The organism is Acinetobacter kyonggiensis (genome assembly GCF_900107285.1).
In the GTDB taxonomy this organism is placed as follows: domain Bacteria; phylum Pseudomonadota; class Gammaproteobacteria; order Pseudomonadales; family Moraxellaceae; genus Acinetobacter; species Acinetobacter kyonggiensis.
In genome coordinates this window covers 1-54,156 of record NZ_FNPK01000016.1, presented here as the reverse complement: position 1 = coordinate 54,156, position 54,156 = coordinate 1, and the positions used below count along the sequence as shown (strand labels likewise).

Here is a 54,156-nt window from a genome sequence, read left to right as displayed (position 1 = left end):
ATTCACACGATCTAGTTCTGCTTGGCATAACTGTCTTGCAGTACGTTCATTCTCTTGTAGAAATGAACGTGTGGGAGCATAAGGTGCATCCAATAATGCGGTTTGACTACGACCCGACAAACTATAAGTTTCTTGCGCAAAACGACGAGAACGACTGCGATTCTCAAGCATCATATGATGTTCAAAGCCATTCACCATGATTCTCAAAATCACCGGCTGCCCTGCAATCGGCTCAAGTTTTGTAATTTCAGATGCAGGTACGGTCAAGCTATAGGACCAGCACCAGCGGCTACGGTCCGTACTGTAATTTCCATCCAGTACATTAATTTTCTCGCCATTATCCAAGCGATTCACAGATAAACTATTCAAGATATACCATCCGTTTCGATTCGGAATTGAAGGAATACAATCATCAGCACCAAAATTTAATACGACGTTGTGGGGATCCACTTCATGACAAAGACAAATGAAATTAAGATCAGTTGAGCCCGCATATTCAGGAATTTCAGGCTGTGGCCAAGGCTGAATTTCATGTTTTCGATAGTGAATCGCTTTGGCTTTATCCCATGCAATTTCACTCGCAGTGATGAGTTCAAGGCCTTTATCCCATTCAAATATGAAATGCTTTTCAAACACATGTGCGACTTGATGTGAGTAAGTAAACGTCTTGCGCTTACGAACCAATTCCACCCAATCGCTGTTTCGATTAATTCTTAATTTTTTCGACTCTTCAAAAACCAAAGTTCGAGAAATAAACAGCTTTTCATTTTCCTGCCACTTTAAATAAGCACTACGTGACAGCCCCGTCATTTGCTCATGAATGATTTGAACCGCACGATGTAGCGTCTTGGCCTTATCAAAACCAACAGATGCCTGATTGCTTAATCTCAAACTGCACTCAAAATAAAAGGCGCTGTTATGCGCCTTAAATATTGGTTTTGCCCATCGAATTTCCGGAGCAATTAAGCAGGGTTTTGCCCGTTGATATTCTGCAATCCAGTGGGCTTCAATGCCCAGAATATGGTTAATATCATTGATAGCAGATATGTTTGCCTGAATGATTGTATTAACAACAGCAAGCAAAGTGCCGCGATTATCGACATTTTCCCAATTTGTACCACTGATTTCAGCCTGAATATTGGTATTAATCGTAGCAAGTAAATCACCATGATTAATCACTATTTCAGTATTTGAACCCTGAATAAATGCTTGAATACGAGTATCAATAAGCGCATTCAAAACACTTAATTGTGGTTCAACATCACCAAAATTTAATACCAGATTATGACTATCGACTGGCGTAATTGGTTGCTCAAAATTGAGTATGACGTTATGTGCATCTGGTGGCGTGTAAGACATTGACCACCTCTAAATTAGTATGGTTTTAGAATGATACTGTCGAGCTTTTGGCTTGAACCTAGTGCAATATCAACGCTATTTAATACAATATCGGTGCCTGATGTGCCGATAGTAAAATCAGCATAAGGTTCATCATTGCCATTGTATAAGCGAGCCCAGACTGCAATGCCTGCTTTGATTGCAAGAGCTGTGTCTGTTGAAAATAGTTCAATTCCATCGGTTAAAACTTGCTTTATACAAGGCTTAGGTAGTGATAAGGTGCACAGTGCATTTGTAGGATTTGCTGCTGTTTCAATGCTTGCTGGCTTGGAATCACTGTAATAGATAAAATGTGCTGAGCCACCACCAGTATTCAGAAAATCGGCATGAGCTTGCAGGGCTAAAATCCCTGCTTTTTTGGATATTTGTACTGTCATTTCGGCACCACGTTATCTTGAATGATGGCATTGAACTGTGAAGCTGGATGATGAGTAACGGTGAAAAACTTGGTTTTAGTTAAGTGATTGAACTCATAAAACCCATTCTCATCAGTAAGCTTGTCAGCAATCAGTCGCCCTGAAAGTTTTTCAAACAATCGTACCCTGCACGGGATCGGCACCCCCATACCCTTCACCTGGCCTTTAATTGATAACCCATTATCAAGGGAAGTTCCAACAAGAGTGTTGGATCTATTTATAGCGTTAAGTGAATTGATCATGACAAGTCACCTAATTTTAAAAGCACTTGCCCGATTTGCCCGTTCATTGCTGCCACGTTTTTAGCTATAAATAATTGCTCACCAAATGAAACAGTTGTTAAATTTGCGTATGGCAAATTAGAGTAAAGCCATTTTATATTTTTAAATTTTGCTCTTAAAACACTCCCTTCTAAGGCATATACATCAAAAGCTGAAAGCCCTGAATACGCGTCGTTGCTCAGTATGTTGCCATAACCGCTATATACAGTTGATAAAAAGCTTTTTGCATTGGCAATTGCATAAGTAGCTTCATTTTTATAATTCCTATGCAAGAGACAATAATTTGTATTATCAGCACTCAAAGGGGTTCTCAGGATGTTGTGTGTGTTTGCGCTCGCATCTTTTGCATTTAGTGTTGATGATAAAAAGGTATTGCCATTATCAACAGAGATGAGTGAATCTACTGAGCCAAAACCATAAATAAACCCGGCCGAATAACCAACTCTAACTTCAGGGATAATATAAAAATAATCACCTGTACCAACTAGAATCCATGTGCAGTTGCCGTTTGTTGGTGCTTGATAATCAATACTATATGAGGCATTTGAAGATTCTGTAGAACTTGCATAATACCAGCGCGCCCAACCGTTCACGGCAGACGTACCACTACCTGTTCCAACCCAGTTTAGGTTGGGATTTGAAGAATTGTATGGTGCTTGAACCCCAAGCAACGCATCAATGTCAGTCATATCCTCTACGATTCCGACTTTTGCAAATTTTGCGTAAGTTGTTGCATAAGCCGCATCAGGCTCATCAACAACCCTTAAAAAAGGTCGACTCGATAAAAGTAAATTTTTAGAGCGATAAGCTGCTTTTCCACCAACCGTCGCATGGCTGCTTGAAAATGGCTTTTCCCAGCCCAGTGGTGGTAATGATGCAGAGATTGTGCCGGTAGCAGTAGATATTTCTGGTAGGGTGACAAGTTCAAAAGTGATAGTGGTTGAGTTTGGTACAGTTAAAACCCGGTGCTCACCATTGAATTCAGCCTGATTAGCGCCAGTAATTTTAATTACTTGATACTGTATTAATTTGTGCGGAGCACTAAAAACAGCGGTAACAGTTGAGTCCGAAGCTGTGAGAGATGAGACTGTGCCTATTTGAATACCATTCACTAAGCACGCATTCAAGACATCAATCATTGATCCATAAACATTTTGAAGTTGCGGTGCACTGTTATTGGTATGCACATAAAACTTAATATCTGTACTTGCAACCATTTTTATTCACTCATAAAAAAGACCGCATAAAGCGGTCATGTTTGATTTAAATTTTAAACAATGCGGTCAATATCACCACGAAGCATGATCTGGAATTGATCTGACAATACAGTGGGTTCGGACTGTTTTACGGTACGAATCACCCAGACTGGGAAATTTGCAGCCACAGTATTGAATCGCAACACATTACCACTCGCCCAACCTGCACCCCAGCCTTCTTTTTTTACTTTAAAGTAAGGCGCGTCCGTGACCGGATTAATCGGTGCGAAATCACTATTTACTGTGCCAGTAGCTCCCAATTGCCCTGTATATTCTCCAATACAACGAAAGTCTGTTGTGCTTGTAAAGACGAGTGCCCAGCGTTCCTGAATCGCACCATTATTCGTTGTCAGAATCGGATAAAGTGCATCATTGTAATTCGCTGAAATTGCACCACCTGTAGGCTCATCAGCCCAAGCATTCGACCATGTCGGCTGTACAAACTTGCGTGTGTAACGCGCTTGCATATCACCAATCACTAATGCAGACCCAACAATTGAATTTTCTGCATCGTAGTTATGGGTAACTGGCTTAGTAAACGTAATCTGTCCATTGATCTGTACATCACGAATGAGACCCATATCTTGATAACGATATTTGGCTTTAAGTGGTGCAACCAATGTACCTAGAGCAAAATCACCATTCAGTGTGAATTTACCGTAATCATAATCCACCACATACATGTCATAAGGAACTTTGCTTCCTGCACTATCTTCAAGCTCACACCATGAAATCCGCTGGTCAGCCAGTGAATAGGTTTGTCCTGCTATATGATTCGGCAACTCATAAGCTTTTGAAGCACTGATAATTCCAATATCACCGACTCGAAAAATCGGTACACGGCCATCCAGTGGCAAACGTGTTGCTGACAGACCAAGAATTTCACTATCAAGCGGAATATAAGTATAAGCAATGGCGTTATAACGAACCGACGAGGCATCGATCCACACCGGTACATTGATATAGGTCTTACCAAGCTCATCATATTCGAGCAAAGGATCGTACCAGTCATTGGCTTCAATCTCGGCTCGGTTCGCTACAGTAATTTCAGTTTTGGTATAAAAATAGATATTCACAAAACCAGTATCATGATTAATAGAACCATGTGCATGACTGGTTTCAATCACGCCATTCTCATCTGTGGTCAATGTAAGTTGACCGAACTCTAGTGAAGCAACAACCACTGTAAGTGACTGAGATCGAATCGGAATAATCGGTGTTCGAAAGCTGATCCGGTTCATTGGGGGTAAATCTGTTGTGGTAGTAAGCGACTCTAAAACAATCGTGTTATCTACACCCGGTGTCCAAGAATCAATTTCGACTTTACCGGTGCCATATTGAATGATTCCTGAAGCAATGCCACTGTTATTTGATGGATTCACGTTGCGGTAAAGCGTACCAGTACGATCAAGAAAGGTATCAGACCCGACTTTAAATCGAGCTGAACCTGTCAAAATTTGCTCATCAAAGCCAGATGATAAATCCAGTCGCAACTTATCAGCAGTAACAATACTAGAACTAGAATTGAGACCCGAGGTATCACGATATTTCACTGAAATATCGACCTCCTGATACGCCCTCAATGGGGTTTCGGTACTTTCAATTTTAGATGTTGCGGGTAAATAAAAAGACATAGCGCCTCACATTACGCAGAAGCGTATACAGTCGTTGGTGTGTAAACCTGCTTAAATTGTTTGGAAGTTAAAATAGGAGTGACTTCAACTGCACCAGTGTTGTAATTAATCGTGCCTTGAATATCACCGGTACTACTGACTAGATTACCGATCGTGCTATTAATCGGCACATCGAACACTTTTGCTGTACCGTTGTTCTGCCCCAGTTGATCAGAAACTGGAATACTTAACTCAACACTGTTCGGTTGAATGGCTGCACCCGTACCAATGGTGAAACTGAGCTTCTGATTACTATCCGGTGCGACTGCTGACTTAGTTTGCGTAAGCTGGTTGCCATAGTTATAAATCACTGTGAATTGCGTGCCTTTGGGTGGGATTTTATTGGGAATAATTTTCCCACTACCTTCTGAGTAGTTGATTTCACCCGTTGCATCACCTGTGAATTTGCCCTGAGCATTACTCACCGCAGTTTTCGCCACACCTTCAAGCAACCAATTTATAGTCACACCCGGTGCAATACCTGCTTGCCCTAAATTAAACTCAAAAGCCGCCTTATTCACACTCAAATTAGAGCGCACAAAAGTAACGATCGGTGTGCCCCAGAGCAGTAAAATAGGTGTATCCACATCAGGCAAAGCACCCGTGGTCAATAACCAAGATCCAGTTTCATAGTTGATCCGACCTGAACCAAACGAACTGCTCGATCCTTTTAACTGCCCTGAACCATCATCTTTTAATTCGTAAAACTTGCCTTGCGACATATACGAAATTGAAAGGCTTCCGGGTGCTGGAATCGGGACCAGTACACCTGTCCAATTGGTGCTTTGATTGTTTTGAGTCACAGGCATAGCATAAGACTGAAAATACTGATTTGGAGCCGCTGCGGGCTTAAATGTAATAATTAATGTTGTAACACCAGTTGTTGCCGATGCTGTCCACTGAATTAACCCACGCTGATAGTCAATTGTCCCTACCTGTGTACCACCCGATGTTTTAAGCAGCCCACCTTGATCAGTCACTGGTTGGCCAAACAATGTAAAAGCTACACTTGATGGCATCACAGATGAGCCAATATACAAATTCTGGCTGACACCCACTGTTGTTGGAAAATTGGCAGTAATCAGCCCATCATTCCCCGGCACCAAAATGGTACTTTCACCCGCAGCATTGACATCAACAATCGGCGATTCGGTTTGAGCTGAAGGGATAATCTGACTGAAGATGCTTTTTGCATTAACGGTGAATTCACCCACATTTGCATCTTTAGCTAATCCAGTCGATGCATAGTATTTTCCGGTATCAGCCACCATCGAATCACGAATAATGGTTTTTGATGCCTGACCGCTATACCACTGCTGTGCTGAAAGACCTACATAATCCGCATCCAGTGCATCATTAACGATGTAAGTGGCAATCTTATACTCCACATTCTTACTATCAATCACGATGATTGCAGTACGGGTTTCAACCTTTGTAATCCGTAAATACTGCTCATGCTCTAAAGCCTTGCCTTCATCACTGATTAGAACAATGGTGTCACCCACAGAACTTTCAGTTTCTTGCGGAAACATCGCTACTTGCAATAACTTCATGCCCTGCAAGTGTGTGTCCAATGGTGTGCCAGCAATCTGACCACCTTTGGCCGAATAGTTTTCTACACGGTTTTTAGCACTACGTCGTTCATCGGTCCAGTTCTTTGTACTGAATAATAAAGCCGATACATTGGGATCTTTGGGGTTTTCAGAAATGAAGACCGTGGCCCCCATCAATTTATCCGTGTCGTTGGTGGTGACGGCAGGAAAGATCTTACGCATGGATACATCGCCCATGGTGCGATCTAATTCTGACACATCGTCAAACAAGTTGTTACTCTGACCATCAATAATGATCTGGCCATTATATTTACCACCCCCATCATCATTATCGGTCGATCGCTCTGACTCATAGAGCACCAAATCTTTAGTTTCAATTGGCATGGTCTAGCTCCGTAAAACGCATGGTGACGTTGTAATAATCATCTTCAGAAATAGTCGGCAGATCTTTGACCGGCTTCGCTTCTAATGCCCCAGCCTCATGATTAAAAATCACATTGAAATGTCGGTTATCGTGCGGATATTCAAACTCAAGCGTGAATTGCTCTTGTAATGCAGACCAAGCAAGCAGACTTCTTAAATCACGGCGCTTGATCCAGCCCATTTCTTTGTCTGCGGGTACAAGTGCAATAGAGCGACCGGACTTTTTCACACCTTCCTGAACAATCAAGGTACCATCTATGGCACGTTCCAATTTCTGCTCAATCGGCTTCCATTCAAATTCATCAGACCATAAAAAGCCGTCTTCTAATGAGACGGCTTCAGATGTTGATTTGCGTACGAGTCGCATCGTTAAGAACTCCTTTTTAGCATTTCAAATTCACGCATGATTTCCTCCATTGTGTCGACATCTTGCTGTGAACCAGTCAAAGTTGCTGTCTTATTTCCACTGACCAATTCGATTCTTGAGTTTTTAGTGGTTACATTTTCAGGGATACTTGGAACTGGCGTACTCACCTGTGGTGCAAGACTATTCACATCAACGGCGGGTGCTTTAGATGTCGATCCTGTTGATACAAGATTATTACTGCTCATTTGACGCAACAGATCATTGATCTTGTTGGTACCATGTTGAGTGGTTAAACCCTTAGATGCTGCATTATTAAACTCTTGCTCGATTAAACGATTCAGTGCTGGATTGCCACCCTTACCCATACCTTCAGCTTTAGCATCACGATCCGCTTCCATCGCTTTGGACCAAATCGAACCTGCTAATTTCTCGGCTTCTTTATCGTCATAACCTTTGGATTTAAGTTGTGAAACAACATCGGCTTTACTGTATGAGTTGTAGTTATAAATCCCTTTACTTAATGACTGCCCCTGACGTTTCATTTCAGCATCGAATTGGGCAGAGGCAGCATCCACAGCATCGGCCCAAGCCTGTTCAGCAGATTTAGCCTCTTCACGTGCAATACTTCCGGCATTTCGATAACCATCACCGATACCATAGGCAGAATCCCGCACACGGTCATTTGACTTAGTCCACTCGTCCATAGCTTTAACTGAAGCTTTGCCAGTATCGTCGATTTGAATTTCAAGATTACGACCAGCATTCGCTGCATTTGTGGCAGATATCACTCCAACATCACCTGACACTGCCGCGGCTTGAGCAGCTTTTTCATATGCCTTTTGAACACCTTCGGCAGTCGCCTTTCCACTATCTCGAATGGTGATGTAGTCCATCAAAGCTTGCTGTGCAGCGAGCTTTAAGTTTTCTTTCGTTTCAATACCGAGACGTTTAAAGGCTTCAGTAACAGGATCAATATCATCTGGTAATTTTTGGGCCTGTAGCTTAATTGCAATTAAGCCTTGTTCAACCTGACTTGTAGAAATCTTCCCTTGATCACCAAATTCTTTCAGCTTAGATTTTGCAAAGTCGATTTCAGCTTGGCTTTTAGCTGTTTCTAGCCATTTTAGCCATGCCTCATAAGTAACTTCACCAGCCTGCTTTCCTGTAACCCCTAAACCCTCTAAACCAGCTACAAAGTTATTAACATTGGTTTCACCTTCTTTAAATTTCGCTGAAACACGATTTAAAGAAACATCTAAATCCAATCCAAGGGCTACTGCTGCTTTACGCGCCTTATCTGTAGCATTACCTTGGTTTTCAGTAGCTTTCGCACCATCATCCATGGCTTTAACTATGGCTTTTCCAGCACTATCAAACTCAATTTTTAGGTTTTGTGCTGCAAGCGTGGTTTGTAGTGTTTTTTGCGTGGCAACATCGGCAGCCTTTTGGGTGCCATCGGCTGCGATTAGCTGAGCATTTACCCAATCTTGTGCTGCCTGAATTTTTGCATCAGTAATCTTTTTGCTTTCAGCTTGATACTCTTTTTCTTTAGCATCAAGCTGAGCAAGACCATTTATGGCGGCATCAATAGCTGATTGATCACCTGATTTGCGTGCATCCTGCAACTGTTGGTTTAGTTGAATACGCTCATCACTTATGGCTTTATAATCAACCTTGTGTTTTTCCTCTTGAGCTTTTAACTGGTCAAGAGTCTGTTGACTATCAGCGATTCGCTCCTGATTTTTCTCCTTGTCGGTTTTGCCAATATTTTGAATCGCTTCAATAGTCTTAGATTCAAGGTTTTTAGCACCATCAAAACCTTTGGTGAAGTATTCATCAGATTTAGCTCTCATTGCCTCCATATCAGCAATAGCTTTCTCTTTAACATCACCCCACGAAAGTACGGATTTAAGCTCATACCAAACAGCCGCCAAACCATAGAGCGTTCCAGTGAATAGATTTACACCAATACCAATGGTTTTGAAGCCATCACTTAAAAAGCTTAATGCTATATTTAGTAAATCTATGAATTTTTGGAATCCACTGACTTGTTCACCAGCTGGGTACAAACCATCTGTAAAACTCAGAGTGCTAGATAAAGCATCACTGAAAACATCATGAAATGCCTCACCGACTTCTAGCACAGTATTAAATAGTGTTTTGATGGTGTCATAGACACTGATAAGTGTAGTTTTTAAAGAATCAATCGTGCCTTGATCATAAATATTAGAGTAATACTCTCTAAATCTAGTAAAGCCATTTCCAATGTCATCAATGATTGGCTTAAGTAGACTCATATTATCAGCAAGTGTAGATAACCACTGAGCTGCTGTAGCGGATGCCCCATTAGACTGATCTATCTCACCAATGAGGATTTGCCAAGATGTTGCAATCTTTTGTAATGCATTGCTAACAGTAAGAGGAAAGCTGTCATAAGTTTTCTGAACAGCATCTTTCTGACTTAGTAAGGCTTTATAGACACGCTCAGCACCCAATTCACCATTTTCAGCCATCTTGCGAAGTTCGCCAGTCGTAACACCAAGACCTTTTGCAAGCGCCTCAGCAACTCCGTAACCACCTTCCATGATGCTGTTAAATTCTTCACCACGTAGTACACCACCTTGCATGGCTTGAATGAATTGCTGTACTGCTGCTTCACTGGCTTCGGCTGAGCCTCCACTCGTTTGGATTGCCTGATTAATTGTTTTGGTTAGGTCAAGTGAATTCTGCTGTGTCATCCCCATTTCTTTACCGACTGCATTGAGTCGAGTAAATAGACTGCCTGTGGCTTCTAGACTGGAGTTAGTCATCAATGCAACTTGATGAACGCCGGCCATTGCTGATGTGAAATCACCACCATCTTTAGTGGCAATATGGATGCGTGCTGATAAGTTTGTATAGCTATCCGCTGCTTTGGCCAACTCATTAACCCCGAGACCAACCCCAAGTGCAGCCATCGCACCAACAAGCGCATTTACAGCGAATTTAGCGCCATCCATACCTTGCTGTAGACCTGTGGTGTTCGCCAACAAATTTAATCGAAAGTCTAAATTGCCAGCCATCTGCTTTTCTCCGGGCAATAAAAAACCCACCGAAGTGGGCTAAATTCAGTCATAAAAAACCGCCACTTGGGCGGTTCTTGTTTATTGGTTAGCTAGGACAGTTAAACCAATTTGGACGAGCCATAAATCTCTGTCCTGTTGATAGCGCAATAACTTTACAGTTCACATCAATCAATGGTTCATTTAAGTTATTTCTAAAGTCTAATATTCGACTAACCTTTTTCGCAGATTCATTTGCTCTAACTACTTTGTGAGCATAGTAAGCAAATTTCTTTTCGTCGATAATTTTAACAGCCATTAATACAGGAACAATCTCATCATTTTCCAAAATTATAGCTTCAGCCAATTGCCTAATTAGTTCATAGGTATCCTTATCAAACAAGGAAGCCTGCTTACCCGCACTGCTATATAAAGCAATCAAATGATGTACATATTCCACAGCGACAGGAATCGCTTCGTATGGAATCTCATCAATACTATTAGTACCAAAGCGCTGATTGATGATTTTCCAAGCCTCACTTGAATTTAAGTGTTTCGTTTTAGCTACAAGCATGGCGTGCGCATCATGCAAAGGTGTGCGTTCAGATTTGTGGGTTTTGGCAACTGGTTGCCCTACCTCACGATCCAAAATATCTAAAACCCATTTACGGAATTGCTTAGCAATATCTGTTTTGGAAAACATTGCTATTAGATGGCAACCACGCAGGGAAAAGATGCGGATCGTTTTAGTTAAATTTTTGCTTTTCTTCGAGACACTCAAATTGAGGGTCTCGACAGAATCATTTGATTTGACGGTTATCGTATTAGTCATTGATGGGTTGAACTCATCCTGATTACGATCATACACCTGAGTTACTGCATCCGATTTTGCATAACCAAGAGCTTTAGCTAACTCAGTTGCTGTTAACCAAATTTGACCGTCCTGCTGAACAGGTGTGAAATTTACTTCATTGAAACTTAATGCTAAACTACTCATGTTGTTTACTTCCTTAGTAATGACTTCAATCAAGCCCGACCGTCCAAAGTTCTGGGCTTTTTTGTTGTCTGTGATATTCATGCTTTCGCACTCTCTTGTTGTTTCAAAAATTGCTCAACTGCTTTATTGATTAAATAACTCATTGAGCGCTCTTCATTCACAGCTTTTTCTTTTAGTTGCTTGTGCAACTCAGGTGGAATACGTACTGCTACCTGTGTGTCTTGTCTTGCCATACTAACCTCAAATAAAGCACCGTGATCACATTAAAGCACAGCGCTTCATTGCTGTAAAGCACCGTGATGTAATATATTCTTTATATCAGCAATAGAGTCTTTCGTACATGGCACGTAATGATCCTCAAATGAACCTCCGTGTACCTATGGAGTTGAAAGAAAATATAGAAAAGGCAGCACTTGAAAATGGTCGCACTATTACGGCTGAAGCTGTTTACCGTCTTGAGCAAAGTTTTAGCTCTAAAAACCAACCTACAAGTTACTCAGAAATAAATAACAAAATTAATAACTTAACAAAATTAATTGAAATTATGCTAAAAAAGCAAGAAGGAAAATAGAATGGAATTAGTCGCTGGGGCGAATACGATTATACCAACATCACTAATAAGCATTGAAATTCAAATTTTTGGTATCGACAGTTCTGAACTGGACTTTAGTGCATATTCTCTAGCAACAAATGCTAAGGTTTGTAGTGATGATGATATGATTTTCTATGGTCAATTACATAATAAATCCCAAACAATTAAACTTATTCAAGCATCCTCAAGTGTTTATTTTCAAATTAATTTCCCAGAATTAAGCCCTCAAATTAATAAGATTTCTATTTGTGCAACCTTGGCAGATGAACAGCAAAATTTTTCCTCTGTAAACTATCTTAATATTAAAATTAAAAACTCAAACGTTATTGCGACAAGTAAAATTACAGGACAAAATCGCTCAGAAGTTGCTTTAATTATTGGCGAGTTCTATAGATATCAACAAAGCTGGAAATTCAGATTTATATCTCAAGGCTTTAATGGTGGTTTAAAGTCTCTAGCAGAGCATTTTGGGGTTAACATTGCAGATGAGCAACCTCTCTCCGAAGTATCACCTCCCCCTATTCCCTCTCAAGCGACCAGCGACACAACACCAAATATTAGTAATACATTAAGAGACATTCTTTTATCACCTTTAAAATTGATTGAAAAACGTAAAAAGCAGAAAGAACTTCAATTAAAGCAGAAAGAATTTCAATCTAAATTAAGCCAATATTTATCAGATGGAAAATTAACGAATCAAGAAAGGCAACAGTTGGATGAATTTTGCATCGAACATGAATTGGATAAACAGCAATTATTTAAACAATCAAGCTTATTGATCAATAACTTTTTACATTTCACTTTAGCTAATATCATTGCAGATCGATTCGTTGGCAAAGATGAGCAGGACTTTATAAATTGTTTATGTGACTATTTCCAACCAGATCAAAGTATTATTTCAGAAATAAAAACAACAATTCAAAGAGTTAACAATATTGCAAAAATTAAAAAAGGCGATGTAAATCCAATTCAAACAAATCAAATTGTTGTTAAAAATTCTGAATTAATCTATCTACATCAGAAAGATGTCTTATTAACTGTGCAACGTAAAAATGCTAATAATATCGAGCGCTACCGTGGTGATCTTTTTGTTACAAGTGAAAGGATTATTTACAAATCTGACAAACCCAAAAACATCTTAATATCTAATATTATTTCTTATGAAAGTAATAAAAATATGATCTTTATTACATCAAAAACGGCAAATAATTCAGGCGAATTTTACATTGGTAAAGATGTTGATTTTGTAGAAGCTCATATTGAGCAATCAGTAAAACGCTTTCATCGACAAATTGATTTACGTCAGTCCACAAACAATACTAGACATATAACACAAGAAACCCGCAATACTGTTTGGCAGCGCTGTAATGGGAAGTGTGTTGAGTGCGAATCCACATCATACCTTGAGTTTGATCATATTATTCCTTTTTCAAAAGGTGGCTCTAATTCAGAAAATAATATTCAACTTCTATGTAGGGCTTGCAATCTAAGTAAGAGTGATAGAATTTAAAAAAAGCACCCTAGGGTGCTTTTTTTTATTCTTGCATTGAAGTTAAAATGCCATTTTTAAAATATAGGTAACGCCCCTTGGAGTAACCCAACCCCCTGTATACCCACTGCTCACTCACACCATATGCATTAACTGTTTTATTCACATCATCTGGGTATCCCCAGCTAGATTTTTCCGCTGCTAAAGCAGACATTCCAATCCTTGGTTCTTTGCGCGAAATCATTTCATGCATCTCAACCTCATAACGGTATTTTGCTAATTCTTTGGCCTTTTCGTTGGCTTTAGCTTGGCTTACTTTTTCAATAAGCGCCTTACTCCCCGCACATGGCTTGCCTTGATAAACAGTTTTACCGCTTACTGTGCAGGTATACACATCACCGGCCATGGCATTAACCGAAACGAGCACGGATAAGATGAGTATTAATTTTATGAACATTTTTTCATTGCCCCACATTATTAAATTCACAATCAGCGCTCCCAGTTAATGCTATAGACCTTCCCGTCAACAATCGTGATTTCATATTTCACACTGTCTAATGGATATAGATAAGTCGTTGCTTTGTGTGGCCAACCTTTACGATCGTGAATAACATGGCTATAAGATGACTTTGGATCTCCAAGCACATCGATCATTTTGTTGTGTGAATCATTTAAGCTCACAAAGCCAAAACTACCACGTACTGAATCAACACTGGTCGCAAAAACAGTAGATGATAGTGTTAACAAAATCGCTAAAATAATAATTTTCATGAATTTACACCCTCGTTTTCAAAGAGAATATCTAATCATTCGGTAAAAGTCACCCGTATATTATTCCTTCAGTCCTTCAAAGAACTTCGCAAACTCTTTGGCATTCGCATGATGTGCTGATCGAATCACACTCGATAAATACTGCAATTTATTTTTATTGTCTTTCTGAGCTGATTTTAAGTACTGATCAAACGCACCATAAGTCATATTCATAATGTCATCAGGACGATGGCCAGCACTAATTAAGAATTGGAATGAGTCGAACCATGTTGATTCATTTGATTGCGCTGCTTTCTTACGTCCACGTTTAGGCTTTTCGTATTTGAAGTAAGCATGGTTTACATTGAGAACCGTTTTAAGTAGTTGCTTAAACTCTTGCTCATTCACGGCGATTTTAAGCAGTGATTCTTTTGTTATATCGGTTACGCAAGCAATCATTGAAATGACTTGAATCGTATGAGCTGTAAACAACTCAGTCAAAATCTCATCTGAATAATCTCTACCTTTAATGAAGTTTTTAAGTACTTCTGCATGGCTTGCCCAAAGATCAAAATCTTTCATCTGGATCTGACGTACTTCAACATCATTACCCAAGACAGAGATTTTAATACTTCGATTCGTTGCTAAGAAAAAATCATTCATGATGGAATCTCGAAAAAGCCACCCGAAGGTGGCGTTGGTATCCCTTTCAGATTTGAAATCTAGAAGGGCTCTCTTTATTCACCATCTTTTAAATCTAAAGATGGTTGGGCCTGCTTAATTAATTCATCTAATTTTTTAAGTATCTGTGGTCTAATCTGCTTACCGCCAACACTAAGAATTCGACCTGCATTTGAAAGTGTTTCTTGCCACTGGTCTGCGAGAATTGATAATTTCCCAATTTCAATCTGAACACCACTCAATGTGTTACGCGCTAATTCTTCTTGTTCAATATAATATTTGCGAATTTCATGACCTTTTTCATTTCGCTCCATCATCCCGAGGTGTTTGGTCATGTCTACTGAAATAATGTATTCGGTCGTTGGTCGACCACCCTTTAGGTTTTCCTCTTTTTTGAGGATAACCATGTAATCAAAGTTTTCTTCAAACTTGCACTGCTTAACTCGGCGTTTAATCCAATCCGAAAAGTCTGTCTTAACTTCCAGCATTTTGTGTAGCTCGCGAGCATTTACACCTAGTTGAACTTTTCCATTTAATTCAACTTCGATAAATGGAGTTTGGTTTTCAATTTTTACGATTGCATTCATTGCTTTACTCCGACTACTCATTAAAAAAGAAACACTGGCAAGAAGATGCAATGAATAGCCGAAACGACCATCTTCCTTTCGAACCGTCGCTCTAGCCAGTGGTTTGCCCAAATTGCAGGCATTAAAAAAGCCGACTTGTTAAGGCCGGCTTCGCTTTACGAAATATAAAATCTTGTCAAGGGTTTGGTAAAACCCTACAGGGGGTCACTTAAAACACAGGCACAAAAAAAGACGCTTATGCGCCATGTCTTATGCCTGTTTTGTTCTGATTAATCTAAATACACAATACGACCAAAACCACCAAGTTTTTCATCTTGCTGCTTGGTTGCATCTGCTAGTGCTGAACCTTTAATTGAGATTTCACCAGTTTCTTCATTAATGAAATCCATTTCACCATCCACTGACGGCTTAAAACGCCATAGTTCAAGTGCTAACTTTTTATCATTAATTGAGTTAATACCTTCAAATAAATAATAATATTCAGCATCATCCGGCATGGAGAAAATCACAGTAGCCTTTGCATCACCTGTTGTGTAATCAGCAATAAGTGGCTGTGTAAGACCTGTGATATCTAAAATTTTAACCTTACCGAAACTTGCATCATAAGAATAATGCTGACCTTCAATTAGTTCCGTCGGTGTGACAGCTTTAGAATCACTAATCATCAAATCAGAAATATTAAACCCATCAAGTTTGATCGTATCGCCAACTTTCAGACCAATACCAAGATTTTTGTCCTGAATATTACTGGTTGCTATTGCTTTAATTTCGGCTTGGAACGCCAAAGCAATATCTTCCTGCTTTTGCTCATCCATTGTGATTTCAAGCTCAACATCACGGGCTTTAGTCCACTCCCCAACTTTTTGACGTTTACCCGACTTGCTTTCGTACCGTGCAAATGTCTCAGAGGAGATTGTCAGCTTAACGCCAGTTTGGTTGCCTAGCTCACGTAAAATTTTAGTACCATCAGGCAGGTTGCGCGCTAGATGTGATGCCCCTTGCAGAGACAGAAATTCGTAGCCATTCGACATGACCTACTCCTAAGTTAATAATTTTGATTCAAATAAAAATGGAAAGTATGCAAAGCCTGCCGCTGATCCAACTTGAACACCTGCATTTACACGCTCAAAAGGCCGATAACCTGTAACTTTTGGATCAAAGCCCTGCATTTTTGCCAATATTTCACGTATGAAAGGGTCAGCAATTTTTCTAATATTTGATGTTTCTTCAAGCTGAGCGGATGCATCTTGAACGGCTAAAACAACCAACCATTGCTGTGTAATTGGTGCAGATCGGCCACGGCCCACACTTTCACCCACTTGATCACCGACATAAATCACGTTCAATGAGGGTGATACATTAACTACTTGAAGCATGTCATCGATGCTAAAAGGTGTGTTGATTGCCAAAATGCCTTCAATATCTTTTAACCGCTCGACAATCACAGGCTCAAGCGCAAAATAATCACTTTGCATTCATTAATAACTCCAATAAATATTCTTCAATTTCAAACAAGACTTCTTGAGAGTCATCAATAGACATACCTAAGAATGGGCGTGCAGGAATAATCACACTCTGAATTTGAGCCCAACCACCCATCGTTGTTTTGAACTTTAGATATTTTCCCGATTTAGCTTTAATCGTTGCGCCAAAGTGCATGACAGGTGCATAAAATACATTAGTACCAACAATGACGCGCTTACCGCCATCCAAAACGGTGTACTTGATTGAGTTATAAAGCCGACTCGTATCACGCAGTGTTGTACCGCCTTGTAGTTTTGCACGCCATGATTTTTGCCATGGTTTATCATCAGTTCCTATGCCTGTGTTAATACGCTGCTTAGTATTAAACTCAAGAATCGAACCAATGTTATGCATTAACTTGGAATGATCACCTGCTTCCCTTAAAACCCGATTCAACCATTGAGTGATCTTTTCTTGACCATGAAATTGAATAGAATCAGCCATAATTAGATACTCGGCATGTTATTCAGAATCGAGTCACCAAATACACCACCTGTGTAAGTCGTGCCAATCGGCACTGTTGAAGGTTGTTGTTTCGGTGGATCGGGCAAGGTTTCGTTTGTTACAGCATTCTTAATTAGTAAAGATGCCTTATTGTTCGCAATAAGTTTTAAGAACGCTATTGCATCCTCATAACGTTTTCGAATCTCGTCCGAGGCTCTAGACTTCCAGAGCTTGTACCGTGCAATGTCACATGCTAAGCGCTTTAAATTCTGCGGTGTTTCAGTGAGCGGGAGTGAATAACGCACAGCAATATAGCCGTCAATTTCTTCACTTGCATCTTGAAGCGTGGCCTCCACACTCATTGAGTTTTCAGCCTGTATACTCGCTTCAAGTTGCTTGACTTCACGCTCACCGAAACGCAGAACCATATCATTACGGTCTGCGTACATAGATCACCCTATTTGTCAGCTGGAGTGGCAGCTTTCTTTGCTTCGGCAGTCGCTTTTTTCAAAGCAGCTTGAGAATCAGCTACAGCCTTTTCAAGCTCAACCACCTTGGCTTTAAGCTCTGCATTTTCTTGATCTGATTTGACCTTTTCATCGGTCATCAGCTTATTTTCTGCTGTCAGATCCGTATTGGCCTTTTCAAGCTCAGCCAATCGTGCAGCAGTACCATCTTCTTTTTGCTCTTCAGGCTCTTGATACTCTTCAATAGCGCCAGATGCTAAAAGGGCTTGAATACGTTTCGCATCAAGCCCTTTGATTTCTTCACCCGGCATAAATTGCCCGATGGATTGTTTAGCAATGTACTTTGGCATTTAAGCCTCCTTATAGAGTAATAAAGCCAGTACCACCACAGATACCATTTTTATTACTTGGTACTACAAGTGGTGAGGATTCAGTTAAAAGCATGATTCCGCTTGGATCTTCTTCATACCATTGGCGATCGAAATACTCCAAAGCCAAACCATTCGCATGAACGTTTTCGATTTTACATTGAGTCACATAACCATTTGTGTCAGCAATCATTGCAAAGTAGTCCTGCGGAATAAAACGTTTTGTCTGGCCTTTATTTTTATAGGTTGCATCGTAAGTCCAGATCTCAATATCACCCACGTAACCTTTAAACTTAGCTGAACGTGATGCGGTAAGCTCAGGGCGATAAGGAATGCTAATACCTGCATAGGGCGCTACAAATTTCGCTTTAAAATCTGCATTTTTTTCCAAGACAGACCACACCTTTCCTGTGGTTAAAATCATCTTGGCCTCACCCCCATCTTGATCCAACATACGTTGAGCCATGATATCCATATCATCCACCGGTTTAGCACCCGCTTGATCCCAAGCAATCGCTGGGGTAAATGCTAAAGATGCGCTACGCCCATACGAAACAACGTTCTTCGTATAGTCATCTGATTCAAGAATAATTTGACCAGTAATGACTAATTCTGTAGCCATTAGGATTTTACGATTATCAATAGAATCGTGATTACGTTTTATTGTTTCAACTTGAGCAATCATATATTGCTCAGCAGAGCTAAGCTGATTGTTTCCAGTTGAAATGATCCCCGCATCACGCATACGAGCTAATAATGCAGTATCCCATGCGGTTGCAGGTGTTACTTGATTCTTCGGCTTAAGATATGCAGGAGTGACATGATTCACTTGAATCGCTGTCGTGCGGTCAAATGATTTACCCGGTATTTGTGGTGCAACCAGTGGCGCAATGTCAGATTCAGTTTCAAGCTCAGCGATAGGCACCGTACTTGTAGTGAATGATTTGCGACGAGGGAAAAGCTTATCCAAAAGCCATGTATCCATAGGCGCATAATTCGAGTGAATTAACGCTAATTCATCAACACCCAGTAGTTCAAGTGGAGCGTTATTAATTACAAAACTTTGTGGCATGGGTTACACCTTCGATAATTCAATGTTGTTTTTTGATGCTTTGGCGCGTACAGCATCATATTTATTTGCAGCTAAAAGAGTGCCTGAGATTGAGATAGCCTCAACACTAAACACACCACCAATAAAGTATGGGATTTCAGTTCCCTTTGCTGCTGCTTGCGTTGCTTGAGCTGCTGTTAAGGTTGCACCGCAAATAACATCCCACGTTGATTCGTCCGCAGCATGAGTTAGAACATTTGCAGCAGATACCACAAGTAAATCTCCTTCCTTGTATGCGGTAGCTGTTGTCACTTTCCCGTTGGCACGGCGCGTTTTACCAACATCCAAGTTAAATGGACGTGATTGATGTGAGGTTGTGATAGTGGTCATGGTTTAAGCCCCTTTATTTTGTGCCGCAAACGCCTTAGCCCCAGCGGAGAATTGATGTTCTTGCCCACCACCTTGCCCTTGTTGCCCACCTTGATTACCTGTTGCTTGGTGACTGAATAAATGCGCCAAGGCTGGGTTTGTTCCCGGTGTTTTTTGCTCTGGTGGTTTGGTCACCGAGAATTGACGTAATTGCTTAGCTGAAAATGCAAATGTCGACTCATCAAGAGTCTTCATTTCAGCGATATCTTCAGCACTAAATTCTTTGCCTAAGTCTTTACCTAGCGCAGTGATTTCAGCTTCACGTTTTGCAGCAGAAAATTGTTTATTTTGCGTTTCAAGCTCGGTATTTTTCAGCTTTAACGCAGCAATTTCCGCTTGTGCTTTTTCTAATTCGGTCACGTCTGTGTCCTCTGGTTGATTAAAGTTTTTTGGAGAGTGGCTTGCCGCCACGGCGTTTGTATTGTCATCTGCACCCAATGCACAAAAGGACACTTCGCGGATACGACCACCACGAAACACCGTGATTGGTCCTTGATATGTTTTACCGTTTACAGAAACTGTTTGATCAGCTGCGATTTCTTCAGTTGAGCTTGGCTCGATACGCACCGACATCTGCCAAGGAAAGCCGTCATCTGAGTCTTGAGCGACTTGAGTACCGAACTCGTTTGAAAGCAAGCTACCTTCGATCTTTAAGCCTTCTTCATGACTAACCGAATGTGAGTTAATTGCTCCGGCACGTTGACTGGTTCGATGCTCTAGCAATGCGGGAATGCGACCTTTGATTTTAATGGTGTCTAAATCAAAAATGATTCTCTCCCAGTACCAGTGATCGACAATCGGCTCACCGCTATACGCAATGCCAGTGAATGTACGTTTCTTCTTTCCTTCTACAGGCTGCTCAACCGCAAACTGACCTAGCTCAAAGCAAAACTGGTCTTTGGATTGTTCATTTGGATCTGGCATTTTCATGCTCCATAAAAAAACCGCCAGTCGCGGCGGTCTATGTTTAATTTTTTACTCAACCCAAGCTATATACAGTGTTATTCGCAACAAATAGCCGTGTAGCAACCTCACTGGTCTTTCTAAGCACTATTTCAACATCGGATATACTCACGACCTCTAGATTCAAATCAGGGGCAAGTAAAGCGCCATTCAAACCATTAAATTTAGTCAAATCCAATGCAGCACCATTTGCATCTGTAATGACAATATTTTTCCCTGCTTGTTCCGCAGTTCTAAATAATGTCGGTGTTTGAATGCCGATGACATTGCCTTTCTGCAAATTCAATAAATCAAAACCTTTGATATTGTTGCCTGAAATCTTAGTTTTAAGATTCTTGGCAACACTCATAAGTGAATTAAAAGACCGCTTCATCCAATTCACAATGACACTGGATTGTGTATCGTCTTTCATGATTGAGGTTTTGAATAGATTCGTCAGTGATTGTTCATCTTCACGAATCAACTCAGTCAGCATCCGCATAGCGCTTGGCTCTACATCTTTATTTTTATCAATCACGCGATCAACGATCACTTCAAGATTCTTTCGAGATTGGCCAGACATTGGTTGAAAGACTTTAACAATCTCGTCATTGGCTTGTTGAGCAATCAATGCCTCGTCTCTCACCTTGATCAATTCAGATGAAAGAGGTGCATCAACTGCTAGTGCTTCAGTAATCTTTTCCTGAACCACCACATTTAAATGCTTTCCGTAACTCGCAGGACTTACAGCCCAACCTTTATCAGGCTGAACACCGGGCAATTTATCATCGGGTGTAATACCCAACTTTATTGCCTGAGCTTCGGTTAAGGAATCAATTCCACAGCGACACATATAACCATTTGGAACGTAGTGTGTCAGCCAAAACGAGTCATCAATGTGCCGAATAATATTGTTCAAAGCTAGATGACTTGGGCGAACTCGACTGTCAGTTAATGATGAGTACCGTAAATAAGGCCGATTGGCTTTATTCTCTTGCTGTTGCGTCCAAATGCCATGTGCATAAGCGCTCTGAACATTGGTGCGAAAAATATTATCAAGATGATGTGGGCTTAGCTCAATGCCTTCAGCTTTAACTTTCTTCTTAAAGTCTTGAAGGGTCGATCCACTCTCAACGGCCTTATTTGCAAGATTAATAACAGTGCGGATCTGATCTAGTGATGCCAAGCAACTGACTGTTGTGGCGTACTGCCTTGCATTCAAATCCAGCAAATAGAACTCTTCAGGTAGAACAACTTTCTTATCACGCGCATACCGCAGAGCATCTGTATAACTAATCGTCATTACTTGCTCCGTTGCACATATCCAATCACGTCAAATAAGTACAAAGCTCTAGCCATTGTTTCAGTGAACTTTTCAACAGACTCACCAGACATCAAGCCATAAAGCTTTGTTTGCAGATCATTCACATCACTTGATGTCTCAACCACTTTCATCAATTCGGATTCAGAAAACAACTTCTTATCAATTTCAGAAATCTTTTCATCAACCTCTTGCTGATTAGCATCCAAGCCCTGCATGTCAGCCTTAAAACTAAATGCACGTTTTGGTAATGCTGAGAATTGAGTGTTAGCCGGTAATTGCTGAACCTCTGCAATATCACCATCCTGTAAGCCGTATTCACGTTGGAAGTACTGCGGTGTCAGATTAGCACCGGCATTTTTTAACTTAACATCACGATCAGCCTTAGGTTCTTCAAGCGACTTTTCCTCACCAATGATAATTCGGTGGCGCTCCCAACCATTCAAATCACATAAAGCATTCAGAATGGCTTGAATCGTAGGCATGATCATGCGGATGTCAGCTTTATATTTGCTGTTTTGCACTTCCATATGAACATCACCAAGCGCACGACTTCCTGAGCCATCTGTGCCACTTGTGAGTGTCTGCCCCAAGATTACCTTTTGGATACGGCGTTCTAAGTTTTTATCAAAGGTGTCATACGTGCCACTCGCATTACCTGAGCTTGACCCTGCGGCTGTAACCTCTACCGTATCGGTAGCACTAACCGCCAATACACGACTAGCATGAGCACGAAGTAATGCATCTCGCATATCATCGTTCTTTCCTACAGCAGATTTACCAACAAGCATTGGCATACCGAACTGCTCTACAAACTTAGCCCACATTTTGAAGCCATTGTTTTTAAAGAACCAAACCCAATAAAGCCGACTCAATAAAGCTTCGCCATATGGGTTTTCATAAGTAGGTTTGCAACGGGTCAAGAAGTGCTTGAAGTGTTGATCGCACTCTTCATCTCGACGAGATTTGCTGTGATTCTGCAATAAGATTAAGCGACCATCATTTTTTGGTTCATACCACTGCATTGGCTTCTCACCAATCCACTTAAGACCAATAAACGGCGTAATGATGTCGCCATTAATGTGCAAGGCATTTTGGTTATAGACCGCTTCAAGAACTGAATATCCAAACCAACGTGCATTCTGAGCACCGATGACAATTTCAGACCACCACTCACGCAAATGATCATTTAAAATCTGTGCTGTAGTGCTATCCGCTGGTTCTAATCGCCATGGTGCAGATTCAATTTTATCTTGACGTTTTTCGACGCATTGATAAATCTCATCGTCATACATCATTACTTTTAAACGATGACGCGTGATACCTGCTTTACGCAGTACCTCATCACCATCTGGCATTTTGGTTAAGTAATTAATAAGTGCCAGTTCAGCTTCATGTAAATACAATCCACCCGATTCAGGCTTTGCGTTTTCAGACTTTTTAGATTTCTTAGCCATAAATAACCTATGCAGCCGGTGGGCTGTAATTCATCATCATTTTTGCTTCCATGATTGCATCTGCTGTTGGGTCGAATTGGTCATCATGGTCATGCGTCATTTGCGCATTCAATGATTCAACTTCTTCAAAATAAGCAGGCTTCCATGGCGCATTCCTAGGAACCATCACAAAACGATCTTCGGGATGTTGTTCATAATTGTTTTCAATGTGTGGAGTTGCATCCATCCAGCGTGTCAACTTATCAATATTGCGCTGAATTGGGATTACTGGGATTTCAGACTCTTTTGCCAGTGTTTGAATAAGCTGCGTACCCGATGCTTTATCCTCTACCTTCATGTATCGAATAGGCTTGGTACACCAATCAAATGCTTTATGCTTATTTAAAAATTCTTTGGCTTGCCTATTAAGCTCTGGTGCTTCCCACTTACCTCGTAACAAGTCAATGATGTAGAGTTTTCCATCTACACCAAGACCCACCAAAATAAACACTGAATAATCGTTATGCTCTTTGGTTTTTTGCGCTGTATCTGCAAACACTGCACGCCATTGAAGTTCTGGCAATTCATCAAACAAACCGAACCATTCCGACTTAACCAGATCACCACCCAGTCGCTTAGGTTTTTGCATGTACTGACTTGAAAATGTGTATCGACTTACGGTTGCACCAGTTTTATCTTGACCGCCTTTTTCGAGCTGCAAGAGCGATTTAAGCGTTTCTTTTTTGGGCCAGTATGATTGACGGCCCAGATCGTCACGCTCCACATCACGTGGTACTAACTTTTGAATATGTTCTGGCAAAGTTTGAATGTATTCATCATCAATCAATGCCGGAATAGATACACATTCCCAATCACCCGGTAAATTACCCGTCATAACAAAATTAGTTGGATCTTCAGAATGTAAGCGCTGCATGATCATGATAATTGGTGTATCTGATGTAGCCTTACGCGAATTGACTGTATTAAGAATCTTTCGATTGGCATTATCACGAGCATTCTTACTAAATGCTTCCTCAGGCTTTAAAGGGTCATCAAGAACGATGGCACCGGTAAAACCATTATCATCCAATGTACCTGCACGACGACCTGTAACCTGCCCACCCATTGAAGCTGAATAAACATGGCCAGCCTCATACCCTTCTACTGTTGTTTTCCATGATGCTTTTGCATCTGTACTTTTGGATATATCAACAGGCCACATACGCTGAAAATCTTCCGACTTCACAATATTTCGGGCTGTACTTGATACATCCTCAACCAAAGATTGGGAAAAGGATAAATACAAAAACCGTGAACGAGGATTAAGCGCTAGCCCACGAGCCAATAGGTTTGTTGTAAGTTCAGTTTTACCTGCACCCGGAGGGACATTAATAACCAAGTTTGGAATCTTTTGCTGTACGACCTGATCAATCAACCAAGCCACATACTCATGATGCCAATTGACCATAAACTTAAAACCCATACGAGGCTTAAAGAACCGCCGAGTGAAATATAAATGCTCATCTTCACACAGCTTTTTTTCAACCTGTGTTTGCAGATCCATTTAGTATTCCTCTTGGGCTTTCCTTACGGCTTCATCAACTTGGGCTTGGGTTGCTTGAACCGTAGTTGTTTGTAATGGCCCACCACCTGCGCCAGTGATTTCCTGTTTATTTGTGTACTTACCACCCACATCTTCAGCCGCTTGCTTGAGAATACTTAAAGCAGCTACACGGTTCTTGCCATGCTTTTGATATTGGTTCTCCATACGCTGCAAACGTACTGATAAATTTGCAATAGGGATGTTTTTCGGCTTTTCTAAAAATTCCTCTCGTGTAGCTTCAAACTCAGCCTTTAGTTCTGGGCTTAGATTTTCACCTGATCGCTTAGTAGGATCATATTTTTCACACTGCTGTTTTGTAACAACGACCCCATAATCTTGGTGGACAAGCTCTGCTGTCTCAGTTGGGGTATTAAATACTGCAAGTGATCGTACTATAAAGAGTTTTACCTCCTTTTTTAAGACTGCCATAACTCATCATCCGTCCACCTACGTCCACCTAAACAGGCAAAAAAAAGAGCCCTCAGGCTCAATTAATCACGCACGTTCCACAACACGCAGCAATATTAGTTTCTGATACAAACGGCGCATTCTTCGCGATTTCTAAAAGTCGTTTTACTGACTCGTCAGCACCCCATCGTTTTGTTTCACCGAAGAACACTTCCACATCATGGCCAGCCAAGTAATGCTTAGGTAAGCCAGTGTTATCACTATAAATCGGCTCACCATCTGCATCACGCTCAACACCGACGTGATAAAGCTCATGCTCGATGAGCCGGCAGAATTCACGGTCAGTTGTGTTTTCACAGTAACTCGCATCAATCGTAATGAGATAAACAGGTACAGCGCCAAACCAGTCACGCATCTGTTGTTCTTGTCGCGCCTTCTTCCATCCACCTTGATTGAACATCACTTTTTCACACTGGCCCAAGACCATACGCTTTTTTGCCATACATGCAGATGAAGCCCAAGCGAATGCTAAAAAGGTTTCATCATCGTGCAGTAGCTCTGCAATATGATTATGATCAGGATTATGCAATTCACCACCAATGGTCAACCAATTTTTAATGACCCACTCTTTTAGATCCACGGCGGGTGCAAGCAGAATTGCTTCTTGTTCTTCTGCACGATCAATTAGGTCTGTCGGTGGAAATGGTCTGATCTGTTCCATTGTCTAATCTCTCTAACTGACTTTGAATCCAATTAATTGCATAACCTGACTCAATTTGATGAGGTTCAAGACGCACAAACGTGTAACCCATTTCCTCAGCAACATCGTACCGATCAAAGCTCCAAGCCTTCATCGCTAATTTACCGCCCCGACCGCCTGACCAAGGACTACCCGCTATTTCAATAAGCAGTCTTAACTTCACGATATGAAAATCAAAGCGCCAGTGCTTAGTAGGTTCAAATTGAAATTTGCGTTCATAGCCGATCGAATGTTCTTCTAATTCTTGAAATAAGGTTTCTTCTGCTTCTAAGTACGCTTCTTTTGCCTTCGGTAGTGGTTTGGCGCGAGGCTTTGTTTTGGGTGGCCGTTTCTTGGTTTTCCAAAAATAGGCATCTGCGTCCATAAATTCTGCCCATTAAAAAACCCGCACTGAGCGGGTCATTGTTAAATAAACCTCAATATCGGTAATATCTTTTCAATTTTTTTTGGTAAAGATCATCGATAAAACTCCACCCAATCAAAGCCACTATCAATGGAGCCACTATAATGCCCCACTTTAATATGCCCAAATTATCCATAATTGTTGGATATAAAGGCTTCATATTTAAAATTTCAAAGTTCGCTATTTTTGATAAAACTGGAAAATAAACTACCGCAGAAGCTATAACCAATAAAATCAAAACATAACTACTCCAAAAAACACTTGGAAATGCTTGCTTAAAATCATCCAATTGCCAAAGCTTTTCCTTAATCCAATCCATATAACCCTCAGAATATTATTAATTATCTAGGTAATATAGAGGTGTGTGCTTAAATTTCAAGAGCAGAATGCAAATTCTTAATCTGCTCTTTCAGCCGAATCATAATATTGTCCATAGCGACCAGTTCACTATGTCTTAAACCTGTGCGACTCAAATTTTGATACTTAATCAGTTCATCACAACAGAACTGCAAATCTTTTTTAGCTTGTACACGATCTGTCATGATGAATATTCCTTATTTGAATTTTCCCAATCGACGCGCATTTAAACGGCGTTTCTTTTGGCTTAAACGATTTGGTTTAGATTTATATTTATTTGGCTGATTTAAGCGCATAACTTGAGATAAAGCATTTAAGCTATTGGTCGCTCGATCCATCCCATCTGCAAATACTGCACTCATACCTAAAAATGCTGTAATAGCACCTAATAAACCACGACGATTCATTCGCATATTTACCACCAATAAGAAAAGAAAAACCCCAACATAAGTCGAGGTTGTATAGTTTGTTTGATGGAAGGGGGCTTTAATTAAATTGCATAAGTTTCAGTCTCAACCTTATCCCATAAGTCTATAATTTGATCGCGATGATCAATTGGTTTAGAGCCTTCAATAAGGTAAAAGATTTTTGTTGTTCCAAGAAGATTGATCTTAGTTTTCTTGTAAAGCTTTCGATTTAAAGAAATTCCTTTACTTTTTTCACCAAAATCAGTGATTTCATTTTTATGCAATTCTTCAAGTGGAACATTTTGTCCATTCCAATTTCCACCAATAAAATATGTCATATAAAACCTTACTTAAAGTAAATAATAGAGGCTTCATAATGAACAACAATCAACAAAAAAACAATAGAATTATAGCACTAACATATTGATTTTTAATACTATTGTATTATTTTAAAACCACAACCCTATGAATTACCTGTTCTTTTTTTGCGAAAAAATATTAAAAATAAAACCCCGCCAATAATGCATATTGAGCGGGGCATTATGTGCCGTAATACGTTCGGCAAATTTTAATCATCTTTACCGCATTTACGGCATTCTTGTGTATAGCCATGTTCATGATCGTAATCAAACTCATAAGCATGGAGGCAGAATAGTTTACGGAGGAATTGGAGCACTTTGTTCTCCTTACAAAAAAAAGCCCACATCCAGTAGTAGTTGGGTCTGGGCTTATAAACTAAGGACCTTGGAAGGTCAGAAACTACAGCTAGTTTCTAATAACAATTTTCTATACTAACCGACAAACCCACATTGGCAAAATATACCAAATAACAAAATAATGCTAAATAAATCAAATTATTAGTTATTCTTAATCTATTGTTTAGAATAAATAATAATCATGATCAATGACAGAGCTTTTGTTGTTAAATATCTGGTGCGCCATACAGGACTTGAACCTGTGACCATCCGCTTAGAAGGCGGATGCTCTATCCAGCTGAGCTAATGGCGCATAAAAAAGGATGTGGTGATCTGCCACACCCTGCCTTAGATTACGATATTAATCAGCTCGGCAACCGATCTACCGCTACTCAACACGACTCACATTTCAAAGTTAGCTATTGAATTTGCTTTTATGTCTTTCGTTCTTTTTGAGTTTTGGGAGTCACCCCCAATGGCTCTGTGGCTAACTCAGTGCTTGACGAAGTCACACTGGATTCAAACCAATTTATACGGCTGGTTTCCGCATCTCACCGTTTGCGCTTATAGCTGAACAATGCACAGCGTCACAAATCAAAATCGCCCTTAGGGTGGCGCACTACCCTTACGCATATACTGGCATGACTACTCTCCAAATAAATCACTTGTGCATGTCACAAGCACCTTTATAAATTTCAGACAATAAAAAAGCCCTGCATTTCTGCAAGGCTCCAACCGTTTTCATTTGCGCTGAATTGGTTATGTTGTTTTTTAATAGCAACAGATAATTTATACCACTTTTTAAACAAAAATAAAGCTTCTGGTAAAAAAATACCCATCTCATGGGAAGACGGGTATATAAACTTTGAATTCTAAAAAGCCCACCTTTCGATGAGCTTCTTACTGTGCAACTTACATACTTCGTGCACGATAACTGAAATATGCCATATCCTGTCCGGACATGCAAGTTATTCAAGTCGCAATCTTTTATCATGCCCATTCATGTAGAACTTACCTGCAAAAACCATATTATCTATTGATGTTTTTCCCAAGCAAAATTCATTCGCCATTTGACGCAACGACATCCCTCGCACACTCTTCTCAATGAATAACAACACAGCCATTTTTGCCGATGTACAAATCAATCTTGAATTACGCATTTCAAAGATCATTTTTCGCACCTCCTCAGCTTCAAAGTCATCAATCATGCAAATCAACTGATCCTTTCGAAGTACCACCCCTTTGTTATTCTCGCAAATCAACCAGTAAATCTGACTCACCCCCAAATCATCTGGCGCATTTCCTGACTTCATGCGACAGGTCTGAATGTATGCACCGTACTGTTTTAACCACTCTTCAACTGTAAATACTGACCAATCCATCACTTGTATTTTAGCTACTGCATTCATCCCTATACCCCTTAAATCAAACTCAAATCTAAAATAGTCATTGTTCCCCAGTGAACCGCACCAGTATCAATCCAGTAGCAGTTATCACGCTTGCACGGCCTCTGAGTAACCGTATGCCCCATGATTACCGCATCAACTCCTGAAACATGGGTGTATTGTTGGTTTTCTTCATCCAGTCGGTCACGACCCCATATCGCCAAATCAACTGGATCTCTACCATCTATTTTTTTAGAAAAAGGGTTGGCGAGAACCTGCTTAAATTCATCCCAATTATTTTGTTCAATATGCCCATGCACAAAGCCGAACTTTCTACCATTGTGGTTAACCTCAAGAGCAATCGGTAATGCAGAAAATCTTTTGGCAATTTGGTATTGATCCTCAACGCTCAGTTCATAAAACCACTCTCCACCATTTGATATGTGGCAGCGCTTAGAAGGAACATCGCATCTCCCCCAAATACATAAATCCTCATGATTCCCACGCACTGATGTGAACCAAGGCTGTGATAGCAATTCAATGCATTCGATATTCTGAGTACCGCGATCCACTAGATCACCTACCGCAACCAGTAGATCCTTTTCAAAATCAAATCCAATAGTGCCCAAACGATTCATAAGCAAGTTATAGCAACCATGAATGTCACCAACCGCATAAAGCTTGCCTGTTATCTCTTTATCCCAAACTTTTACTAATGCCATCCCAATCACCCTATTCTCTTTAAAATTTCTTCAAGTGCTAAACCGCTTTTTACTTGTTCAGTGCTGTACCGATACACCTGATAACCCAGTGCTGTAGCTGAGTTATATTTTTCCATATCCCCTAAATACCCTTTACCCCGCGTATGCCGACCACCACTCCAAATCCCACCTTCAACCTCAATCAAAATACCCATTCCAATTAAATGAAAATCAGCTCTCCACTTCCGATCTGCATTAAATTGAAACTCCTGTTCAAACTTGATCTTGTGTGCCCTTAAGTGCTGAGATAAAACAGCCTCACCTTCACTCACCACACGTTCTTTCTTGACCGATGCAGGACGCTTGGCCCTGCGCTTCGGTTTGTTGATTTTTTTATATTCAGCGAGTGAGATTGATGTCATTTACCACTCACCTACCTGCCGAATTACTGTTGTAATGGCTTTTAGTGTCATTTCTATATCTAAGGGATCTCGTAAAAGATCGGCAATCATTGAAACTTTAGACTTGTACTTCTCAGCCGTTTTTTCAGCAACTTTCTGCTTGCGATCAATTTCTGTATTGAATGCAATTAATTCATTGTGCTCTTGCTTGAGCTGGATATAACACTGCTCCATGTTATTGAGCTGGGCTTTTAATTCCTTAATCTTGGCTTCCTGATCCTTAAGAATCATCAAAGGAAATTGCCAGCGATACATGGTTGAATTTCGCTTGTTATGCTCTTGTAGGCACTCGTCATACATACGACCAAACCAAAGCTTGTCTTCAGGTGCATGCTCGTTGTAAAAATCACAACAAAACTGAATGTACTTTTCTTTTAATTCACTCATCGCTCAATCACTCCAGTCAAAGGGCTAATGTGGTTGCCAATGTCGGTGCAGTGGTCAGCCTCCACACTTTTAACTTTCTGAATTTCATTATTGAACATTGTTAAAAAATCAAATGAACCACCACTCGCCACAACAAAGTCTTGATGAACTTCTTTTACTGTGTAAATTGTCATATCAACAGCACATGTGTATTGCACTTGATCACCAACCACCAACCCCAATTTTTCGATTAAGTTCATGCATTCACCCCAAATAGTTGTTTTGCTTTACCTGTTAGGTAATAACGCTTTGCTTCACCAAGCTTTGAGCGACCTGTATATAAAAGATCAGCCTGAACCATACTGTTTAGATAGCGCTGAACACTACGGATATTTACTGACTGCATGACTTGTTGCTGAACTTCAGATGCGGTAGCAACACCTGTATTTCTAATCGCAAGTAACACATCAATTCCGACTGATAAAACTCGTGCCTTTCCACCTGTATTTCTGCGCATATCGACCTGATTTTGATCTTTCATAACCACCCCAATGCAAAGTTATTATTTTCAGAATTACCCATCACCGCACACAAGAAAATCAAAGCAAGTAGACAGATAAGTAGGATTGATTTGTTTTTCATACTAAATCCTCCATCACTGCACCAAATTCACCAATCAAGGCAATTTGCTGTTCACACCATGCTTTACGGAATGCAATCTCATCCGCCTTTAATTCACTATTGTTGTGGTCGAAAGTTATAGCCCAACACGAGCCATGTTTTAGAAGAAGAATCACGCATGTATTCAATTCAGGACTAAGCACCGCATTGCTGAATTGTGATAAGTGTTCGAGTCTGGTCATGCCGCACCACCTAAACCTTGCAATTGATCAATCGCACTACTATCAAGATTAGAAAACTGGCAGTACTTCAATTGCGAATGCATATACGATGTGCCGCTTTCACCATGTCGGTTTTTGCCTAAAATGGCCTCAGCAATTCCTTGGTACTTAGATTCTTTGTTGTAAATCTCATCCCGGTACAAAAATAGAATTTGATCTGCATCTTGTTCAATCGCACCTGATTCACGCAGATCTGACAACACAGGGCGTTTGTTAGGACGTTTCTCAAGTTCACGATTTAACTGAGACAGCAACACCACAACACAATCAAACTCTTTGGCCATCGCTTTGAGTTCACCAGTGAAATATGCAATCTTCAAATCTTCACGAGCAAATGACTTGGTGGTCTTCATGATCTGAAGGTAATCAATAAATACAGCGCCCACAGAACCATACTGGTGCTTCACCTTGCGGATCGACTCACGAATGTTTGCAATTGATGGACGCGATGTGTCATTGATCTGCATGCGCACGTTTTTAAGCATGGCCACTGCTTGCGTGTAGGCTGTAAATTCCTCTTGTGGCAATGTATGTGGTGCATTGCGTACCTTGCTGATATCTGCTGGCCCTGCCGCGCAGCACATACGCATTGCAATCTGCTCCTTAGGCATCTCCCCCGACATGATCAACACTGGTTTTTGCTGAAATATCGCAACATTACTGGCAATCACTTGAAGCATCGTGGTTTTACCCATCGCTGGTCGTGCAGCAATCACCATCAAGCAGCCTGGTTCAACATCGCCTAATTTTTTATCTAAATCATAGATCCCTGTCTGAATGCCTTTGATCATGGTTTTACCCTGAGTCAACGCAGTCATTTTTTCGTGCATTTCAACAAACGTATTTGTAGCTGCATCATGAATATGAAACAGTGATTCACTCGCTTGCTCAGTGTTGATTTCAGCAAACATACTTTGTGCTTCTTGAACAAGATCACCACGGCTGACAGTTAAGTTTTGAGCTTTGAAAATAATCTTTTGCGCTTCAGCTTCAACTTTTCGGCATGTCGCAAAATCTTTTAGTTTTTCAGCATAAGAAATCAGGTTGTAAAAACTTGATGGAGCATCTTGAAGAACTTGCATCAAGTACTGCTCTCCACCTGCCTGTTCACTCATGCCGTGCGCAGCAAGGTGGTTGTTTACCAAAACTGCGTCATAGGGTGTGTTCTTAGCATCAAGCTCCACCACGGCCTTAAAAATCGCTTTGTGGCGTGTTGAGTAAAAATCATCTTCAGTGAGGAGATTTTCAACATGGCTGTAAGATTCAGCAACGGTCATCAACGCAGCAAGTACGGATTGTTCAATCTGCAAATTATGAATTTTGGTATCAAACATTGCTGCCTCCTAAAAATCCTTTTGGTTTTGAAGGAAGGTTGATCAGTGACGGGTTTTGTTGTTCAGTTTGGACTGGTTGTGGATTTTCAAGTTGATCTAATTCGGCGTTGGTTTCTTGCCAATTCCATGCAGCCTTGAAAGTTTCCCAACCACGAACAACAATAATTTGAAATGCGCGCTCATTCGAAATACACGCTTGCTTCGCTTGACCAAAAACTAGCTTCAGAACATTTTCCGTAATTGGTTTTTTCTTCTTGTTTCGAAGATTTGTGTATTCAGAAATGGTTTGCTCAGATACTCCATTTTTGATGAGAATTTCTTTTGCCGAGAACTTTTGAGTTTTTGATGGTGCGACTGCACTAATACTCTCTGTTGTATTCTCTGTAGTATTCTCTGTATTAGATGGGCTGATCTGCGCATCTAGTTGTCCTGATTTGCGCATCAAGTTGTCCTGATCTGCGCAACTAGAATGTACGATCTGCGCATCTGGTTGTCCTGATTTGCGCAACTGTGATGGTGTAAGGGTTTCAGAGTATTCAATTAGCGCTTTATACAGATTTTCACGCTCAACCCTGAAAAAAACCTTGCATGGAACACCTTTCTTTCGTTCAGAGATGAAACCTAGATTTTTTAGTATTTTTCTAGCTGTTTCTTGCTCTTTTCGAGTAAGACCGGTTTCCATGGTCCAATCAGAATGAGTCTTAAAAATCCACCCATCGTTGTCCTTGGTTCGTGATGTCCAATACACCAATTGTGACAGCATGAGTGCGCCATTAATGCCACACCCAATGAAAACATAATGCTTGTTGAATGCAATTGGCTGTTCGTTCATAGCTTCAATTAACTTGATCATGGGAATGGTTGTATTCACGCTGCACTCTCCAATTTGTGAAAATGCCTATTCAGAACTGCAACAAAATCTACCTTCACCGAACGAGCATAACTGTCGGCAACTTGTGAATTAATTTGCGAGGATTTGCGATATTCAGAGCGTTTAATTTCAAGTAATTGAGCAAGTGTTGGTTTCATGCTTGCACCTCTTGAAAATTTGACGGTTTTTGTGCTAAATTACTTTCCATTCATGGGTTCCATATTTGTGAATATCTAAAAGCCTGATTCTCTAGATCAGGCTTTTTCTTTGATGGTGCTTTTAATTTGCTTAGTCATTGAGCTTAAAGTGCGCTGCATGTCGTAAATTGCACCCAAGATATTGTTTAGGTTTTTGGGGCAAGTTCCATCTGTTCGGGCTTTTCTAATCAACTCGCACACATCACCCTTCTTTGCACCTACTTCTAAGAGCATCTCGAACATATCGAGTTCTTTTTTCTCTAGGCATTCAGGAAGTTGAATACACACCTTGCTGTGCATTTCTGCTTGTGCATGCAGCATTCGATAATCGTTCGTGAATGACATAAGCGTGTTGGCTTCATCTAAGCGCAAATGGTGTGTCTGGTTGTTCTGATTAACCTTGTTGCTTAGCATGTGAGAGCTCATCCCTAAGCGTGGAGCCAAGGAAGATGCTCCACCTGGATAGTCATGCACTGTGTTATATGCAGCATCTGCTAAATTCATGTTAAATCCTTATTTCATTAACGTTTCTTTAAAACATTGACCGAGTGATAATTGGTTAAGCGGATAAGGCTTGGTGCCGGATGTAATTAAAATCAGCATCAGGACAAAGCAAATCGCAACTTACTAAGCTGTTGCTCTCTTTATCGATCTTTATTGCGAGTGATGCGCTGCATTTACTGTTGCCATACATAATTTGATTCAAGTAGCCAACCGTTGTTGAGCACCGTTTAGCAAAAGCGTCTTTATCCTGAGCAGAAAGGCCTGTAAGAAAAGATTTAAGTTCGCTCGTATTGCTAGAAGACATGCTGAATCTCCTGATTAGTAATATTTAGTAAATACTAATTTTAACTACTAAATAAGTCAACCAGTATTTAGCAATTACGAATTTACTTTTTACTAAAAACTATATGAAATACTAAATATGGATAAAATTGCTTTAAGACGCACAAATTTGCGCACAGCTATAAACGCTGTTATTGAATCGAAAGGATTTAAATCCGATGTTGCTTTTTGTGAGCACTACGATTTAAACCCAAGCCACATATCTCAACTGTTAAATGGGCATGGGAGTTTTGGGGAAAGAGCTGCTCGGAATTTAGAAAAAAAGGTTGGCTGGGAAGAAGGCTTATTAGATAAAACATCTTTATCACCCAGCAACAATGAAGGTAAGACTACATCACCATCAAATAATGGAGGTATTAGAATTGCCCCGATTGAATTCAGGAGTAGTGAATCAAAACCTACAAATGTAAGAATTCCTGTTCATAAGGATATACGTGCATCATGTGGCACTGGTATTGAAAACTTCCTAGAGGATGTTAGTGAATACCTAGATATTGATCCGTACATTCTTAAGGTAATGGGCGTTCAAACCAAGCCTGAAAATTTACGCATCATTTATTCTGATGAGTACAGTATGTGGCCCACTGTGGCTCCCAATAGCCCTTTATTTATTGATGTGTCGGATAAAGACCCCGATGCCATTAAAAACGGAAATGTGTACGTTTTCACACACAATCATGAATTAAGAATGAAGCGTATTTTTGTTAGCTATGCAGGAAATAAGACTGTAAGACTCTCAAGTGACAACCCCGATAAGGTTAGATACCCAGATGAATTTATTACAGCTGATCAGCTCAATGAAATTAATTTTGTTGGGCGCTTGGAGTTAGCTTTGGTAAAGCCGTAAATACGATAAAAACTCTTAAAAAAGGAAAACATAATGATTGCAACACTTAATAAATCAAAAACCGCACTAACGATTAATCGTCAAGAATTTAAATTGGCATTAGATAAAATTGGCGCAGGAATTGATAAACAAATAGCATCGCTTAAAAAAGCCAAGCAAAGCTATGACGCTGCGGAAATGGCACGCGAGGTCATTAGTGAAGCAAATATCTTTGAAGCTATTATTGAGGGCTTTAACGAAGCAGAAGGTACTAATTTAAAGCTGACCGACATAACCAACCTTGAAGTGGCACAAGGATGGTTGGATGAATTTGTAGAAAAGTATTCCGATTAAAAGGATAAAATAATGAATGATAAATACGAACTGCCTGAACTTTACTTATATCGAGAACTAACAAGCGGTGAGCAATTAGCAATTAATCAAATGCTTATTTCTTATGTTTGGGAGATTGGTTGTCTCTTCAATGTGCATATGAAGAATAATGTTAAATCATACAATCTGGTAAAACTAACGAGTGTCAATTTTGAAAATGATGCTACAAGTGTTTGGGTTCACTTTGAAACAATAACAGGTGAAAGCATCGGTATACCTCTAGATTTCCTCTCAAAAATAGAATTTTCAGGGCAAAAAGAAATTTAAAAACTGCGAACCCGACGCGTATGAATTTTAACAAAGAAGGAATCGTATATGACATTTGATAGAGATTTTAGTAGATACGCTCCACAAATTGACTTTGATATGCCTGAGTTGGACGAACTAGATTTAACGCTAGCTGAGATTAGGGAGCTTAGTGATGATAACCTACTAAAGCTTTTAACGGGCGAATCTGATCAAGGTTTTATTTCACCCCCTTTATTGCAAGCTATTAACCATGAGTATATTAGAAGGCAAATGGAGATAACATCCAAAACCCACTGGACCATCCTGCCAACTTTTATAGTCGCCTGCTTGGCAGCAGTATCTTCTATAGTTTCTCTTGGTATTTCAATCTACCTTCTATCCCACTCATAATTGCATTAAGTAAATAAATACAACAACTAATGCTATGAAATTAATGGTACTGAAAATTATCGAAGCAACTAGTAGTAGCTTAATAGCCTTCAGCTCTTTATTGTCGATCATTTTGCACCGCCTGTGTTCATAGTTGTTAATTTTACAACAAGCACTCATTTATAAAAATATTTTACTGCGAACCCGACGCAGTCCTTTGGATCGGGTGGAGAGATAAGTGAAAATTGAATTTCAGTATTTAGCTAAAGGTGCAGATCGACCTGATAGTGTGACGTTATCCGATGCAGGCTACTTGGTAGAGCAAGGTGAGCCTACCCCCTTTATAGGTGATTGCATTATGCTTGAGATTTGCAGCCCGTTAGATAAAAAAGGAAATTTCGGTCACTTTAAAGTTGTTGCACGCCATTTTATGTACTCACCCTCAGGGCATCAGCAAAAACACATGGTTATTGTTGTCACTGATGCAGATGATACCCCTGAGAATAATTATAGAGAATGATTCATCTCTAATACTGAGAACAAATCTTCGAATAGTGCATTCACTGGATCGCGCTTACTATTCTCAGTATAAGCTAGGAGTTGGCTTTTATAGGTACGCAGCCGATGACGTAATGGATCATTAAGGACAGCCTGAAGTAAATCTTGCCGTGTTTTACACGCTTCAGTGCCAGCAAGTGTTTTATCGCAAACCGCTTTTATAGTTTGATCCATGGTATCTAGACGCTCACTACTTACTGATGTATCTAAAAATACAAATTCTTCAGCTATCTTGATTTGCTCTTGAATAACAATTGGGTTTTGAGTTGTAGCTACTAGAGCTGTATACAAATTCGCTCGAAACTCTTCTTTAGTCATCTAATAAACTCCATCCAACCCATCCCTGTGATGGGTTTTCTTTTGTCTATTAAAACATAATACTAAATTTAATTACTAAATATTTAGTAAATACTATTGACATAATATTTAGTAAATACTAAATTACATCTCACCAGATAACAAAAAAGTCCCTGACATTCGACCGACGGGACTTTTACTCAAAGAGCGAGATAATTATGAATCAAATCCCATCCCACAGTCAAATGCCGACGTTCGTTAAGAACGAAAGCAATACAAAGCCTGTGCTTTATCAGCATCCTAAACCTGAAGAAATGCGTGTTTCTTTTTGGGTTAAAACCAAAGCAGTTCTGAAAGAAGTGGCTGCAATCTCTCTGATCGGTATCACTGTTGTATCAACCGTGTTTACAGTCCGTAGCTGCTCAAACGAAGTAGATCGTCAGCATGCCCAAGCGCTTAAACATCAATTGCAGTTTTCTGCTTCAAGTGAAGGAGCGCGCTAATGACTACTTCTATTCTTGTTATGCCTTTTGGCAAATATAAAGGCACTGCGATTACAGAGCTAAAACTAAGCTATGTGAATTGGTTGCTTACTTTGGACAACTTAAAGTCCGACTTGCGCTTAAGTCTTGAGGCATTGGTTGCTGAACGTAAACGTCGCCAAGCTTTCGCTATCGGTATGCAGAGTTCGCATATTCCTTTACATGAACGTCGTGCGTACAAAAAACGCATGGGCTGGGTTGGGGCTTAAGGGGAAATATCATGAGTTTAAATATTATTTCTGCGGATCAAGCATTGAATGTTAGTGCAATTATTACTTACATCTATGCCGATCCTGGTTTGGGTAAAACATCATTGGGCTTCACTGGCGACAAAGCTATTTCCTTTGACTTTGACCGTGGTGCTCATCGTACTGGTGAACTTCGTCGTGGTGCAGTGGTTACTGTTCAACAATGGGCTGATATTGAAAATATCAAAGAGCAAGATTTAGCGCCTTACAACACGGTCGTCATTGATACTGTTGGTGCAATGTTAGAAGCCATTAAAACTCATTTGCTCAAGACAGCAAATAACCGCCAGCAAGATGGTGCACTCAAGTTAAAGGCCCAAGGCCTGGCTAACATGAAGTTTAAGCAGTACATCAATACCCTGCTGAGCTTCGGTAAAGATGTTGTATTTATTGCCCATGCATCTGAGGATCAGAATGGTGATCAAGTTATTTACCGCCCAGAGCTTGGTGGTAAAAACCGAAATGAGTTGTACCGTATAGCCGACATCATGGGCTACATGACAACCGTCACCACTGGTGAAGGTAAAAATGCTCGTGTCATTAATTTCAAGCCATCGCCTACACATCATGCTAAAAATTCTGGCGCATTGGGTGGTGAGACTGGTGAAGTATGGGTGCCAGATTTGAAGTCACACCCTACTTTTTTAGCTGACTTAATTGCTCAATCCAAAGCTCACATCAACACATTAACACCTGCCCAGTTAGCTTTAGCTAAGGCAGTTGAAGACTTGGAAAACTGGAAGCAAAGCTGTGAAGAGGCAGTTTATCCGAGTGATTTAAATCACCTGACTGAAACCTTAAAGTTAGACAAAGAGCACGTTTATTACCAAAACATGCGCCAAGCAATGCTAGCTCGCGCCAAGGTTTTAGGATGCACTTTCGATATCCCGCGTGAAACATGGATAGAGCCACCAGAGTTCAATGGCATTACCGAAGCTCAGCGTGATGAGCTTCAAAATCTACTTGCACAGGCAAACCTAGATGTTATGGCCTTCTGTGAAAATCAAGGCATCGACAGCCTAATGGCAATTGAAGCTTCAAAATTCAACGATGTTAAAGCCCACATCATCAATACAACTCAAGGTCAGGGAGCGGCAATCGCATGAAAATTTTAAATGGTAACGAAGCTTTTGCGGCAATGGCAGCGGGTCAGAATATTGAATGTCGTTTGATTCACCAAGACCATGGTTTCCAAGACATTAAGCAATTTACGGCAACTGTTTATTTTGATCCTCGCTATGAGTTCCGTGTTGCGATTAAGTTCTTCACTATTGGTGAGATGCAGGTGCCTGAAGCAATTCAAGAGGCACCAGCAAAGGGTGTGCAGTGCTTTGCGCCTTCTATTCTGACCGAAGAATTAAGCAAGTCGTTCAAATGGAAAAGCTCAAACTCTGATTTGATGCTTATGGAACGTGGCCAAGTGCATCTGATCCAAGAGCATGCCGAAATCCACGCTCAAGCCTTGATTAAAATTAGCCTTGGATCTTTTGAAAATACCCAAAATTCAACATCAAATGATGTTGTAGAAAAGACATTTGATAGTCAGTCAAATATTCAAATTACTGAGCAAGGTTCTGTTACCACGGTAAAAGAAACTTTATCGAAGGACTTTATCGAAACCGATTCCGTTGATGAAGACGGGGATCTAAAAATCAAGGAGCTTCAACGACTACAGGTTGAAGCTGAAAACCTTATCAAGAATGGTATTGGCCAACAGGTTGAAGACGATCACGAGCATCAAGAACATTTAGAAATATTGCTCAATGATATTGCTTTAGCTAAGACACCGATTGAAGCAAATGCCCAAATCAAATACACAAAATCTTGGACTCAAGAACAGCGCAAGCCAGTAATGCAAGCCATTAACAAACGCTTGATTGAACTCAAGGCTATGGAGGAACCTAAGTCCGAAGAAACCCCTTCACTCATGGTTCAGATCCAAAATGCGCCCGACCTCACTGCCTTAGATGTTTTGGAAATCGATGTTGGTAGTCGTCACCCGGATATTCAACCGAAGTTGATGGGCTATGTGAAGAAACGTCGCTTTGAGTTGGAAAATGGGGCTGGTCCAGTGGGAGCACCTCTATGAGCTACCACTACTCCACTATCACCCGGACTCTTACCGTGTTCGGGGCGAAGATGACACACGTTTTTAAAAATACCGGTGCTGGCGAAATTGAAGAATTAGTCACTGATGCAAAGTTTAAAGAAGCGAGTTGGAGAGCGTGATGGAAATTCCAAAAAAAGAAAGAGAGGTTTTTGAAGATCAAATCATCGCAGATGGCTTTGTGGAATTTAGTGGATATTCGTTAAAAAAGGATGAATTTGAAGGTTATGTTGATGAGCGAGTTGAATGCGCTTGGTTTGCATACAGTCAAGCTTTCAGAAGAGCTACGGAACAATCTCAGGCAGTACCTGAAGGTTTTGTTTTGGTGCCGAAAGAGCCAACTGAAGAAATGATACGCATGGGTGATTTGGCGTTTGCATATGATGAGTGTGTAGATGCGAGAAAGATATACAAAGCTATGATTGAAGCACAGGAGCAAAGTCATGATTGAAAAACCTATCTTAAAAATTGGCGACACGATCAAAGCTGAATTTGAAAACTTTTTAGGTCAAATGATTGTGGTTACTGGTGTTGTTCGACGCATTGATAGCTCAAGCACAATCGTTGGTAACGACATTACTGATGGTGTTTCGTTTTTTGTAAGTATTGATGAGATTTTAGAAATTAATCATGAATCAATTTTATCTGGTTCAGTTCTGAACAGTTTGAAGGAGGTGTCATGAACGCTAAAATTCTTGACCCCTGCTGTGGCTCTCGCATGTTCCACTTTGATCGTCAAAATCAGAATGTGATTTATGGAGATATTCGGACTGAAAGCCATATTTTATGTGATGGTCGCTCGCTTGAAATAGCACCAGACATTGAAATGGATTTTCGCAATATGCCCTTTCCTGACGATTCATTTCATGCAGTAGTATTCGATCCACCCCACCTTATACGTGCAGGTGATAAAAGTTGGTTAGCCTTGAAGTACGGGAAATTAAATCAAGATTGGCGTGAAGACCTAGCCAAAGGATTTTCTGAATGCTTTCGAGTACTCAAGCCTAATGGCACATTAATTTTTAAATGGAATGAAACACAAATTAAAGTCAGTGAAGTTTTGGCTTTAACGGATCAAAAACCATTTATTGGCCACCCAAGTGGTAAACGTGCAAATACCCATTGGATATGTTTTATGAAGATGAGTTTGAAGGAGGTGTCTTGATGGGAGCAGTTAAGAAAATTGAGGAGCCGATAGACATTAGTTTTCTATTACTAATGAAGTATCGGAAACCAGTAATTTCACTTTCTGAGTTATTACCGGATTATTTACCTCACCTGACTATCGAGCAGGCAAATAAGCGTGCAAATAAATGCACCCTACCATTTCCTGCTTTTAAATCAGATGGACGCAACTCACCTTTTTATGTACATTTAGCTGATGTTGCCTTCTGGCTAAATTCGATTCAGAAAGAGTCTAGAAAAGACTGGCAAGCGATGAATGACTAAACGTAAGTTATTGATAAAAGCCCTGAGTGGTTGCACCGTATTTGCACCTTGCACCACTCAAAACCACATAAGACAATGATAATAATAAATATTTATAATGTATCTATCCCACCTGCCATAGGAGCGACAATTAAATTATTTGACAGTTGATATGGACCAATATACATATAAATTCATCACTTTTTCGACCGACATAGTATACTGCATCTACTGTATTGGCTCATCCTTTTGGAACATGTTTTCATCCTTATGAAAAAAACTCTTTTTATTTCATCTCATTTTAAATCCTTGAGTATCCTTGCATTGTCGCTAAGTTTAGTGGCATGTGGTGATGGTTCTTGGTGGTCAAAAAATAATGAACCGACTTTAGAAGAAGATCAAATTAAACGCCTAGTCCCACCACGGGTGAACAATCGTAGTTCATGGGCTAAAGATATTTTTAGTATTACCAATCAGCTTGATATTCCTCAAACCAAAGAAAATATTTGCAGTATTGTCGCTGTTGTAGATCAAGAATCTAACTTTGTCGCTGACCCACAAGTTCCGGGTTTAGGTGAAAAAGCAGTGAAAGAAGTCCAAGACCGTTTAGAAGAAAAATTTAAAGATAAATTAGGCGATGGTTTGGGCGGAACAGTTGCGGGTTATTTTCAAGAAGTTTTAAAAAATCAGCCAAGTCCTGAAGATAACTATTTAAGTCAAATGCGTCGGGTGAAAACTGAACGTGAACTGGATGAACTATATCGCGAAATTTTTGCTTATATGTCCAAGCACTACCATGTCAGTGCATTAACGGGCGCAGCAAAATTAGTGGGCCAAGACATTGGTGAAAAGCTAAATCCAATTACCACATTGGGTTCAATGCAGGTTCATATTGGATATGCTAAAGAACACAAACGCCAAGGTGGCAATATTGCAGAATTACGCACTGACTTATATAGCCAATATGGCGGTTTGTATTACGGTATACATCGTTTAATGATGTATCCTGCGGATTATGATAAAGCGATTTATCGTTTTGCAGACTATAACTCAGGTATGTATTCAAGCCGTAATGCAGCATTCCAAAGTATGCTCAATGATCTTACAGTCGCTGAATTAGACTTAGATGGAGACCTGTTACTTTACAACAAAGATGGTTCAATTCGCTCTGTCAGCAGTCAATCTGAACGTGAATTGATTAGTGTGTTTGCAACCAATAACATCTTGGTCACACCACGTCAAATTCGTACAGACTTAAAGAAAGAAAAAGATAAAAGTTTTGAAGATACAGCAACATACCGTGCAGTAACTAAGCTTTACAAAGAGAAAACAGGTAAAAAACCTATCTATGCCATCATGCCTGAGGTCGTTATTTCTGGCCCTAAACTTAGCCGTGACTATAATACCAACTGGTTTGCAACACGCGTAAATGGAAGATACCAATCATGTATGCAACGAGCAAAAAGAATAAAAATTTAGCGCTCTTCGATTTTGATGGAACCCTGTGTACAAAGGATAGTTTCACGGGGTTTATATTTTATGCGCTATCTAAACGGCATATCGTCAAACAAGGGATTAAAATCCTACCGTGGATCCAAGCCTATTATTTAAATGCCTACCCTGCACATGCCATGCGTTCTAAATTATTTCGTGCAATGTTTACGCATGCCGATGCACTAGAATTGCAACAAGTTGCTCTAGAATATGCAAACAGCTTAATGTCCCAACTAAATCCTGCATTACTTAAACAACTTAAGCAACATCAAGCTTTAGGGCACGATATTGTATTGGTTTCAGCATCGGTAGATATCTATCTAGAACCGCTCTGTCACTTATTAAATATTGATTTAATTTGCACGCAGACTGAAAAAATAAATAATTTATATACGGGACAATACACAACGCCAGATTGTAGTTCAGAACAAAAAAGGCTACGTATTTTAGAAAATTACCCTTTAGCGAATTACGCTGCGATTTATGCTTATGGCAACAGTCATGAAGATAAAGAAATGCTGGCTCTTGCAAATCATGCCTATATGATCGGTGTCAATAAAATACTCCCACCACTGCCGAACAGTATTCAAATTGCCATTTAACTTCAAAATATTCAGTACCTTGATTATTTTCGATCTAAACAATAAATCAAACCATTAAAATTGAACAAAAATTCAAATTAAACTAATGTTTTATTGATAAAAAATACTGTGATAGTATCTACATAAATAATAAATACAGTGCATAACAAACAATAAATAAGGGTAAATGTATCATGAATTTATTTAATCCCCCCAAACAAGTAAAAGGTGTATATATTCGTTTTGGCGAAAATCCTTTTGTGTTGCTGTCCTTATTTTTCCGTCAGGCTAAAAACCAAAATTGGAGTCAGCAAGAAATTACACATGTATTGGATAAAGCAAAAAAAGGCAATTATGCACATTTAGTTAAAACACTTAAAGCGCATATCCACCATTAAAAAAACCACTTCATTTAAAGTGGTTTCTTGGTGCAATATTTCATTTATTTCTTAAATGGAAATGCATATTTTGCTATACGTTTAAGTACACTACCATATTGTTTCAATAGGCTGGCATTGTTGTAATTCAAGCCATACTTTTCACATACAGCCTGTACCTTCGGTGCCATTTTACGATAGCGACGTGCTGGAATATCAGGGTATAAATGATGTTCGATTTGATGACTTAAATGCCCCGTCAAAATATGAAATGCTTCTGAACCGGTTAAGTTCGATGAACCACGAATCTGACGCATATACCAATGACCGCGACTTTCATTTTCCAGTACTGTTTTTGGAAACACCTCAACGTCTTTAGTGAAGTGACCACAAAAAATAATACTAAATGTCCAAATATTACGAATACCATTCGCAACGAAGTTACCCGCTAAAACAGGCAAAGCCGCTGGACCTGCAATTAAGGGAAAAAAGACATAATCTTTAAACAGCTGTTTGGTGATTTTAGTCTGTAAAGGTTTCCACTCTTCTTTTAGTTCCTGTTTCGTCTTACGACCAAACCACACTTTGCCGATTTCAAGGTTTTGAATTGCAACTCCCCATTGGAATAACAAACAAAATGGAATGGCGTAAATAGGTTGTAAAAGAAAGCCGGGTTTCCAACGCTGTTCAGGGAAAAGACGTAATAATCCATAACCAATATCGTCATCCATACCTTTAATATTGGTATAAGTATGATGTTTATAGTTATGGGTTTGACGCCAATTATCCGCTGTGCCCACAATATCCCACTCATAAGTTGGGCCATGGAATTTTGGATCATTCATCCAGTCATATTGACCGTGCATGACATTATGACCCAACTCCATGTTTTCCATGATTTTAGAAAAACCAAGTAAACCTGTACCTAAAAGCCATGCTGGTGGAAACCATCCTGCAAATAAACAGGCACGACCCGCGATTGATGAATAACGCACGGTTGAATAAACACGGCGAATATATTTGGCATCTTTTTCACCAATATCATCTAAGACTTCTTGTTTAATCGCATCTAGCTCACGTGCTAAAGCATCGAGTTGAGATTGAGTAAGCTCGCCATTTTTAGGGTTTTTAAAATATTGCATTTTAACGGGCATATTCATAATATTGGACTCACTTATAAATCAATAACAAGGTCAGACTGAGCTGAGTTGACACATATTTTCAATACATTACCGGGTTCTGCATTTTGACTACCATTCACCATATTTTTGGTTGAACCTTCAACTTTATTGCAGACGCATTTATTACAAATACCCATACGGCAACCATGAGTGGGTTTGATATTTTGCTGTTCCAAACTGGTTAAAATGGACTGACCTTTTGGAATGGCAATGACTTTTTTAGATTTCAACAAAGTTACATTGACAAAGCCAATATCTGAACTCTCTAGCGGTGTCATACTAAAAGCTTCACTTTTAAAACTTTGAGCATGTGCAAATAACTGTTCAGCTTGCGCTACAAATCCAGATGGACCACAAGCATAGACCACGTTATTTTCGATATTTGAAATTAATGCGGTATGCGCTACATTTAAGCGCTCACCAGCATCATCTTCTTGAGTATAAAAAACTTGAAATGTAAAATTAGGATATTGTTCAGCGAGCTTCTCAAAATGTGCTTTAAAAGCAACATCGGCATATTCTCTGACCCAATACAATAATTTTATCGGTGCTTGAGCCATCCGATTGGTCTTGGATAATGCTTTGAGTAAACTGAACATTGGCGTAATACCACTCCCCGCAGCCAGCAATACCATCGCTTGAGCTTGTTCAGGTAACAGCATATCGCCATAAGGCTGACCAAATTCAAGAATATCGCCGACTTTAGACTGCTCAGCTAACCACGAACTGACTTTACCCTGATCAACTTTTTTAACGGTTAATAACACATGTTGTGCATCCAGTTGAGTCAAGCTGTAGCTACGTTCATAGCGAGTACCATTGACACTCACAAAAATCGGATGATGCTGTCCAGCTTGCCCTACATCAAAATGACGATTGAACTGAATGGTTAAACTCACCATGTTTTGAGCAGAATTTTCTTTTTGAACAATTTTGCCCAATGCTTGATTGAGAGACCAAAGGGAGTTAAATTTTTGCAACCAAAAATTAGCTGCATGCTGATCAATAACAATTTCAGCAAGTGAACCTAGGGGAGATTTGGTTTTTTCTAAAACATGCATAATCAGATACCACGCGATTGAATTTGTATTATTATACACATGTATATATATTTGTATATACACTTGTATTGTTTCTATTCATTTCCCATGTGACCAAGCAACCGCTATAATGTTTGAGTGTCTTTAATCTCTTGAAAAATATGAACCAGTCTTCAATTAAAAAAAATGTTACTGCCACAATTGATGCACAAAATTTTGCGCATGAGCCAGTTGTTGTCCGCACAGTCGGTCGAAAAGCAACGATTACCAAAGAAGAACTGTTTCAAGCTGCGCTCAATTTAATTGGGCCTCAAAAAAGTATTTCATCCCTAAGCTTACGTGAAGTTGCCCGAGAAGCTGGCATTGCACCGAACAGTTTTTATCGACATTTCAAAGATATAGATGAGCTTGCAATTGAATTGATTGATCGCTCAGGCAATGTATTACGCCAAATTTTACTTGAAGCACGTTTAAAAGCCTCGAAACAAAACAGTATCATTCGCAGTTCTGTTGAGGTTTTTATTGAACAATTGGATGCAGATGAAGGTAATCTAAGTTTATTACTTCGTGAAGCCTATACTGGCTCTACCTCATACAAATTAGCCGTTGAACGCCAATTAAATTATTTTCAGCAAGAACTCAAAGACGATCTAATTCTGTTAGAACGCTTAAATAACAGCAAACTGTGCCACCCAGATTTGGTAGCAAAAGCAATTACGCAATTGGTCTTTAATATGGGTGCTAAACTTATTGATATCCCCATCAATGAACGTAAAGAAGTGGCAGAGCAAACCATGATCATGATTCGCATGATTTTAGAAGGCGCACGTCATTTAGATGAAGCCAAAATAAACTAATAACTTAGGCTTAGGAGTGATCACTTATTTGAGTATCTCCTTTACTGCTTTAGCATCATTTTTTCATTACTTTTTTTGCTGAGCAATAATGTGTTTAACCAATTCGGCTGTTTTTTCAGGCTGTTCTAAAGGGAACATATGCCCGCCTTGCATCAAACTATAATTAATCTGATAAGTCTTTTGTATACCTTGTGGAAAACCTTGTTTATAAAATGGACTCTTGTTTGCACTAATTAAATGGACAGGTACAACAGGTGCTTTTCTTGGTGTACGCCACCACCACGCAGGTACAGTTCGAAAAATTTCAGCTTCAATGACTTTAGGGACAGTTAAAGTTAAACCACCACGCTCAGTATCTTCTTGTAAACCATAGCTTAAAAAATCTTGAAAACAGGTTTCATCAAAATGTCGGAATAATTGATTATGCCGCATTGAAGTATATGCATGCGCATGATCTTTCCAATGATCTGTGCGTTTCAAGGTAATTCCTGCTGGTGTAAATTGATCAATGGCTTTGAGTTTTAATTTCTTTGCAATCTCAAACATGGCTGATTTAGAACCAATCACAAAAGGCGGATCCATAATCACCAATTGTGAAAATAAATCAGGACGTTTATAAGCACTCATGAGTGTTAATAACGAACCAAAGGAATGCCCCAGACCAACCACCTTTCTACCCTGAAATTGTTGTTCAACATCATCAATAATTTGATCAACCAAGTAACGCCAATCATGGGTAATCGGGTACTGTGGGTTCATTCCAATCATTGGGATGGACTTTAAATCAAACTCATCTTGAAAATAAGTAAAGAATTTTTGATAACTTTGCGCAGGAATTCCATTGGCATGAGTAAAATGAATTTCTGTTTTCATAAATAATTCATCAGCCATTCGACTGTGCTCTTCTTTTGATAAAGTGATTAACCGAATTACTAGCTTACGTAAAAATATACGGAGATTAAATCAATAAATCATCAATAGGCTGACTTCAAAGTCAATTTTGCTCTTAATACAGCAATACTCAATAGAACGCTTATTTTTGTGAAACAAGCAAAGCTTGATTGGCTAAAAAAGTGGCACCACAGGTGGTTTTATCTCCAGCGAGTACCACTCCTCGCCCTTTTACTAGTGTTGACTGATCTGCCGCAATGGATGACACCACAACTTGGCATTTGGGACAATAATGTTTCATTCCATGCAAATGTACTGCAATACCATTGATAACAAATGTGTTTTCACATTCAGATACGATGCCGCCATGTGTCGTTGAAGACCCCATCGTCACTAAAGATTTAGCCATAATTTTTCTTATATATTTTTTAAATTTATGTCCTATTTTAACATAAGCTGAATTCTAAACGCCAGAATCCCCTATGCTTAAAAATATAAGAAAATAAAAAAGCACCCGAAAGTGTAATACCAGTCAGTTAAGGATTTAGAAATGAAATCCTTAGTTTTTAGTTGTTCATGATGGAGTCTTATATTTTTAAATCAAACACTTGGAGCTCACCTATTACTTTGGATAAGCCCAAATGAGAAGCAGAGCTTCGCAAGAAAGGCATCTTGCGGCGCAGTGCGCCTCACCGCAAAACTCGCCAAATACCTTTTATTGATTAATAAATCGCAGAAACCTTACTTTTTTAAAATAGTTTTGCCTCGAACAGTTGCGGATGACGTTTCCGTGTATCGAATAACATTATGAATTTAAAAAATAAAATGCCAGTCAGTTACGAAATTGACTGGCATTAACCCGAAGGTGCTTTCTTATTTCATTCAAAACTTAAGGTTTAACCACCACAAGCACTTGAATGGCTTCAGGTGTGACAGACAAGCCATCAAGCAAGCTAATGCCTTCTTTTTGCAATTTTTGTAAACGTGCAATTTCATCTTCACGAATACTTGGATTAAATTGCTTAAGATAAGTTAAACGGTCAATTTCATATTGCCATTTATTGCCATACACTTCTTTGGCTTGTTGTTTAAAGCTTGGTAATGCTGCCTTTGCAAGATCCAAAGCTTGTACATAACGTTGTTCAATCACATCACGGCGCGCTTTCACCACCTGACGGCAGCTATTACTGTCCAAATGATGTAAATAAGGTTTCAAAATATCGGGTGCAATCTTATTCGATAAATCCTGACCTTTTTCACTCAATAGAACACGAATAAGTTGCTGCGGCAGGCTTGACGGTAAGTTCAAGGCTTTCGGTGCAACCACATCAACTTTAAACCATACTTCCAACAACACCGAACCTTGTGGTAATGCCGCAGATTTCAACACAGCAACATTGGTACTACCAAAGCCTTGTGTATTAATCATTTCCATGACACTTTCTGTGAATGGATGTTCAAGGGTTAAATACTGCGCATCTTCACGGGTTTGTGCTTGGTCACGATAGAAAGTGGCTGTCATGCCTTCTTCATCGAGCGTTAAACCTTGAACCTGCATTTGATCCGTTGGTTTAATAATTACAGTACCGTTACTTTGCTCATCGAAGTCGATATTGGTCGATGCCATGAAGCGCTTCATAAACATTGGCAACGTGGTGTTGTCATCATAATCTTCAAGTGCTTTCACAATTTCTTGCGCCACTATAGGACGACAAGAGTTGTATTCTAGCAAACGGTCACGACCTTCCTGCAATTCAGCTTCCAAAGCTTCGCGCTGTACACAGACTTCTTCAAGTAAATCTTCAAACTGTTGACCCAAATCATTCAACAAACAATCTTTTAATTTAATAATGAAGTTTTCTTGCAGTGTTTGAGCCGTAGGTGAAATATTACTAAAAATATTTAAACCTTCATTGTACCAACGGAACATACGCTCTTGTGCTGTCCCCACTAAATAGGGCACATGAATTTGAATACGGTTTTCTTGACCAATACGGTCTAAACGACCAATACGTTGTTCTAAAACGTCTGGATTCGCAGGTAAATCAAATAAAATGAGGTCAGAAGCAAACTGGAAGTTACGTCCTTCAGAACCAATTTCTGAACAGAGTAAAATTTGTGCACCGTAAGAATCTTCAGCGAAATAAGCAGCCGCTTGGTCACGCTCAAGTAAGCTCATGCCTTCATGGAACATGGCAGTACGAATACCCGCATGTAAACGCAGTACATTTTCCAGCGCTTCAACCACAGGGCCAGTACGTGCTATCAGCAATACTTTTTTGTGTTTCAGTCCTGTGCGAAGCATTTCCATCAACCACATGACACGCGGATCATGTTCCATCCAAGCACCATCAAGCTGTGCTTCTTCAGGCCACATTTGTTCACGTAATTTACCATCTTTAGACCAATGTGCTGGCGCAGGTAATGCAGCAGGTTGACAGTCACGACCTGGGAAACCTTGAATCGCTTCACGGGTATTACGGAATAAAATACGACCTGTACCATGACGGTCTAATAATTCATGAATGGCACGGAAACGTTGTTCTGGCTCATCCTGAATACTATGCCCGAGTAAACTTTCAATAGCAGATAAATGACCTTGTTCTAAAGGCAGATCTGACATCAACACTTCCGCAATTTTTGCAGTGTGGTGATATTGCACTTCTTCATCTAAGAAACGATCAAGTGAACTAAAACGCTGTGGATCAAGTAAACGTAAACGTGCGAAATGGCTTTCTACACCCAATTGTTCTGGGGTTGCAGTCAGGAGTAAAACACCCGGTGTTTTTTCAGCAAGTTCTTCAACAAGGTCATAACGGTCATTACCACCTTCTTCTTCACTCCACATCAAATGGTGTGCTTCATCGACCACAAGCAGGTCAAAACCAGCTTCTAGCGCCTGCTCACGTAAATCATCATGATCGACCATTAAGTCCACGCTGGCAATGATGCATTGCTCAGTCAAGAATGGATTTAAATCAGGATCATGCTCTTTAATGGATGCTGTACGGGTTAAATCAAATAAAGAGAACTGTAGATTAAAACGGCGGCGCATCTCAATCATCCACTGATATTGCAGTGAATCGGGTACTAAAATCAAGATACGTTCTGAGCGACCTGTTTTAAGTTGCTGATGAATAATCAAGCCCGCTTCAATGGTTTTACCCAAACCCACTTCATCGGCAAGTAAAACACGTGGTGCAAAACGCTGCCCTACTTCATGGGCAATATAAAGCTGATGTGGAATCAGACCGACACGTGCACCGACCATGCCTCGTAATGGACTCGCTTTCATATTGGCTTGCATAAGCAAAGCTTCAATACGCAGGTCATACCATTCTTTATAATCAATTTGACTGGCAAGCAACCGATCAAGTGGTTTAGACAACTGAATATGAGCGCCCACGCGAGTTTCATTTAATGATTTACGCTCTTCAGTCCCGTCTTCTAAAGTACGCACCACGTTATAACGCACCACACCATGACGATCTTCAAAAGACTCAACATTCCACTTGGTGCCTTCTTGATCTTGTAATTCATCTTTAATGTTAAAAACAATACGCGATAAAGGTGCATTATTACGTGCGTACACACGTGTTTCATCACTTTTCGGGAATAAAATGCTAACCGATCGTTCATCTACATCAATAAGAACCCCTAAACCAAGCTCTGTTTCTGTATCTGATAACCAACGCTGACCAATAGCAAACTGATGCAATTTTTCCACCTTTATCTAAAAATGAGGACACTAATTTCAAACTCAAAACCTGATTAGTATTTGAGCAAAAAAATAGGTCTTTAAGCAATATATTTTGACATAAAGCCCACTAAAAAGTGAGCAAATTCGATGACGATTAAAAAGTTTTTATCTTAAAAAGGAACAGGATAATAAAACTCCACCAATTCCTCTGTTTGAGGATGGTAAAAACCCAAGTGTTCAGCATGTAAGCATAGACGGGGAATCAACTGTTGCTGTTCCAGTGTTGCATATAAAGTGTCACCCACAATCGGATGCCCCAGATACTGCATATGTACGCGGAGCTGATGTGAGCGGCCTGTAATAGGGGTAAGTTTGACACGCGTGACCGCCTGCCCTTGAAGTTCAAAATGTTCAATGGCTTGCCAATGCGTTAATGCAGGCTTGTTATGATGAATATCGGCAATATGTAATGGCGGATGTTCAGGATCGTAAATTACCGGCACATCAACCGTGCCTTCGCCCTCAAGATGTCCGGCAACGACCGCTTGATAGGTTTTCTCGGTTTGGCGTTCCTGAAACTGACGGGAAATGGTTTTTTGTCCCCATTTGGTCAGGCCAAACACCAGAATACCAGAAGTATCACGATCAAGACGATGAATCAGTAAGGTTTGCGGTTCTATTTTTAATAATCGGTTGATCACGCAATCTTGTAAATCTTCAGTTTTACCGGGAACGGTGAGTACACCTGCAGGCTTATGGATCACCATAAAATCTTCGTCACGATGGATCAGGTGTTCGGTTAGAAAATTACTCAATGTTCAATTCCAAGCGGATCGCGAAAACAAGCCGGCAATGATAGAAAGCTTGGCGCAGAATTACAATGCGCAATGCTGCAATTGACGACGGATTTTCCGATTTTGCTCAAAAATTATTTCAATCTCGTGTTATGAACGTGCTGATTGCAATATAAAACCCGCCAGTTCATGCATACAAGCATGTTCTAAAATATCTTCATATCGCACATTTGCACCATACGCGCGCCAAATGCCGACCAAAGTGACAATGGCGATAGAATCCAAACCGTATTGTCTCAAATCGACAGAAGGATCAATTTCAAGCGCATCCATGTTCAACTGCTCTGCAACAGCAAGCATAATTCCCTTGGTTGAAATTACATAATTTGACGGTGCACTTAAATTCCATAGCCGAGCCAAACTATAGCTAGACATGTGATGCAAACCTTGTGCCGAGATATTTTCAATCCACTGAATATGCTGGTCTTGATTCGACAATAAAATCGCATCATCAACCACACAAATTTGCGCGGAGACACTTTGTAGATGCGGCAAGATCTGCTTGAGCATCGGACTCACCTGCCCTGCAAATATCATTTGTGGATTCGATGATGCATATTCACCCAAATGTTGCATCCCCTGCGTTAGGTCATCGCCATACAAATCAACAATTGGAATGTCTAATGCTTTGGCTTTATTGCTGATCTGGATTAGATTGCTCATCAAATCAGTGTCTTGAATTCCGGCCTGCATTCGCAAATTTTGCAATCCAACAAGTACCAATACTGAATTTGCAGCAGAAAGCTGCCATTTGGCTTGAGAGGGTGCAAGTTGGATTTTTTTGGGCATGGGGTAAAGCATGAGTAGCTCTAATAAATATTAAACAAATTAATGCTTATTGTAGTTTATTCTCATTATTAGAGCCATTTGAACAGTTTTTTAAGCTTGCTGTTATTCACCAATTAAAATGTCTATGCGATAAACCATTTAAAATGTCCTGTTTTTAACCACAAGAGTCAAGCACAGGATTTAAATTTCTTTG

General features: G+C 39.9%; 72 protein-coding genes, 1 tRNA gene and 1 pseudogene (1 of these 74 only partly in view). 20 read left to right on the top strand and 54 right to left on the bottom strand.

Translation table 11 applies throughout. The features are described 5' to 3' along the window. From BLV99_RS12770 to BLV99_RS12725, 10 genes are all read right to left on the bottom strand, one after another. Positions 1-1,359 carry the 5' portion of a hypothetical protein gene (locus BLV99_RS12770; RefSeq protein WP_092691292.1) on the bottom strand. The gene continues 618 nt to the left of window position 1, outside the view, so only the first 1,359 of its 1,977 coding nucleotides appear in the window; its start codon is at positions 1,357-1,359; its stop codon lies beyond the left edge, outside the window. Positions 1,360-1,373: 14 nt separating this feature from the next. After that, positions 1,374-1,775, bottom strand: coding sequence for a hypothetical protein (locus tag BLV99_RS12765; protein WP_092691289.1), 402 nt, complete (start codon positions 1,773-1,775; stop codon positions 1,374-1,376). Then, complete coding sequence (locus tag BLV99_RS12760) at positions 1,772-2,056, bottom strand: hypothetical protein (protein ID WP_092691286.1); 285 nt, start codon at positions 2,054-2,056, stop codon at positions 1,772-1,774. Before BLV99_RS12760 ends, BLV99_RS12765 begins: the two co-directional genes overlap by 4 nt. After that, positions 2,053-3,312 carry a hypothetical protein gene (locus BLV99_RS12755; RefSeq protein ID WP_092691283.1) on the bottom strand — a complete coding sequence of 420 codons (1,260 nt, stop codon included), beginning with the start codon at positions 3,310-3,312 and terminating at the stop codon, positions 2,053-2,055. Before BLV99_RS12755 ends, BLV99_RS12760 begins: the two co-directional genes overlap by 4 nt. 53 nt (positions 3,313-3,365) lie before the next feature. Then, positions 3,366-4,985: a hypothetical protein gene (locus BLV99_RS12750; RefSeq protein ID WP_092691280.1), complete on the bottom strand. Its 1,620-nt coding sequence runs from the start codon at positions 4,983-4,985 to the stop codon at positions 3,366-3,368. Positions 4,986-4,996: 11 nt separating this feature from the next. Beyond that, a complete protein-coding gene (locus BLV99_RS12745; RefSeq protein ID WP_092691277.1) occupies positions 4,997-6,961 on the bottom strand; it encodes a hypothetical protein in 1,965 nt (654 codons plus the stop codon). Further along, entirely contained in the window at positions 6,951-7,367 is a 417-nt protein-coding gene (locus tag BLV99_RS12740; protein ID WP_092691274.1) for a hypothetical protein, read from the bottom strand. Before BLV99_RS12740 ends, BLV99_RS12745 begins: the two co-directional genes overlap by 11 nt. A 2-nt stretch (positions 7,368-7,369) precedes the next feature. Beyond that, complete coding sequence (locus tag BLV99_RS12735) at positions 7,370-10,429, bottom strand: tape measure protein (RefSeq protein ID WP_092691272.1); 3,060 nt, start codon at positions 10,427-10,429, stop codon at positions 7,370-7,372. An 88-nt stretch (positions 10,430-10,517) separates the two neighbouring features. Continuing rightward, positions 10,518-11,405 (bottom strand): BRO-N domain-containing protein, encoded by an 888-nt coding sequence (locus tag BLV99_RS12730; protein ID WP_092691328.1) that lies wholly within the window; start codon positions 11,403-11,405, stop codon positions 10,518-10,520. Positions 11,406-11,482: 77 nt separating this feature from the next. Beyond that, positions 11,483-11,638, bottom strand: a complete 156-nt coding sequence (locus tag BLV99_RS12725) for a toxin-antitoxin system HicB family antitoxin (RefSeq protein ID WP_092691269.1) — start codon at positions 11,636-11,638, stop codon at positions 11,483-11,485. 107 nt (positions 11,639-11,745) lie between these two features. Between BLV99_RS12725 and BLV99_RS18500 the strand changes: the two genes are divergently transcribed. Then, positions 11,746-11,976 (top strand): Arc family DNA-binding protein, encoded by a 231-nt coding sequence (locus BLV99_RS18500; protein WP_244516319.1) that lies wholly within the window; start codon positions 11,746-11,748, stop codon positions 11,974-11,976. Position 11,977: 1 nt separating this feature from the next. After that, positions 11,978-13,507 carry a TerD family protein gene (locus BLV99_RS12715; RefSeq protein WP_092691266.1) on the top strand — a complete coding sequence of 510 codons (1,530 nt, stop codon included), beginning with the start codon at positions 11,978-11,980 and terminating at the stop codon, positions 13,505-13,507. A gap of 25 nt (positions 13,508-13,532) precedes the next feature. Here the strand turns inward: BLV99_RS12715 and BLV99_RS12710 are convergent, their stop codons facing one another. From BLV99_RS12710 to BLV99_RS12550, 35 genes are all read right to left on the bottom strand, one after another. Next, on the bottom strand, positions 13,533-13,961 hold the full coding sequence (locus BLV99_RS12710; protein WP_244516318.1) for a DUF4124 domain-containing protein: 429 nt from the start codon (positions 13,959-13,961) through the stop codon (positions 13,533-13,535). Between the two features lie 14 nt (positions 13,962-13,975). Beyond that, complete coding sequence (locus BLV99_RS12705; RefSeq protein WP_092691263.1) at positions 13,976-14,257, bottom strand: hypothetical protein; 282 nt, start codon at positions 14,255-14,257, stop codon at positions 13,976-13,978. Positions 14,258-14,317: 60 nt separating this feature from the next. After that, positions 14,318-14,899 (bottom strand): hypothetical protein, encoded by a 582-nt coding sequence (locus BLV99_RS12700; protein ID WP_092691260.1) that lies wholly within the window; start codon positions 14,897-14,899, stop codon positions 14,318-14,320. A 74-nt stretch (positions 14,900-14,973) separates the two neighbouring features. Beyond that, positions 14,974-15,504, bottom strand: a complete 531-nt coding sequence (locus BLV99_RS12695; RefSeq protein WP_092691258.1) for an antA/AntB antirepressor family protein — start codon at positions 15,502-15,504, stop codon at positions 14,974-14,976. Between the two features lie 269 nt (positions 15,505-15,773). Continuing rightward, positions 15,774-16,535: a phage tail tube protein gene (locus BLV99_RS12690; RefSeq protein ID WP_092691255.1), complete on the bottom strand. Its 762-nt coding sequence runs from the start codon at positions 16,533-16,535 to the stop codon at positions 15,774-15,776. Between the two features lie 9 nt (positions 16,536-16,544). Further along, a complete protein-coding gene (locus BLV99_RS12685) occupies positions 16,545-16,979 on the bottom strand; it encodes a phage tail terminator protein (protein WP_092691253.1) in 435 nt (144 codons plus the stop codon). Further along, complete coding sequence (locus tag BLV99_RS12680; protein WP_092691252.1) at positions 16,969-17,472, bottom strand: phage virion morphogenesis protein; 504 nt, start codon at positions 17,470-17,472, stop codon at positions 16,969-16,971. The genes BLV99_RS12685 and BLV99_RS12680 overlap by 11 nt, the downstream gene beginning before the upstream one ends. A 2-nt stretch (positions 17,473-17,474) precedes the next feature. Then, entirely contained in the window at positions 17,475-17,921 is a 447-nt protein-coding gene (locus BLV99_RS12675) for a gp436 family protein (RefSeq protein WP_092691249.1), read from the bottom strand. A gap of 8 nt (positions 17,922-17,929) precedes the next feature. Then, positions 17,930-18,289 carry a hypothetical protein gene (locus tag BLV99_RS12670; RefSeq protein WP_092691247.1) on the bottom strand — a complete coding sequence of 120 codons (360 nt, stop codon included), beginning with the start codon at positions 18,287-18,289 and terminating at the stop codon, positions 17,930-17,932. Positions 18,290-18,299: 10 nt separating this feature from the next. Next, positions 18,300-19,379, bottom strand: a complete 1,080-nt coding sequence (locus BLV99_RS12665) for a major capsid protein (RefSeq protein WP_092691245.1) — start codon at positions 19,377-19,379, stop codon at positions 18,300-18,302. A 3-nt stretch (positions 19,380-19,382) separates the two neighbouring features. Continuing rightward, complete coding sequence (locus BLV99_RS12660; RefSeq protein ID WP_092691242.1) at positions 19,383-19,748, bottom strand: hypothetical protein; 366 nt, start codon at positions 19,746-19,748, stop codon at positions 19,383-19,385. A 3-nt stretch (positions 19,749-19,751) separates the two neighbouring features. Then, positions 19,752-20,711 carry a hypothetical protein gene (locus BLV99_RS12655; RefSeq protein WP_092691240.1) on the bottom strand — a complete coding sequence of 320 codons (960 nt, stop codon included), beginning with the start codon at positions 20,709-20,711 and terminating at the stop codon, positions 19,752-19,754. Positions 20,712-20,766: 55 nt separating this feature from the next. Next, entirely contained in the window at positions 20,767-22,032 is a 1,266-nt protein-coding gene (locus tag BLV99_RS12650) for a phage head morphogenesis protein (RefSeq protein WP_092691237.1), read from the bottom strand. Next, positions 22,032-23,507, bottom strand: coding sequence for a phage portal protein family protein (locus BLV99_RS12645; RefSeq protein WP_092691235.1), 1,476 nt, complete (start codon positions 23,505-23,507; stop codon positions 22,032-22,034). Before BLV99_RS12645 ends, BLV99_RS12650 begins: the two co-directional genes overlap by 1 nt. A 7-nt stretch (positions 23,508-23,514) precedes the next feature. Beyond that, positions 23,515-25,050 (bottom strand): phage terminase large subunit, encoded by a 1,536-nt coding sequence (gene terL, locus BLV99_RS12640; protein WP_092691233.1) that lies wholly within the window; start codon positions 25,048-25,050, stop codon positions 23,515-23,517. Then, the gene (locus BLV99_RS12635; RefSeq protein ID WP_092691230.1) at positions 25,051-25,518 is read right to left on the bottom strand and encodes a DUF2280 domain-containing protein; all 468 of its coding nucleotides are present in this window, start codon (positions 25,516-25,518) and stop codon (positions 25,051-25,053) included. A 58-nt stretch (positions 25,519-25,576) separates the two neighbouring features. After that, the gene (locus BLV99_RS12630; protein WP_092691228.1) at positions 25,577-26,218 is read right to left on the bottom strand and encodes a putative metallopeptidase; all 642 of its coding nucleotides are present in this window, start codon (positions 26,216-26,218) and stop codon (positions 25,577-25,579) included. Continuing rightward, positions 26,178-26,621, bottom strand: a complete 444-nt coding sequence (locus BLV99_RS12625; RefSeq protein ID WP_092691226.1) for a hypothetical protein — start codon at positions 26,619-26,621, stop codon at positions 26,178-26,180. Before BLV99_RS12625 ends, BLV99_RS12630 begins: the two co-directional genes overlap by 41 nt. A 52-nt stretch (positions 26,622-26,673) precedes the next feature. Next, positions 26,674-26,979, bottom strand: coding sequence for a hypothetical protein (locus BLV99_RS12620; protein ID WP_092691224.1), 306 nt, complete (start codon positions 26,977-26,979; stop codon positions 26,674-26,676). A gap of 49 nt (positions 26,980-27,028) precedes the next feature. Then, positions 27,029-27,202: a hypothetical protein gene (locus BLV99_RS18255; RefSeq protein ID WP_167356332.1), complete on the bottom strand. Its 174-nt coding sequence runs from the start codon at positions 27,200-27,202 to the stop codon at positions 27,029-27,031. Between the two features lie 12 nt (positions 27,203-27,214). After that, entirely contained in the window at positions 27,215-27,430 is a 216-nt protein-coding gene (locus BLV99_RS12615) for a hypothetical protein (protein WP_244516317.1), read from the bottom strand. 77 nt (positions 27,431-27,507) lie between these two features. Beyond that, a complete protein-coding gene (locus tag BLV99_RS12610; protein WP_092691222.1) occupies positions 27,508-27,762 on the bottom strand; it encodes a hypothetical protein in 255 nt (84 codons plus the stop codon). Positions 27,763-28,355: 593 nt separating this feature from the next. Then, positions 28,356-28,432, bottom strand: a tRNA-Arg gene (locus BLV99_RS12605). 655 nt (positions 28,433-29,087) lie between these two features. Beyond that, entirely contained in the window at positions 29,088-29,528 is a 441-nt protein-coding gene (locus BLV99_RS12600; RefSeq protein WP_092691219.1) for a hypothetical protein, read from the bottom strand. A gap of 11 nt (positions 29,529-29,539) precedes the next feature. Next, entirely contained in the window at positions 29,540-30,226 is a 687-nt protein-coding gene (locus tag BLV99_RS12595; protein ID WP_092691320.1) for a metallophosphoesterase, read from the bottom strand. 5 nt (positions 30,227-30,231) lie between these two features. Then, positions 30,232-30,627: a PDDEXK family nuclease gene (locus BLV99_RS12590; RefSeq protein WP_092691216.1), complete on the bottom strand. Its 396-nt coding sequence runs from the start codon at positions 30,625-30,627 to the stop codon at positions 30,232-30,234. Further along, the gene (locus tag BLV99_RS18495; protein WP_244516316.1) at positions 30,628-31,053 is read right to left on the bottom strand and encodes a hypothetical protein; all 426 of its coding nucleotides are present in this window, start codon (positions 31,051-31,053) and stop codon (positions 30,628-30,630) included. Then, a complete protein-coding gene (locus BLV99_RS12580) occupies positions 31,050-31,292 on the bottom strand; it encodes a hypothetical protein (protein WP_092691214.1) in 243 nt (80 codons plus the stop codon). Before BLV99_RS12580 ends, BLV99_RS18495 begins: the two co-directional genes overlap by 4 nt. Next, the gene (locus BLV99_RS12575) at positions 31,289-31,573 is read right to left on the bottom strand and encodes a hypothetical protein (protein WP_227574730.1); all 285 of its coding nucleotides are present in this window, start codon (positions 31,571-31,573) and stop codon (positions 31,289-31,291) included. The genes BLV99_RS12580 and BLV99_RS12575 overlap by 4 nt, the downstream gene beginning before the upstream one ends. Before the next feature lie 97 nt (positions 31,574-31,670). Beyond that, positions 31,671-31,895 carry a hypothetical protein gene (locus tag BLV99_RS12570; protein ID WP_092691211.1) on the bottom strand — a complete coding sequence of 75 codons (225 nt, stop codon included), beginning with the start codon at positions 31,893-31,895 and terminating at the stop codon, positions 31,671-31,673. Further along, positions 31,892-33,268 carry a replicative DNA helicase gene (locus tag BLV99_RS12565; RefSeq protein ID WP_092691209.1) on the bottom strand — a complete coding sequence of 459 codons (1,377 nt, stop codon included), beginning with the start codon at positions 33,266-33,268 and terminating at the stop codon, positions 31,892-31,894. The genes BLV99_RS12570 and BLV99_RS12565 overlap by 4 nt, the downstream gene beginning before the upstream one ends. Next, positions 33,261-34,139 (bottom strand): DNA-binding protein, encoded by an 879-nt coding sequence (locus tag BLV99_RS12560; protein WP_092691207.1) that lies wholly within the window; start codon positions 34,137-34,139, stop codon positions 33,261-33,263. Before BLV99_RS12560 ends, BLV99_RS12565 begins: the two co-directional genes overlap by 8 nt. Continuing rightward, the gene (locus BLV99_RS18250; protein ID WP_167356331.1) at positions 34,136-34,297 is read right to left on the bottom strand and encodes a hypothetical protein; all 162 of its coding nucleotides are present in this window, start codon (positions 34,295-34,297) and stop codon (positions 34,136-34,138) included. The genes BLV99_RS12560 and BLV99_RS18250 overlap by 4 nt, the downstream gene beginning before the upstream one ends. A gap of 96 nt (positions 34,298-34,393) precedes the next feature. Continuing rightward, the gene (locus tag BLV99_RS12555) at positions 34,394-34,840 is read right to left on the bottom strand and encodes a phage regulatory CII family protein (protein WP_092691204.1); all 447 of its coding nucleotides are present in this window, start codon (positions 34,838-34,840) and stop codon (positions 34,394-34,396) included. 55 nt (positions 34,841-34,895) lie between these two features. After that, positions 34,896-35,144, bottom strand: a complete 249-nt coding sequence (locus BLV99_RS12550) for a helix-turn-helix domain-containing protein (RefSeq protein ID WP_092691202.1) — start codon at positions 35,142-35,144, stop codon at positions 34,896-34,898. Between the two features lie 117 nt (positions 35,145-35,261). Between BLV99_RS12550 and BLV99_RS12545 the strand changes: the two genes are divergently transcribed. From BLV99_RS12545 to BLV99_RS12525, 5 genes are all read left to right on the top strand, one after another. Then, positions 35,262-36,029 (top strand): S24 family peptidase, encoded by a 768-nt coding sequence (locus tag BLV99_RS12545; protein ID WP_092691199.1) that lies wholly within the window; start codon positions 35,262-35,264, stop codon positions 36,027-36,029. Between the two features lie 33 nt (positions 36,030-36,062). Further along, on the top strand, positions 36,063-36,362 hold the full coding sequence (locus BLV99_RS12540; RefSeq protein WP_092691197.1) for a hypothetical protein: 300 nt from the start codon (positions 36,063-36,065) through the stop codon (positions 36,360-36,362). Positions 36,363-36,374: 12 nt separating this feature from the next. Beyond that, positions 36,375-36,668 carry a hypothetical protein gene (locus BLV99_RS12535; RefSeq protein ID WP_092691194.1) on the top strand — a complete coding sequence of 98 codons (294 nt, stop codon included), beginning with the start codon at positions 36,375-36,377 and terminating at the stop codon, positions 36,666-36,668. A gap of 48 nt (positions 36,669-36,716) precedes the next feature. Further along, positions 36,717-37,040 (top strand): hypothetical protein, encoded by a 324-nt coding sequence (locus BLV99_RS12530; protein WP_244516315.1) that lies wholly within the window; start codon positions 36,717-36,719, stop codon positions 37,038-37,040. 217 nt (positions 37,041-37,257) lie between these two features. After that, a complete protein-coding gene (locus tag BLV99_RS12525) occupies positions 37,258-37,539 on the top strand; it encodes a hypothetical protein (RefSeq protein WP_092691191.1) in 282 nt (93 codons plus the stop codon). Here the strand turns inward: BLV99_RS12525 and BLV99_RS12520 are convergent. Beyond that, positions 37,527-37,895 carry a hypothetical protein gene (locus tag BLV99_RS12520; protein WP_092691188.1) on the bottom strand — a complete coding sequence of 123 codons (369 nt, stop codon included), beginning with the start codon at positions 37,893-37,895 and terminating at the stop codon, positions 37,527-37,529. The two genes, BLV99_RS12525 and BLV99_RS12520, sit on opposite strands and share 13 nt — an antisense overlap. A 197-nt stretch (positions 37,896-38,092) precedes the next feature. On the opposite strand from BLV99_RS12520, the gene BLV99_RS12515 reads away from it, so the two are divergent. From BLV99_RS12515 to BLV99_RS12480, 9 genes are read left to right on the top strand one after another with little or no spacing between them, the layout of a single operon-like run. Next, positions 38,093-38,377: a hypothetical protein gene (locus BLV99_RS12515; protein ID WP_092691185.1), complete on the top strand. Its 285-nt coding sequence runs from the start codon at positions 38,093-38,095 to the stop codon at positions 38,375-38,377. Beyond that, a complete protein-coding gene (locus BLV99_RS12510; RefSeq protein WP_074947478.1) occupies positions 38,377-38,625 on the top strand; it encodes a putative quorum-sensing-regulated virulence factor in 249 nt (82 codons plus the stop codon). Before BLV99_RS12515 ends, BLV99_RS12510 begins: the two co-directional genes overlap by 1 nt. Before the next feature lie 11 nt (positions 38,626-38,636). After that, positions 38,637-39,770 carry an ATP-binding protein gene (locus BLV99_RS12505; protein WP_092691183.1) on the top strand — a complete coding sequence of 378 codons (1,134 nt, stop codon included), beginning with the start codon at positions 38,637-38,639 and terminating at the stop codon, positions 39,768-39,770. Further along, on the top strand, positions 39,767-40,753 hold the full coding sequence (locus BLV99_RS12500) for a hypothetical protein (RefSeq protein WP_092691181.1): 987 nt from the start codon (positions 39,767-39,769) through the stop codon (positions 40,751-40,753). Before BLV99_RS12505 ends, BLV99_RS12500 begins: the two co-directional genes overlap by 4 nt. Then, positions 40,750-40,893 (top strand): hypothetical protein, encoded by a 144-nt coding sequence (locus BLV99_RS18245; protein ID WP_167356330.1) that lies wholly within the window; start codon positions 40,750-40,752, stop codon positions 40,891-40,893. The genes BLV99_RS12500 and BLV99_RS18245 overlap by 4 nt, the downstream gene beginning before the upstream one ends. Continuing rightward, positions 40,893-41,222 carry a hypothetical protein gene (locus tag BLV99_RS12495; RefSeq protein ID WP_092691178.1) on the top strand — a complete coding sequence of 110 codons (330 nt, stop codon included), beginning with the start codon at positions 40,893-40,895 and terminating at the stop codon, positions 41,220-41,222. The genes BLV99_RS18245 and BLV99_RS12495 overlap by 1 nt, the downstream gene beginning before the upstream one ends. Continuing rightward, the gene (locus BLV99_RS12490) at positions 41,215-41,454 is read left to right on the top strand and encodes a hypothetical protein (protein ID WP_092691172.1); all 240 of its coding nucleotides are present in this window, start codon (positions 41,215-41,217) and stop codon (positions 41,452-41,454) included. Before BLV99_RS12495 ends, BLV99_RS12490 begins: the two co-directional genes overlap by 8 nt. Next, complete coding sequence (locus BLV99_RS12485; RefSeq protein ID WP_092691169.1) at positions 41,451-41,936, top strand: class I SAM-dependent methyltransferase; 486 nt, start codon at positions 41,451-41,453, stop codon at positions 41,934-41,936. The genes BLV99_RS12490 and BLV99_RS12485 overlap by 4 nt, the downstream gene beginning before the upstream one ends. Beyond that, the gene (locus BLV99_RS12480; RefSeq protein WP_092691167.1) at positions 41,936-42,220 is read left to right on the top strand and encodes a pyocin activator PrtN family protein; all 285 of its coding nucleotides are present in this window, start codon (positions 41,936-41,938) and stop codon (positions 42,218-42,220) included. The genes BLV99_RS12485 and BLV99_RS12480 overlap by 1 nt, the downstream gene beginning before the upstream one ends. 101 nt (positions 42,221-42,321) lie before the next feature. Here the strand turns inward: BLV99_RS12480 and BLV99_RS18730 are convergent. Further along, positions 42,322-42,387 (bottom strand): annotated as a pseudogene (locus BLV99_RS18730) (hypothetical protein); the annotation flags it as partial. 82 nt (positions 42,388-42,469) lie between these two features. Here BLV99_RS18730 and BLV99_RS12475 point away from each other — a divergent pair. The 3 genes from BLV99_RS12475 (at position 42,470) to BLV99_RS12465 (ending at position 44,672) form a co-directional block, all read left to right on the top strand. After that, positions 42,470-43,678 (top strand): DUF1615 family protein, encoded by a 1,209-nt coding sequence (locus tag BLV99_RS12475; RefSeq protein ID WP_092691164.1) that lies wholly within the window; start codon positions 42,470-42,472, stop codon positions 43,676-43,678. Then, a complete protein-coding gene (locus BLV99_RS12470) occupies positions 43,645-44,295 on the top strand; it encodes an HAD-IB family hydrolase (protein ID WP_092691162.1) in 651 nt (216 codons plus the stop codon). Before BLV99_RS12475 ends, BLV99_RS12470 begins: the two co-directional genes overlap by 34 nt. A gap of 173 nt (positions 44,296-44,468) precedes the next feature. Continuing rightward, complete coding sequence (locus BLV99_RS12465) at positions 44,469-44,672, top strand: hypothetical protein (RefSeq protein WP_086184608.1); 204 nt, start codon at positions 44,469-44,471, stop codon at positions 44,670-44,672. A 44-nt stretch (positions 44,673-44,716) separates the two neighbouring features. Here the strand turns inward: BLV99_RS12465 and BLV99_RS12460 are convergent, their stop codons facing one another. Both BLV99_RS12460 and BLV99_RS12455 read right to left on the bottom strand, forming a co-directional pair. Beyond that, positions 44,717-45,811: a fatty acid desaturase family protein gene (locus tag BLV99_RS12460; protein ID WP_092691159.1), complete on the bottom strand. Its 1,095-nt coding sequence runs from the start codon at positions 45,809-45,811 to the stop codon at positions 44,717-44,719. Positions 45,812-45,825: 14 nt separating this feature from the next. After that, positions 45,826-46,893, bottom strand: a complete 1,068-nt coding sequence (locus BLV99_RS12455) for a ferredoxin reductase (protein ID WP_092691156.1) — start codon at positions 46,891-46,893, stop codon at positions 45,826-45,828. A gap of 140 nt (positions 46,894-47,033) precedes the next feature. On the opposite strand from BLV99_RS12455, the gene fabR reads away from it, so the two are divergent. Next, entirely contained in the window at positions 47,034-47,729 is a 696-nt protein-coding gene (gene fabR, locus BLV99_RS12450; RefSeq protein WP_092691153.1) for an HTH-type transcriptional repressor FabR, read from the top strand. Positions 47,730-47,795: 66 nt separating this feature from the next. Here fabR and BLV99_RS12445 read toward each other — a convergent pair whose 3' ends face one another. From BLV99_RS12445 to BLV99_RS12425, 5 genes are all read right to left on the bottom strand, one after another. Next, positions 47,796-48,602 (bottom strand): alpha/beta fold hydrolase, encoded by an 807-nt coding sequence (locus tag BLV99_RS12445; protein ID WP_086184716.1) that lies wholly within the window; start codon positions 48,600-48,602, stop codon positions 47,796-47,798. A gap of 160 nt (positions 48,603-48,762) precedes the next feature. Then, a complete protein-coding gene (locus BLV99_RS12440) occupies positions 48,763-49,029 on the bottom strand; it encodes a PAAR domain-containing protein (RefSeq protein WP_086184611.1) in 267 nt (88 codons plus the stop codon). Positions 49,030-49,509: 480 nt separating this feature from the next. Then, the gene (gene rapA, locus BLV99_RS12435; protein ID WP_092691150.1) at positions 49,510-52,347 is read right to left on the bottom strand and encodes an RNA polymerase-associated protein RapA; all 2,838 of its coding nucleotides are present in this window, start codon (positions 52,345-52,347) and stop codon (positions 49,510-49,512) included. Positions 52,348-52,490: 143 nt separating this feature from the next. Then, positions 52,491-53,135: an RluA family pseudouridine synthase gene (locus tag BLV99_RS12430; RefSeq protein WP_092691147.1), complete on the bottom strand. Its 645-nt coding sequence runs from the start codon at positions 53,133-53,135 to the stop codon at positions 52,491-52,493. Positions 53,136-53,264: 129 nt separating this feature from the next. Then, entirely contained in the window at positions 53,265-53,975 is a 711-nt protein-coding gene (locus BLV99_RS12425) for a phosphopantetheine-binding protein (protein ID WP_092691144.1), read from the bottom strand. Positions 53,976-54,156 lie beyond the last annotated feature (181 nt).

What these genes read in the sequence shown, in the direction of transcription:
- BLV99_RS12460 (WP_092691159.1), bottom strand. Translation starts at nt 45,811, where the DNA reads ATGAATATGCCCGTTAAAATGCAATATTTTAAAAACCCTAAAAATGGC.
- BLV99_RS12660 (WP_092691242.1), bottom strand. Translation starts at nt 19,748, where the DNA reads ATGACCACTATCACAACCTCACATCAATCACGTCCATTTAACTTGGAT.
- BLV99_RS12485 (WP_092691169.1), top strand. Translation starts at nt 41,451, where the DNA reads ATGAACGCTAAAATTCTTGACCCCTGCTGTGGCTCTCGCATGTTCCAC.
- BLV99_RS12725 (WP_092691269.1), bottom strand. Translation starts at nt 11,638, where the DNA reads ATGGCAAGACAAGACACACAGGTAGCAGTACGTATTCCACCTGAGTTG.
- BLV99_RS12510 (WP_074947478.1), top strand. Translation starts at nt 38,377, where the DNA reads ATGACTACTTCTATTCTTGTTATGCCTTTTGGCAAATATAAAGGCACT.
- BLV99_RS12425 (WP_092691144.1), bottom strand. Translation starts at nt 53,975, where the DNA reads ATGCTTTACCCCATGCCCAAAAAAATCCAACTTGCACCCTCTCAAGCC.
- BLV99_RS12495 (WP_092691178.1), top strand. Translation starts at nt 40,893, where the DNA reads ATGGAAATTCCAAAAAAAGAAAGAGAGGTTTTTGAAGATCAAATCATC.
- BLV99_RS18495 (WP_244516316.1), bottom strand. Translation starts at nt 31,053, where the DNA reads ATGAGTGAATTAAAAGAAAAGTACATTCAGTTTTGTTGTGATTTTTAC.
- BLV99_RS12740 (WP_092691274.1), bottom strand. Translation starts at nt 7,367, where the DNA reads ATGCGACTCGTACGCAAATCAACATCTGAAGCCGTCTCATTAGAAGAC.
- BLV99_RS12490 (WP_092691172.1), top strand. Translation starts at nt 41,215, where the DNA reads ATGATTGAAAAACCTATCTTAAAAATTGGCGACACGATCAAAGCTGAA.
- BLV99_RS12650 (WP_092691237.1), bottom strand. Translation starts at nt 22,032, where the DNA reads ATGACGATTAGTTATACAGATGCTCTGCGGTATGCGCGTGATAAGAAA.
- BLV99_RS12765 (WP_092691289.1), bottom strand. Translation starts at nt 1,775, where the DNA reads ATGACAGTACAAATATCCAAAAAAGCAGGGATTTTAGCCCTGCAAGCT.
- BLV99_RS12520 (WP_092691188.1), bottom strand. Translation starts at nt 37,895, where the DNA reads ATGACTAAAGAAGAGTTTCGAGCGAATTTGTATACAGCTCTAGTAGCT.
- BLV99_RS12530 (WP_244516315.1), top strand. Translation starts at nt 36,717, where the DNA reads ATGACATTTGATAGAGATTTTAGTAGATACGCTCCACAAATTGACTTT.
- BLV99_RS12455 (WP_092691156.1), bottom strand. Translation starts at nt 46,893, where the DNA reads ATGCATGTTTTAGAAAAAACCAAATCTCCCCTAGGTTCACTTGCTGAA.
- BLV99_RS12445 (WP_086184716.1), bottom strand. Translation starts at nt 48,602, where the DNA reads ATGAAAACAGAAATTCATTTTACTCATGCCAATGGAATTCCTGCGCAA.
- BLV99_RS12555 (WP_092691204.1), bottom strand. Translation starts at nt 34,840, where the DNA reads ATGAATTTAGCAGATGCTGCATATAACACAGTGCATGACTATCCAGGT.
- BLV99_RS12540 (WP_092691197.1), top strand. Translation starts at nt 36,063, where the DNA reads ATGATTGCAACACTTAATAAATCAAAAACCGCACTAACGATTAATCGT.
- BLV99_RS12700 (WP_092691260.1), bottom strand. Translation starts at nt 14,899, where the DNA reads ATGAATGATTTTTTCTTAGCAACGAATCGAAGTATTAAAATCTCTGTC.
- BLV99_RS12695 (WP_092691258.1), bottom strand. Translation starts at nt 15,504, where the DNA reads ATGAATGCAATCGTAAAAATTGAAAACCAAACTCCATTTATCGAAGTT.
- BLV99_RS12655 (WP_092691240.1), bottom strand. Translation starts at nt 20,711, where the DNA reads ATGCCAGATCCAAATGAACAATCCAAAGACCAGTTTTGCTTTGAGCTA.
- BLV99_RS12600 (WP_092691219.1), bottom strand. Translation starts at nt 29,528, where the DNA reads ATGAATGCAGTAGCTAAAATACAAGTGATGGATTGGTCAGTATTTACA.
- BLV99_RS18250 (WP_167356331.1), bottom strand. Translation starts at nt 34,297, where the DNA reads ATGAAACCAACACTTGCTCAATTACTTGAAATTAAACGCTCTGAATAT.
- BLV99_RS12610 (WP_092691222.1), bottom strand. Translation starts at nt 27,762, where the DNA reads ATGACATATTTTATTGGTGGAAATTGGAATGGACAAAATGTTCCACTT.
- BLV99_RS12545 (WP_092691199.1), top strand. Translation starts at nt 35,262, where the DNA reads ATGGATAAAATTGCTTTAAGACGCACAAATTTGCGCACAGCTATAAAC.
- BLV99_RS12500 (WP_092691181.1), top strand. Translation starts at nt 39,767, where the DNA reads ATGAAAATTTTAAATGGTAACGAAGCTTTTGCGGCAATGGCAGCGGGT.
- BLV99_RS12535 (WP_092691194.1), top strand. Translation starts at nt 36,375, where the DNA reads ATGAATGATAAATACGAACTGCCTGAACTTTACTTATATCGAGAACTA.
- BLV99_RS12730 (WP_092691328.1), bottom strand. Translation starts at nt 11,405, where the DNA reads ATGAGTAGTTTAGCATTAAGTTTCAATGAAGTAAATTTCACACCTGTT.
- BLV99_RS12625 (WP_092691226.1), bottom strand. Translation starts at nt 26,621, where the DNA reads ATGGACGCAGATGCCTATTTTTGGAAAACCAAGAAACGGCCACCCAAA.
- BLV99_RS12590 (WP_092691216.1), bottom strand. Translation starts at nt 30,627, where the DNA reads ATGACATCAATCTCACTCGCTGAATATAAAAAAATCAACAAACCGAAG.
- BLV99_RS12465 (WP_086184608.1), top strand. Translation starts at nt 44,469, where the DNA reads ATGAATTTATTTAATCCCCCCAAACAAGTAAAAGGTGTATATATTCGT.
- BLV99_RS12665 (WP_092691245.1), bottom strand. Translation starts at nt 19,379, where the DNA reads ATGCCACAAAGTTTTGTAATTAATAACGCTCCACTTGAACTACTGGGT.
- BLV99_RS12470 (WP_092691162.1), top strand. Translation starts at nt 43,645, where the DNA reads ATGTATGCAACGAGCAAAAAGAATAAAAATTTAGCGCTCTTCGATTTT.
- BLV99_RS18500 (WP_244516319.1), top strand. Translation starts at nt 11,746, where the DNA reads ATGGCACGTAATGATCCTCAAATGAACCTCCGTGTACCTATGGAGTTG.
- BLV99_RS12755 (WP_092691283.1), bottom strand. Translation starts at nt 3,312, where the DNA reads ATGGTTGCAAGTACAGATATTAAGTTTTATGTGCATACCAATAACAGT.
- BLV99_RS12635 (WP_092691230.1), bottom strand. Translation starts at nt 25,518, where the DNA reads ATGGCAGTCTTAAAAAAGGAGGTAAAACTCTTTATAGTACGATCACTT.
- BLV99_RS12580 (WP_092691214.1), bottom strand. Translation starts at nt 31,292, where the DNA reads ATGAACTTAATCGAAAAATTGGGGTTGGTGGTTGGTGATCAAGTGCAA.
- BLV99_RS12710 (WP_244516318.1), bottom strand. Translation starts at nt 13,961, where the DNA reads ATGTGGGGCAATGAAAAAATGTTCATAAAATTAATACTCATCTTATCC.
- terL (WP_092691233.1), bottom strand. Translation starts at nt 25,050, where the DNA reads ATGGATCTGCAAACACAGGTTGAAAAAAAGCTGTGTGAAGATGAGCAT.
- BLV99_RS12620 (WP_092691224.1), bottom strand. Translation starts at nt 26,979, where the DNA reads ATGGATTGGATTAAGGAAAAGCTTTGGCAATTGGATGATTTTAAGCAA.
- BLV99_RS18255 (WP_167356332.1), bottom strand. Translation starts at nt 27,202, where the DNA reads ATGACAGATCGTGTACAAGCTAAAAAAGATTTGCAGTTCTGTTGTGAT.
- BLV99_RS12505 (WP_092691183.1), top strand. Translation starts at nt 38,637, where the DNA reads ATGAGTTTAAATATTATTTCTGCGGATCAAGCATTGAATGTTAGTGCA.
- BLV99_RS12645 (WP_092691235.1), bottom strand. Translation starts at nt 23,507, where the DNA reads ATGGCTAAGAAATCTAAAAAGTCTGAAAACGCAAAGCCTGAATCGGGT.
- BLV99_RS12515 (WP_092691185.1), top strand. Translation starts at nt 38,093, where the DNA reads ATGAATCAAATCCCATCCCACAGTCAAATGCCGACGTTCGTTAAGAAC.
- BLV99_RS12745 (WP_092691277.1), bottom strand. Translation starts at nt 6,961, where the DNA reads ATGCCAATTGAAACTAAAGATTTGGTGCTCTATGAGTCAGAGCGATCG.
- BLV99_RS12565 (WP_092691209.1), bottom strand. Translation starts at nt 33,268, where the DNA reads ATGTTTGATACCAAAATTCATAATTTGCAGATTGAACAATCCGTACTT.
- BLV99_RS18245 (WP_167356330.1), top strand. Translation starts at nt 40,750, where the DNA reads ATGAGCTACCACTACTCCACTATCACCCGGACTCTTACCGTGTTCGGG.
- BLV99_RS12735 (WP_092691272.1), bottom strand. Translation starts at nt 10,429, where the DNA reads ATGGCTGGCAATTTAGACTTTCGATTAAATTTGTTGGCGAACACCACA.
- fabR (WP_092691153.1), top strand. Translation starts at nt 47,034, where the DNA reads ATGAACCAGTCTTCAATTAAAAAAAATGTTACTGCCACAATTGATGCA.
- BLV99_RS12615 (WP_244516317.1), bottom strand. Translation starts at nt 27,430, where the DNA reads ATGCGAATGAATCGTCGTGGTTTATTAGGTGCTATTACAGCATTTTTA.
- BLV99_RS12480 (WP_092691167.1), top strand. Translation starts at nt 41,936, where the DNA reads ATGGGAGCAGTTAAGAAAATTGAGGAGCCGATAGACATTAGTTTTCTA.
- BLV99_RS12750 (WP_092691280.1), bottom strand. Translation starts at nt 4,985, where the DNA reads ATGTCTTTTTATTTACCCGCAACATCTAAAATTGAAAGTACCGAAACC.
- BLV99_RS12440 (WP_086184611.1), bottom strand. Translation starts at nt 49,029, where the DNA reads ATGGCTAAATCTTTAGTGACGATGGGGTCTTCAACGACACATGGCGGC.
- BLV99_RS12760 (WP_092691286.1), bottom strand. Translation starts at nt 2,056, where the DNA reads ATGATCAATTCACTTAACGCTATAAATAGATCCAACACTCTTGTTGGA.
- BLV99_RS12570 (WP_092691211.1), bottom strand. Translation starts at nt 31,895, where the DNA reads ATGACCAGACTCGAACACTTATCACAATTCAGCAATGCGGTGCTTAGT.
- BLV99_RS12685 (WP_092691253.1), bottom strand. Translation starts at nt 16,979, where the DNA reads ATGCAAAGTGATTATTTTGCGCTTGAGCCTGTGATTGTCGAGCGGTTA.
- BLV99_RS12690 (WP_092691255.1), bottom strand. Translation starts at nt 16,535, where the DNA reads ATGTCGAATGGCTACGAATTTCTGTCTCTGCAAGGGGCATCACATCTA.
- BLV99_RS12550 (WP_092691202.1), bottom strand. Translation starts at nt 35,144, where the DNA reads ATGTCTTCTAGCAATACGAGCGAACTTAAATCTTTTCTTACAGGCCTT.
- BLV99_RS12595 (WP_092691320.1), bottom strand. Translation starts at nt 30,226, where the DNA reads ATGGCATTAGTAAAAGTTTGGGATAAAGAGATAACAGGCAAGCTTTAT.
- BLV99_RS12715 (WP_092691266.1), top strand. Translation starts at nt 11,978, where the DNA reads ATGGAATTAGTCGCTGGGGCGAATACGATTATACCAACATCACTAATA.
- BLV99_RS12705 (WP_092691263.1), bottom strand. Translation starts at nt 14,257, where the DNA reads ATGAAAATTATTATTTTAGCGATTTTGTTAACACTATCATCTACTGTT.
- BLV99_RS12680 (WP_092691252.1), bottom strand. Translation starts at nt 17,472, where the DNA reads ATGGCTGATTCTATTCAATTTCATGGTCAAGAAAAGATCACTCAATGG.
- BLV99_RS12630 (WP_092691228.1), bottom strand. Translation starts at nt 26,218, where the DNA reads ATGGAACAGATCAGACCATTTCCACCGACAGACCTAATTGATCGTGCA.
- BLV99_RS12670 (WP_092691247.1), bottom strand. Translation starts at nt 18,289, where the DNA reads ATGCCAAAGTACATTGCTAAACAATCCATCGGGCAATTTATGCCGGGT.
- BLV99_RS12475 (WP_092691164.1), top strand. Translation starts at nt 42,470, where the DNA reads ATGAAAAAAACTCTTTTTATTTCATCTCATTTTAAATCCTTGAGTATC.
- BLV99_RS12675 (WP_092691249.1), bottom strand. Translation starts at nt 17,921, where the DNA reads ATGTACGCAGACCGTAATGATATGGTTCTGCGTTTCGGTGAGCGTGAA.
- BLV99_RS12575 (WP_227574730.1), bottom strand. Translation starts at nt 31,573, where the DNA reads ATGAAAGATCAAAATCAGGTCGATATGCGCAGAAATACAGGTGGAAAG.